Source organism: Arcticibacter tournemirensis, assembly GCF_006716645.1.
Taxonomy (GTDB): domain Bacteria; phylum Bacteroidota; class Bacteroidia; order Sphingobacteriales; family Sphingobacteriaceae; genus Arcticibacter; species Arcticibacter tournemirensis.
On sequence record NZ_VFPL01000001.1, the window covers coordinates 1,902,177 to 1,959,847 of the forward strand.

Annotated in this window: 45 protein-coding genes, 4 tRNA genes and 1 pseudogene (2 of these 50 cut by a window edge); 33 read left to right on the forward strand and 17 right to left on the reverse strand. The window is 42.4% G+C overall.

What is annotated here, in order from left to right; genetic code table 11:
- The 6 genes from BDE36_RS08010 to BDE36_RS08035 all read left to right on the forward strand — a co-directional run.
- On the forward strand, nt 1-1,404 hold the 3' portion of the coding sequence (locus tag BDE36_RS08010) for a GH92 family glycosyl hydrolase (protein WP_141814451.1). 894 nt of this gene lie to the left of the window's left edge; 1,404 of the gene's 2,298 nt are visible here — the last part of the coding sequence; its start codon lies off the left edge, out of view; its stop codon occupies nt 1,402-1,404.
- 111 nt (nt 1,405-1,515) lie between these two features.
- Nucleotides 1,516-4,137, forward strand: coding sequence for a glycoside hydrolase family 2 protein (locus BDE36_RS08015; protein WP_141814452.1), 2,622 nt, complete (start codon nt 1,516-1,518; stop codon nt 4,135-4,137).
- A 4-nt stretch (nt 4,138-4,141) separates the two neighbouring features.
- Nucleotides 4,142-6,505: a glycoside hydrolase family 3 N-terminal domain-containing protein gene (locus BDE36_RS08020; protein ID WP_141814453.1), complete on the forward strand. Its 2,364-nt coding sequence runs from the start codon at nt 4,142-4,144 to the stop codon at nt 6,503-6,505.
- 136 nt (nt 6,506-6,641) lie between these two features.
- Nucleotides 6,642-8,714 (forward strand): cation:proton antiporter, encoded by a 2,073-nt coding sequence (locus tag BDE36_RS08025; RefSeq protein ID WP_141814454.1) that lies wholly within the window; start codon nt 6,642-6,644, stop codon nt 8,712-8,714.
- Nucleotides 8,715-8,830: 116 nt separating this feature from the next.
- Nucleotides 8,831-10,195: an exonuclease domain-containing protein gene (locus BDE36_RS08030; protein ID WP_141814455.1), complete on the forward strand. Its 1,365-nt coding sequence runs from the start codon at nt 8,831-8,833 to the stop codon at nt 10,193-10,195.
- A gap of 205 nt (nt 10,196-10,400) precedes the next feature.
- Nucleotides 10,401-12,869: an ATP-binding protein gene (locus BDE36_RS08035; RefSeq protein ID WP_141814456.1), complete on the forward strand. Its 2,469-nt coding sequence runs from the start codon at nt 10,401-10,403 to the stop codon at nt 12,867-12,869.
- Between the two features lie 18 nt (nt 12,870-12,887).
- On the opposite strand, the gene BDE36_RS08040 is transcribed toward BDE36_RS08035, so the two are convergent.
- The 3 genes and pseudogenes from BDE36_RS08040 to BDE36_RS08050 form a co-directional block, all read right to left on the reverse strand.
- Nucleotides 12,888-14,219: a sigma-54-dependent transcriptional regulator gene (locus BDE36_RS08040; protein WP_128769399.1), complete on the reverse strand. Its 1,332-nt coding sequence runs from the start codon at nt 14,217-14,219 to the stop codon at nt 12,888-12,890.
- A 171-nt stretch (nt 14,220-14,390) separates the two neighbouring features.
- Nucleotides 14,391-14,849 carry a ferritin-like domain-containing protein gene (locus BDE36_RS08045; RefSeq protein ID WP_141814457.1) on the reverse strand — a complete coding sequence of 153 codons (459 nt, stop codon included), beginning with the start codon at nt 14,847-14,849 and terminating at the stop codon, nt 14,391-14,393.
- Nucleotides 14,850-14,863: 14 nt separating this feature from the next.
- A pseudogene (locus BDE36_RS08050) lies at nt 14,864-15,403 on the reverse strand (YciE/YciF ferroxidase family protein).
- A gap of 185 nt (nt 15,404-15,588) precedes the next feature.
- Here BDE36_RS08050 and BDE36_RS08055 point away from each other — a divergent pair.
- The 9 genes from BDE36_RS08055 to BDE36_RS08095 all read left to right on the forward strand — a co-directional run bounded on the left by BDE36_RS08055 (nt 15,589) and on the right by BDE36_RS08095 (nt 27,744).
- Nucleotides 15,589-19,089, forward strand: coding sequence for a response regulator (locus tag BDE36_RS08055; protein ID WP_141814458.1), 3,501 nt, complete (start codon nt 15,589-15,591; stop codon nt 19,087-19,089).
- Between the two features lie 16 nt (nt 19,090-19,105).
- Nucleotides 19,106-19,927, forward strand: a complete 822-nt coding sequence (locus tag BDE36_RS08060) for a CheR family methyltransferase (protein WP_141814459.1) — start codon at nt 19,106-19,108, stop codon at nt 19,925-19,927.
- A 175-nt stretch (nt 19,928-20,102) separates the two neighbouring features.
- Nucleotides 20,103-21,698 (forward strand): response regulator, encoded by a 1,596-nt coding sequence (locus BDE36_RS08065; protein WP_141814460.1) that lies wholly within the window; start codon nt 20,103-20,105, stop codon nt 21,696-21,698.
- Between the two features lie 151 nt (nt 21,699-21,849).
- Nucleotides 21,850-21,931: transfer RNA gene (locus BDE36_RS08070), tRNA-Leu, on the forward strand.
- Nucleotides 21,932-21,995: 64 nt separating this feature from the next.
- Complete coding sequence (tig, locus tag BDE36_RS08075) at nt 21,996-23,342, forward strand: trigger factor (RefSeq protein WP_141814461.1); 1,347 nt, start codon at nt 21,996-21,998, stop codon at nt 23,340-23,342.
- Nucleotides 23,343-23,445: 103 nt separating this feature from the next.
- A complete protein-coding gene (gene clpP / locus BDE36_RS08080; protein ID WP_128769392.1) occupies nt 23,446-24,150 on the forward strand; it encodes an ATP-dependent Clp endopeptidase proteolytic subunit ClpP in 705 nt (234 codons plus the stop codon).
- The gene (clpX, locus tag BDE36_RS08085) at nt 24,143-25,384 is read left to right on the forward strand and encodes an ATP-dependent Clp protease ATP-binding subunit ClpX (protein WP_141814462.1); all 1,242 of its coding nucleotides are present in this window, start codon (nt 24,143-24,145) and stop codon (nt 25,382-25,384) included. Before clpP ends, clpX begins: the two co-directional genes overlap by 8 nt.
- 50 nt (nt 25,385-25,434) lie before the next feature.
- Entirely contained in the window at nt 25,435-26,298 is an 864-nt protein-coding gene (locus BDE36_RS08090; RefSeq protein ID WP_128769390.1) for an AMP nucleosidase, read from the forward strand.
- Between the two features lie 84 nt (nt 26,299-26,382).
- The gene (locus tag BDE36_RS08095; RefSeq protein WP_141814463.1) at nt 26,383-27,744 is read left to right on the forward strand and encodes a pyridoxal-phosphate dependent enzyme; all 1,362 of its coding nucleotides are present in this window, start codon (nt 26,383-26,385) and stop codon (nt 27,742-27,744) included.
- Between the two features lie 158 nt (nt 27,745-27,902).
- On the opposite strand, the gene murA is transcribed toward BDE36_RS08095, so the two are convergent.
- The 4 genes from murA to BDE36_RS08115 form a co-directional block, all read right to left on the reverse strand.
- Entirely contained in the window at nt 27,903-29,228 is a 1,326-nt protein-coding gene (gene murA, locus BDE36_RS08100; RefSeq protein ID WP_141814464.1) for a UDP-N-acetylglucosamine 1-carboxyvinyltransferase, read from the reverse strand.
- Between the two features lie 81 nt (nt 29,229-29,309).
- Nucleotides 29,310-29,981 carry a DUF4290 domain-containing protein gene (locus BDE36_RS08105; RefSeq protein ID WP_141814465.1) on the reverse strand — a complete coding sequence of 224 codons (672 nt, stop codon included), beginning with the start codon at nt 29,979-29,981 and terminating at the stop codon, nt 29,310-29,312.
- Between the two features lie 58 nt (nt 29,982-30,039).
- Nucleotides 30,040-32,319 (reverse strand): ATP-dependent helicase, encoded by a 2,280-nt coding sequence (locus BDE36_RS08110; RefSeq protein WP_141814466.1) that lies wholly within the window; start codon nt 32,317-32,319, stop codon nt 30,040-30,042.
- An 83-nt stretch (nt 32,320-32,402) separates the two neighbouring features.
- A complete protein-coding gene (locus BDE36_RS08115) occupies nt 32,403-33,833 on the reverse strand; it encodes a tetratricopeptide repeat protein (protein WP_141814467.1) in 1,431 nt (476 codons plus the stop codon).
- A gap of 102 nt (nt 33,834-33,935) precedes the next feature.
- Between BDE36_RS08115 and BDE36_RS23635 the strand changes: the two genes are divergently transcribed.
- The 7 genes from BDE36_RS23635 to BDE36_RS08125 all read left to right on the forward strand — a co-directional run bounded on the left by BDE36_RS23635 (nt 33,936) and on the right by BDE36_RS08125 (nt 36,412).
- Nucleotides 33,936-34,076 (forward strand): hypothetical protein, encoded by a 141-nt coding sequence (locus BDE36_RS23635; RefSeq protein ID WP_161987577.1) that lies wholly within the window; start codon nt 33,936-33,938, stop codon nt 34,074-34,076.
- A gap of 42 nt (nt 34,077-34,118) precedes the next feature.
- Nucleotides 34,119-34,259 carry a hypothetical protein gene (locus BDE36_RS23640; RefSeq protein ID WP_161973408.1) on the forward strand — a complete coding sequence of 47 codons (141 nt, stop codon included), beginning with the start codon at nt 34,119-34,121 and terminating at the stop codon, nt 34,257-34,259.
- 42 nt (nt 34,260-34,301) lie between these two features.
- Nucleotides 34,302-34,442, forward strand: coding sequence for a hypothetical protein (locus tag BDE36_RS23645; RefSeq protein WP_161973408.1), 141 nt, complete (start codon nt 34,302-34,304; stop codon nt 34,440-34,442).
- Nucleotides 34,443-34,484: 42 nt separating this feature from the next.
- Nucleotides 34,485-34,625, forward strand: coding sequence for a hypothetical protein (locus BDE36_RS23650; protein WP_161973408.1), 141 nt, complete (start codon nt 34,485-34,487; stop codon nt 34,623-34,625).
- Nucleotides 34,626-34,667: 42 nt separating this feature from the next.
- On the forward strand, nt 34,668-34,808 hold the full coding sequence (locus BDE36_RS23655; RefSeq protein ID WP_161987577.1) for a hypothetical protein: 141 nt from the start codon (nt 34,668-34,670) through the stop codon (nt 34,806-34,808).
- Between the two features lie 60 nt (nt 34,809-34,868).
- Nucleotides 34,869-36,236 (forward strand): dipeptidase, encoded by a 1,368-nt coding sequence (locus BDE36_RS08120; RefSeq protein ID WP_141814468.1) that lies wholly within the window; start codon nt 34,869-34,871, stop codon nt 36,234-36,236.
- Nucleotides 36,237-36,338: 102 nt separating this feature from the next.
- Nucleotides 36,339-36,412: transfer RNA gene (locus BDE36_RS08125), tRNA-Arg, on the forward strand.
- A gap of 352 nt (nt 36,413-36,764) precedes the next feature.
- On the opposite strand, the gene BDE36_RS08130 is transcribed toward BDE36_RS08125, so the two are convergent.
- Both BDE36_RS08130 and BDE36_RS08135 read right to left on the reverse strand, forming a co-directional pair.
- Nucleotides 36,765-37,004 (reverse strand): hypothetical protein, encoded by a 240-nt coding sequence (locus tag BDE36_RS08130; RefSeq protein ID WP_128769383.1) that lies wholly within the window; start codon nt 37,002-37,004, stop codon nt 36,765-36,767.
- Nucleotides 37,005-37,270: 266 nt separating this feature from the next.
- Nucleotides 37,271-37,714 carry a hypothetical protein gene (locus tag BDE36_RS08135; protein WP_128769382.1) on the reverse strand — a complete coding sequence of 148 codons (444 nt, stop codon included), beginning with the start codon at nt 37,712-37,714 and terminating at the stop codon, nt 37,271-37,273.
- 157 nt (nt 37,715-37,871) lie between these two features.
- Between BDE36_RS08135 and BDE36_RS08140 the strand changes: the two genes are divergently transcribed.
- Together BDE36_RS08140 and BDE36_RS08145 are read left to right on the forward strand one after the other, a co-directional pair.
- Nucleotides 37,872-38,747: a cation diffusion facilitator family transporter gene (locus BDE36_RS08140; RefSeq protein WP_128769381.1), complete on the forward strand. Its 876-nt coding sequence runs from the start codon at nt 37,872-37,874 to the stop codon at nt 38,745-38,747.
- Nucleotides 38,748-38,876: 129 nt separating this feature from the next.
- Complete coding sequence (locus BDE36_RS08145; protein WP_128769380.1) at nt 38,877-39,542, forward strand: superoxide dismutase; 666 nt, start codon at nt 38,877-38,879, stop codon at nt 39,540-39,542.
- Between the two features lie 87 nt (nt 39,543-39,629).
- Here the strand turns inward: BDE36_RS08145 and BDE36_RS08150 are convergent, their stop codons facing one another.
- The 3 genes from BDE36_RS08150 to BDE36_RS08160 form a co-directional block, all read right to left on the reverse strand.
- Complete coding sequence (locus tag BDE36_RS08150) at nt 39,630-40,409, reverse strand: polyprenol monophosphomannose synthase (protein WP_128769379.1); 780 nt, start codon at nt 40,407-40,409, stop codon at nt 39,630-39,632.
- Between the two features lie 29 nt (nt 40,410-40,438).
- The gene (locus tag BDE36_RS08155) at nt 40,439-42,124 is read right to left on the reverse strand and encodes a peptide MFS transporter (protein ID WP_128769378.1); all 1,686 of its coding nucleotides are present in this window, start codon (nt 42,122-42,124) and stop codon (nt 40,439-40,441) included.
- Nucleotides 42,125-42,247: 123 nt separating this feature from the next.
- Entirely contained in the window at nt 42,248-43,168 is a 921-nt protein-coding gene (locus BDE36_RS08160; RefSeq protein ID WP_141814469.1) for a hypothetical protein, read from the reverse strand.
- A 239-nt stretch (nt 43,169-43,407) separates the two neighbouring features.
- Here BDE36_RS08160 and BDE36_RS08165 point away from each other — a divergent pair, with 239 nt between their 5' ends.
- The 9 genes from BDE36_RS08165 (at nt 43,408) to BDE36_RS08205 (ending at nt 51,140) form a co-directional block, all read left to right on the forward strand.
- Complete coding sequence (locus tag BDE36_RS08165; RefSeq protein WP_170205930.1) at nt 43,408-45,429, forward strand: HD family phosphohydrolase; 2,022 nt, start codon at nt 43,408-43,410, stop codon at nt 45,427-45,429.
- Between the two features lie 156 nt (nt 45,430-45,585).
- Nucleotides 45,586-45,672: transfer RNA gene (locus BDE36_RS08170), tRNA-Ser, on the forward strand.
- Nucleotides 45,673-45,784: 112 nt separating this feature from the next.
- Nucleotides 45,785-46,657, forward strand: a complete 873-nt coding sequence (locus BDE36_RS08175; protein WP_161987578.1) for a helix-turn-helix domain-containing protein — start codon at nt 45,785-45,787, stop codon at nt 46,655-46,657.
- A gap of 71 nt (nt 46,658-46,728) precedes the next feature.
- The gene (locus tag BDE36_RS08180; RefSeq protein ID WP_202618134.1) at nt 46,729-47,151 is read left to right on the forward strand and encodes an ester cyclase; all 423 of its coding nucleotides are present in this window, start codon (nt 46,729-46,731) and stop codon (nt 47,149-47,151) included.
- Between the two features lie 238 nt (nt 47,152-47,389).
- Nucleotides 47,390-48,496, forward strand: coding sequence for an acyltransferase family protein (locus BDE36_RS08185; protein WP_141814471.1), 1,107 nt, complete (start codon nt 47,390-47,392; stop codon nt 48,494-48,496).
- 48 nt (nt 48,497-48,544) lie between these two features.
- Nucleotides 48,545-48,769, forward strand: coding sequence for a hypothetical protein (locus tag BDE36_RS08190; RefSeq protein ID WP_141814472.1), 225 nt, complete (start codon nt 48,545-48,547; stop codon nt 48,767-48,769).
- Nucleotides 48,770-49,023: 254 nt separating this feature from the next.
- Nucleotides 49,024-49,995: an aldo/keto reductase gene (locus BDE36_RS08195; RefSeq protein ID WP_141814473.1), complete on the forward strand. Its 972-nt coding sequence runs from the start codon at nt 49,024-49,026 to the stop codon at nt 49,993-49,995.
- A gap of 96 nt (nt 49,996-50,091) precedes the next feature.
- Entirely contained in the window at nt 50,092-50,844 is a 753-nt protein-coding gene (locus BDE36_RS08200; RefSeq protein WP_235904278.1) for a helix-turn-helix domain-containing protein, read from the forward strand.
- 222 nt (nt 50,845-51,066) lie between these two features.
- A tRNA-Pro gene (locus BDE36_RS08205) sits at nt 51,067-51,140 on the forward strand.
- A 212-nt stretch (nt 51,141-51,352) separates the two neighbouring features.
- On the opposite strand, the gene BDE36_RS08210 is transcribed toward BDE36_RS08205, so the two are convergent.
- The 5 genes from BDE36_RS08210 to BDE36_RS08230 form a co-directional block, all read right to left on the reverse strand.
- Nucleotides 51,353-52,597, reverse strand: a complete 1,245-nt coding sequence (locus tag BDE36_RS08210; protein ID WP_141814475.1) for an alkaline phosphatase family protein — start codon at nt 52,595-52,597, stop codon at nt 51,353-51,355.
- 35 nt (nt 52,598-52,632) lie between these two features.
- Entirely contained in the window at nt 52,633-53,997 is a 1,365-nt protein-coding gene (locus BDE36_RS08215) for a glycoside hydrolase family 43 protein (RefSeq protein ID WP_202618133.1), read from the reverse strand.
- Nucleotides 53,998-54,142: 145 nt separating this feature from the next.
- Nucleotides 54,143-55,147 (reverse strand): DUF4973 domain-containing protein, encoded by a 1,005-nt coding sequence (locus BDE36_RS08220; protein ID WP_141814476.1) that lies wholly within the window; start codon nt 55,145-55,147, stop codon nt 54,143-54,145.
- Between the two features lie 19 nt (nt 55,148-55,166).
- Entirely contained in the window at nt 55,167-57,254 is a 2,088-nt protein-coding gene (locus BDE36_RS08225; protein ID WP_141814477.1) for a RagB/SusD family nutrient uptake outer membrane protein, read from the reverse strand.
- Between the two features lie 12 nt (nt 57,255-57,266).
- Nucleotides 57,267-57,671, reverse strand: partial view of a SusC/RagA family TonB-linked outer membrane protein gene (locus BDE36_RS08230; RefSeq protein WP_141814478.1) — the end only. The gene runs 2,664 nt beyond the window's last position; only the last 405 of its 3,069 coding nucleotides appear in the window; its start codon lies beyond the right edge, outside the window — the gene reads right to left on this strand; it ends in the stop codon at nt 57,267-57,269.

Below are 57,671 nucleotides of genomic sequence, written 5' to 3' on the forward strand. Positions count from 1 at the left end.
CCGGGCTGGAACTTTGATAATACAGTTGTGGCTGCCGATGCTGCATGGAATAAAGAGCTGTCGAGAGCGCTGGTTCACTCTGCTGATCCTGCAAGGATGCGTACTTTCTATACGGCTCTCTACCATACTATGATTGCTCCTTCTTATTTTAATGATCATAATAAAGATTATCTCGGAACGGATAAGAAGGTGTATAGAAATGCTTCTTTTACAAACCTTACTACTTTTTCGTTGTGGGATACTTACCGCGCTGCTCACCCGCTATTTACTATTCTGCAGCCAGATAAGGTCAACGATATGATCAATACGATGCTGGCCATCTATAAGCAGCAAGGTAAGCTGCCTGTATGGCATCTGATGGGGAATGAGACAGATTGTATGGTTGGTAATCCTGGGATTATAGTAGTGGCAGATGCTGTGATGAAAGACTTTAAAGGCTTCGACACAAGCCTGGCTTTTGAAGCAATGAAAAATTCGGCAATGCTCGATGAAAGAGGTCTGAAGTATGTAAAGAAATACGGGTATATCCCGGCTGACAGTACTGTCGAGTCGGTGGCAATGGGACTTGAGTATGCCATTGCGGATTGGGGAATTGGTGCAGTAGCGAAGAAACTGGGTAAACAAGAGGACTTCCGATACTTTAACAAGAGAGGCCTTTATTACAAAAATTATTTCGATAAGGAGGTTGGTTTTATGCGTGGTAAGATTTCTGACAATGAATGGCGTACTCCTTTTAATCCTTTTGAATCTATCCATGGCAAGAATGATTATACCGAAGGTAACGCATGGCAGTACACCTGGCTTGCTCCTCAGGATCCGAAGGGATTAATTGAACTTTTGGGAGGTGAGGATCGGTTTACAAAGAAACTGGATTCGCTTTTTGTTATTCAGGGAAATCTGGGAGAGCATGCTTCGCCCGATATTAGCGGCCTTATCGGCCAATATGCTCATGGAAATGAGCCAAGTCACCATATTTCATATCTATATAATTTTGTTGGTCAGCCCTGGAAAACAGCTGATAAAGTGAGGCATATTCTTGATCACTTGTATACTGATAAGTTTGATGGTTTGTGCGGAAATGAAGATGTCGGCCAGATGTCGGCCTGGTATGTACTTTCTGCGCTGGGCTTCTACCAGGTAAATCCGGCGAACGGGATATATGTGATAGGTAGTCCGGTTATTGACGACGCAACTCTTCAGGTGGGGTCAGGTAAGACCTTCAGGGTTATAACTAAAAACAACTCTGCAGCCAACAAGTATGTGCAGCGCATCGTGTTGAATGGTAAAGAATATACTAAGTCGTATATTCATTACAAAGATATTGTAGCCGGGGGAACCATGACTATCGAGATGGGAAGCAAACCTTCTGCCTGGGGTACGAAGCCAGCGGAAAGACCTTTTTGAGTTGAAGGTTAAAAGTTAAGAGTTGAAAGTTGCGGAGTGATGCAATAGTAACAAGTTATTGATTTTTCTATGTTTGGTAAACTGGGTGTTTTTAAATGTATTGTGCCCGTAATGTCGGGTTTAGTTATCGCTCTTACTGCTGCAAAAGCACAGGACCGTTACGAGTTAAATTCGGGCTGGAAGATGGCTGCTGTGAAAGAAGTCAAGGAGTCAGGTACTGCGGTTTCTTTGAAAACCTATTCTCTGGCGAACTGGAAGCCGGCAGTTGTTCCGGGAACGGTTCTTACTTCGATGCTGGCGAATAATGAGGTCCCGGATCCCTTCTGGGGAATGAACAATGAGAAAATACCTGACATTTATCACACCGGAAGGGATTATTATACCTATTGGTTTACAAAAGATTTTAAGGAGAATTACCCATCTGGAGGGAAGCAGGTTTGGCTGACATTCAGAGGTATCAACTACAGCTGTGAGATATTCTTAAATGGTAAAAAAGTAAACGCCGAGCCGTATAAGGGAATGTTCTTACGGAAGACCTTCAACATCTCGAAGTTGCTGTCCCGGGACGGGAATAATCGTCTGGCTGTAATTGTATACCCTCCTGATCCGGTGGGAAACCCCAATGGCGGACAGGGCGGCGATGGAGTAATTGCAAGGAACGTGTCGCATCAGTATGTAGCAGGATGGGATTGGATCAGGCCTATCCGGGATCGCAACACAGGCATCTGGGATAAAGTTTATATCGAGAAAACCGGTTCCATAAATCTTAAAAATCCCCATATAGTCACTCTCGTTCCGGGTAAAAGGAATACGGACGGACTTCAGAAGTCTGCAACAGTGAAAGTGTCAGCAGAGCTCGAGAATGCAACGGACAGAAGAATAGAGGGCATTTTACAATATACTTTGGAAGGAACTAAGGTCTCGAAAAACGTAAGTGTGGCGCCGGGACGTAGTGTTACCGTTGAGTTACCCGATCATATCCTGAAGAATCCGCGTTTATGGTGGCCTGCGGGTTACGGAAAGCAGGATCTGTACGTTACAAACCTTCAGTTTATTGAAGGAGGAAAGATTGTTTCAGATAGTGAAAAGCTCAGTTTCGGAGTGAGGGAAATTCAGACAGAATGGAACGCGGATACAAAGAGCAAGCAAATACTGGTCAATGGTCAGAAGGTCTTTATTAAGGGTGGTAACTGGATTATTTCTGACGCGATGCTTCGTTTTACGAACGAACGTTACGATGCCGAGATCCGTTACCATCGGGATATGAACCTCAACCTCATCAGGATTTGGGGCGGAGCGCTGATAGAACGCCCTGAGTTTTATGAAGCCTGCGACAGGTATGGAATGCTGGTATTGCAGGATTTCTGGATGTCGGGCGACTGTAACGGACGCTGGGTAGACCCGATGAAGAAGGAAGATCAGTGGACAAGGAGACAGTACCCTGATGACCACCATCTTTTTCTTGAGTCGGCAGCAGACATGATTAAGATGGTGAGGAACCATCCTTCTCTGGCAATGTGGTGCGGAGGGAACGAAATCACTCCTCCGGAGGATATTCTGGTGCCTTTGAGAGATTCCATTCTTCCTAAACTGGACGGCACTCGCTGGTTTATTGACTATTCCAATTCGGATGAGATGTCGTATAATATAATCGGCGGCAACGGCGACGGGCCTTACACCATTCAGCCGGTCAGTTCCTTCTGGGAGAAACGTACTTTCCCTTTTAACTCTGAAGTAGGGTCAGTTGGTGTTGGAGATTACGAATCGCTCGAGAGATTCATCCCTAAAGAGAATATGAAAGTTCCTGTTCCAAGACCTGGTCAGCAGCCTTCGGAGGAAGCAGATTCTGTATGGACCTACCACACTTATACAGGTGTTGGTTATGAGCAGTCTATAGAGCCATATGGTAAGCCTTCGGATGTTCGCGATTTTGCGACCAAGGCGCAACTGGTTAATTACGACCAGTACCGGGGGCTTATGGAAGGATTTAGCTCTCATATGTGGGACTGGTATACCGGGGTTATTATCTGGAAAACGCAGAATCCATGGACTGCTATGCGCGGACAGATGTATGATTATTACCTTGATCCGAATGCTTGCTTATATGGGTTAAGGGCAGGTAGCCGTTCTCTGAATATTATGTGTAATCCTGTGGATGGAACGGTGATGCTTGTGAACAATGGTTTTAAACAGCAGCGGAACCTTATGCTGGCAATTAAAACGTATGATATGTCGGGTAAAGAAAAAATGATAACACAAGTCTTCGCCTATATTGAGCCATCGTCGGTTAAAAAGATCCTTTCTGTAAAGAAGGAGCTCGACGAACTTTCCAAGGAGGAAGGCGCATTTCTTTCTCTTCAGATACTTGATGAAAAACAGCAGGTGCTCTGCGATAATTTTTACTGGTATCCTAATCAAAAAGGGGAATACTCAGGCCTGAATAAAATGAAACAGGTCGCATTGGTTGCTGATGCAAAAGCTATTGGAAAAGGAAAGGTGGAGGTGAAACTAAAGAACCCTGCCGGAAACCCAGTGGCATTTTTTAATCGTATTTCTCTTCTTGATCCGGCCACGGGTAAAAGGATACTTCCCGCTTTCTATGACGATAATTACGTTTCGGTAATGCCGGGGGCCGAAAAGACGATAATCATAGAATATCCATCACCAGTGGCAAATCCGGTTCTCTCGGTAAAGGGATGGAATGTCAGCGAACAGAAGGCTACCATAAAATAATAAAATGAAGAAGGTTTTATTGTTTGCCCTGGTTGTATTAAGTACTGGCTTTTGTGTTAAAGGACAAAAGAAACCGCTGTACAAAGATCCTGCAGCTCCCGTTGAAAGCAGAATAAACGATCTGATCAGCAGGATGACTCTGGAAGAGAAGGTGGGACAGATATCGGTGCTTTTAGGATGGGAAATGTATGATAAGCAGGGTGAAAAAGTAGGGGTAAGCGCACAGTTCAAACAGGCACTTAAGGAGCAACAAACAGGAATGCTCTGGGCTACGTTAAGAGCTGATCCCTGGACGAAAAAGACCTTAAAAACGGGGCTGAACCCTGTGCTGGCAGCCAAAGCAACAAACGCCTTACAGAAATATGCCGTTGAAAATACACGGCTTGGCATTCCTTTATTGCTGGCCGAAGAATGTCCGCATGGTCATATGGCGATCGGGACCACTGTTTTTCCAACCTCTATCGGGCAAAGCAGCACCTGGAATCCCGCGCTTATCGAGCGTATGGCGTCGGCTATTGCTTCAGAAGCACGCTCTCAAGGCGCACATATTGGTTACGGACCAGTACTTGATCTTGCAAGAGAACCCAGGTGGTCGAGAGTGGAAGAGACATACGGCGAAGATCCGGTTCTGAACGGTGCGATGGGAATTGCTATGGTTAAGGGTTTTCAGGGAGGAAGCCTGAAGTCGGGTAAGAATGTGGTATCGACGCTTAAACATTTTGCTGCTTATGGTGTACCCGAAGGAGGGCATAACGGCGGAAGTATAAGTGTCGGCCTGAGAGAGCTGCATCAATCGTACTTACCTCCCTTTAAAGATGCCGTCAAAGCAGGCGCCTTGTCTGTAATGACTGCATATAATTCGATAGACGGCATTCCTTGCTCTTCCAACCCTGTTTTACTGAAAGATATATTGCGGAGGGATTGGGGCTTTAATGGATTTGTAGTTTCGGATCTCGGAAGCATAAGCGGCTTACTGACTAATCACCAGGTAGCTGCAAATGCTGAGGATGCTGCCACTCTTGCAATCAATGCCGGTGTCGATGCAGATCTAAGCGGGTATGGTTATGGGAAGGCGTTGATAGAGGCAGTGAAGGCAGGAAAAGTAAGCTCTGCTGTATTAGACACTGCTGTAGCACGCGTGCTGAGAATTAAGTTTTCCATGGGCTTGTTTGAGAATCCTTATGTTGATCCTGTAAAAGCAGGTAAAGAAGTTCGCAATAAAGATAATATTCAGTTGGCCCGCCGTGTTGCACAGGAATCGCTGGTCCTTCTAAAGAACGTGAATAATGTTCTTCCGTTGAAAAAAACGTTGAAGAGCATTGCTGTTATCGGTCCGAATGCCGACAATATATATAACCAGTTAGGTGATTATACAGCACCACAGGCCGAAGAGGCTGTCGTCACTGTGCTGGAAGGCATCAGAATGAAAGTGGAGAGTACCACAAGTGTTGACTATGTAAAGGGTTGCGCAATAAGAGACACTTCCGCTGATGAGATCGAACGAGCAGTAGATGCGGCAAAAAATGCTGATGTGGCTGTAGTAGTACTTGGCGGTTCGAGCGCCCGGGACTTTAAAACCGAATATCAAAGCACCGGCGCCGCTACTGCGAAAGCTTCAGATGTAGCAGTGAGCGATATGGAAAGCGGTGAAGGATTCGATCGTGCCAGCCTGGACCTAATGGGTAAACAGCTGGAGCTTTTAAAGGAGGTGGTTAAGACTGGAACGCCCGTAGTGGTTGTCCTTATAAAAGGGCGTCCTCTGAACCTCAACTGGATATCGGAGCATGTTCCTGTTATTGTTGACGCATGGTACCCTGGTCAGGAAGGAGGAAATGCAATAGCCGATGTTCTTTTCGGCGATTATAATCCTGCCGGTCGCCTGCCGGTTTCGGTACCGCGGTCGGTTGGGCAGCTACCGGTTTATTATAACCAAAAGAAGCCGGTACCTCACGACTATGTTGAAGTTAAGTCATCTCCGTTGTATTGTTTTGGTTATGGACTGAGTTACTCGAAGTTTGAGTACAGTGATCTGAGTATCTCAAAAGCGGATGATAGTAATGCTCCTCTTATCACCGTTCAATTTAAAATTAAGAATATTAGCTCCATACCAGGTGATGAGGTTGCTCAACTTTACGTCCGGGATAATGTTAGCTCTACCGTTTCTCCGGTGAAGCAGCTTAAGAAGTTTGAAAGGATCCATCTTCGTCCGGCAGAGCAGAAGACTGTTAAGTTTCAGCTAAAAGATTCAGAGCTGATGTTGCTAAATGCAGAAATGAAATGGTTGCTTGAGCCCGGGAGCTTTACCGTAATGGCGGGAGCCTCTTCAGAAGATATCAGGATCAATGGAAAATTGACAGTGGAAAATTGACAATTGACGGAGGACTGTTAAAATTGACAATTGACAAGGGACAATTGACAAGCGACGGTTCACGTTTTTTATTACCTTTACGAAACGATCTGTCATGCAGTTATCCTATCAAAGTGGATGCTGTAAAAGGTAATATATGAACAATAGCGCTCATCATCTTCTGTCAGAGTTTCAGTTACCTTTAAAAAGTCCGGTGCTGGTATTCTCCCTAATCCTGTTTATTATACTTCTTTCTCCGTTAATCTTAGGTAAAATAAAAGTTCCGGGGATCATTGGTTTTATAATTTCAGGCATAGTAGTGGGCCCAAATGGATTTAATGTCCTGGAGAAAAATTCTGCGATTGACTTATTCTCCACCATCGGCTTATTGTATATTATGTTCATAGCAGGGCTGGAACTTGATATGAATGAGTTTAAGAAGAAGAAGTACAAAAGTTTTGCATTTGGCTTCTTTACTTTTTCTATCCCTCTTCTTTTAGGTTTGCCGGTTTGTTATTACCTGCTTCATTTTTCGTGGCAGGCGTCTATTCTTACCGCCAGTATGTTTGCTACGCATACCCTTGTTGCGTACCCGGTGGTAACTAAATTTGGAATAACCAGGAATGAAGCGGTCGCTATCGCAGTGGGAGGTACTATACTTACCGATACTGCTGTGCTAATCATTCTGGCGGTGATAATAGGATCAGGAGACGGCAGCCTGAATTTTCAGTTCTGGATACAGCTGATCGTTTCGCTTATTATATTTTCGTTGGTCATGTTCATCGTGATCCCCCGCATCACCAAGTGGTTCTTTACAAGGCTGGAAAGTGAGAAAACGTCGCATTACATTTTCGTGTTGTCTGTTGTGTTCTTTGCAGCTTTCCTTGCTCAGGCAGCAGGAGTGGAGCCAATCATCGGGGCTTTCGTTGCCGGCTTAGCTCTAAACCGGCTTATTCCGGCTTCCTCGTCACTTATGAATAGAATAGAGTTTACCGGGAATGCGCTGTTTATTCCTTTTTTTCTGATCAGTGTAGGGATGATAGTAGATCTGAGGGTACTGCTTGAGGGGCCGCAGGCATTGATAGTAGCAGGAGTACTGACAGTGATGGCGGTTGTAAGCAAATGGCTTGCTGCATTTCTTACGGGTACGATCTTTAAGTACACTAAGGCGCAATCGCTGCTTGTTTTCGGTTTAAGCAGCGCTCATGCCGCAGCGACTCTTGCTATCATATTGGTAGGGTATAAAGCCGGCATTATTGACAAAAACATCCTGAACGGCACGGTCATCCTTATTCTGGCGACATGTATAATTGCTTCCTTTGCGACGGAACACGCAGCAAAGCAAATAGTAGCTTCAGAAGAAGATTACCAGCCAGAGAAAACTAATGACGAGTCGCCGGAGAACATTTTGATGCCGATTGCCAATTTTGATAACCTGGAATCCATGCTTGATCTTGCGGTGCTGCTGAAAGACAAAACATCACCACAGCCTATTCATCTTCTTTCGGTGGTTCATAACAATGAAGATGCTGAGAATAATCTTCGGATAGCGAGGAAAAGACTGGAGGGCTTATTGCATTATGCTTCCGCATCGGAAGCAGGGGTGGAAGTGCTCACCACTATAGATTACAATGCTGCCAGTGGGGTTGTACGGACATCGAGAGAAAAGGACGCATCGCTGATTATATCAGGCTGGCCCCGTAAAACAACCTTCCTTAACAAGTTTATGGGAGATAAAACAGAAACTATCATTGACAATACGGATAAAAATCTTTTCGTATGCCATTTAACCCGGCCAGTTGCTGTGCACGACAGGATTGTTCTGATATGTCCGCCATTTACAGAATTCGAGGCCGGTTTTTCTCTTTGGCTTTCAAAGGTGTGTGCGTTAGCTAAAGAGCTTTCAGCTCCAGTTTATTGCCATTGTTCTCTGCGGACAGAAAATGCGATCGTTAGTTTTCTGGATATAAAGAAAATTACAGTACATTTCAATTTTGTTGATAACAGCGACTGGGAGCATGCCGCCTCACTTAAAGGTTGGCTTAAGGCCGATGATCTTCTGGTTTTTGTAGCAGCTCGTAAAGAATCGCAGTCCTATCAGAAAACGTTTGAAGGCCTGCAAACCAAACTTGAACGTTATTTTAGTACTGTTAGTAAAATACTCGTATATCCCCAGGTAAATCCTTACACCTACAACAGTGCAGCGATTGGGATAACCGGCGAGCAGTAGCTACACTGCTGGATCTGGATTCAAAAAGATGATATATTTTATTATAATTCATCTATAAAATAAGTTTATCTTATTTTAGCTAAATTCTTTGGCATTCGAGTCCTTATCTTTGTATTATGTACGCTATAGTTGATATCGAAACAACAGGAGGTCATGCCTCTGCAAATGGCATAACGGATATTGCTATTTTGCTGCATGACGGAAAAAGCGTAGTACATCAATATGAAACATTAATAAATCCAGGCATTTCAATACCAGCTTATATTAGTGCCCTTACCGGTATAAGCGATGAGATGGTTAAAAATGCTCCATCATTTCGTGAAGTAGCGGCCGATATCTATCACCTGATCGGGGATAAGGTCTTTGTTGCACATAACGTTAATTTTGACTATTCCTTTCTAAAATATCATCTTTCTTTAGCTGGGTTTAACCTTCAATGTAAAAAACTATGTACCGTTCGCCTGGGTCGTAAGATATTCCCTGGTTTTAGCTCTTATAGCTTAGGCAAGCTTTGCAGCCGGCTTAATATCGTTCTGGAAAACAGGCACAGGGCCGGAGGGGACGCTCTGGCTACAGCAAAGTTGTTTTCAATGCTATTAGAGAAAGACGAAGACGGACACATATTGCAATTGCTGGGTCGGAGCTCAGCTGAACAGCGGCTACCGCCGTATTTGCAGAAAGAGGACATCGACAAGCTTCCTTTGTCACCGGGTGTTTACTATTTCAAGAACCAAAAAGGGGATGTTATTTACGTCGGAAAGGCAATAAATCTCAGAAAAAGAGTACTTTCTCACTTTACCGGAAATAATCCCGGGCGGCAACGCCAGGAGTTTCTGAAGAATATTCATTCCGTTAGTTTCACTGAATGCGGGACAGAACTTATGGCTTTTATTCTCGAGGCGGTAGAAATTAAGCGTATATGGCCGTCTAACAACCGGGCTATGAAACGTTTTGAACAATCCTTTGGACTTTATTTATATGAGGATCAACGAGGATATCTCAGGCTGATAATCGATAAAAAGAAAAAAGGCTCTTGTCCCTTATTTTCATTTAACAGTTTACTGGAAGGAAGGAACATTCTTATTTCGCTAACGAAGAAGTTTGACCTTTGTCCTAAGCTTTGTTTCATACAACGGAATAATGAATGCTGCAATGGTATTTTGTCTAATTACTGTCGCGGTGCATGTAACGGAGACGAAGGTAGTGCAGAATATAACGCCAGGGTACGACAGGCTTTGGAAGACCTTAAGACCGCTTTGCCTTCGTTTATGTTGTTAGATAAAGGCCGTACCGTAGAAGAGCAGAGCATAATACTTATGGAACAGGGGAATGTTTACGGAATGGGGTATCTTCCCCGCAATTATACCATTAGCGACATAAATTCCGTTAAAACGTTATTACATCCGCATCCTTCGAATGATTATATACGAAATATGGTATTGAACCATGCATCCCGGTTCCCGGAAAAGGTGAGACTTTAGAATCAAGTATCTAGTATCAGGAATCAAGATTCGAGTATCAGGATTCAAGAATCAGGAATCAGGATTTGAGTATGAAGAATCAAGAATCAAGAACGAGGGAGCTGGTATCAGGAATCAAGATTTAAGAAGCGGGAATGGGGTAATTGTAGTAGAAAACAAACGTGTTGGTTTGTAAGTTATTTGTTGCGGTGTTAACAACGTTTAAATGAGTTACTCTTTTCGGAATACAATGAAAAGGAAAGTGATTATCGCTTTTGGAGTGGGGCTTCTGGCTCTTATTCTGGCCTGGGCGGTAAGCAAAATTGCTTTTAAAGAAATGCTGGCGACCGTTCAGAGCATTTCCACGCCCGACGAAAGGCTGAAGATTGTTAATGACCTTTTTAGAGATATCACTAAACTTGATCAGCTCCAGCGTTCTCAGGCTTTTCAACGAAAACCGGGCTCTTATAAAGTCTTCCTTAAGGAATCAGATTCTCTGCGGGCAACAATGGATTCCCTTCGCCGCCTTTATGCTTATGATACCATTCAGGTAAAACGGATCGACAAAATGAAGAGTTTGCTCAGGGAGAGGGACAGGCTGTTTATGAGTTATATAAAGGTTCGGGAGGGATTGGTAAATGGCAGAGACTTCGCCAGGCAGTTAAGCTCCCTTAGCGGCCTTATTGATAAGAGTTCTTCTGAAATTGATAGTACTATCGTTACCACAGAGCAGAAGTTCTCGACGACGAGAGTGGCAGAGCAGGACGACAGCAGAAAGAACAGAGACCGCGGGATCTTTAACCGGATATTTGGCAGGAAAAAAAACGATAAGAATCCTGAGATGGTGAAGGAGGAAGTGAGTATCACCGTGGACACCCTTGCGAGAGCTAATTCAGATAGCGTGATACATGCTATGGAGAAAGCTGTCGAGAGGATTGCCAAACGTCAGAAACAGCGTCGGGTAAGCTTTATCAATCGCGAAATTGAGCTTTCTAACGCTGGAAATATTCTTATTAATCAAATGCTGGTCATTCTCCAGCAAGTAGAAAAGGAAGTGATCAGGCAGGTTGATCTGAATAATAGTAAAGCTACTGCAGTTGTCAACAGAAGTGCCAGAAGCATTGAACTGATTATGCTCGCTTTTATACTGATAACGGCGTTACTTGCTTATCTTATACTGACCGATATAAGCCGAAGTAATACCTACCGTGAGGAACTGGAAATGGCTAAGGATGAGGCCGAATACCACGGTATGGCGAAACAACGGTTCCTTTCGAGTATGAGCCATGAAATTCGTACTCCCCTGCAATCGATTATTGGTTACGCCGAACAGATCAAGGATAATGATAAGCCTGCTAAAGAGGACATCAATGCGATATATCATTCATCGATACACCTGCTTCATATCGTGAACGAGGTGCTTGATTACAGTCGTATCGTATCAGGAAGATTTAAGTTTACCAGAAGCACGTTCAGTATCTGGCGCCTTTTAGATGAAGTAATGACAATTATGAGACCCCAGGCGGAAAGGAAGTCGCTAAAACTGGCCCTCTATACCAACATCACCGAGACCGATTTAATAACGGGGGATCCTTTCAGGTTAAAGCAAATACTAATAAACCTGCTGGGTAATGCTATCAAATTTACGGAGAAGGGTGAAGTTTCCTTAACTGTAAGTAATAAGGATATTAAACGAAGAAGCTATTTTACGTTTGCTGTAAAAGATACAGGTGTTGGCATTGCTCAAGAGGACCTGAATAACATCTTTGAGGAATTTGAGCAGGCAGACGCGACGGCTGCGAATAATGCGAATGGTACCGGATTAGGCTTGAGTATCGTAAAGGCCCTGACAGAGGGACAAGGTGGGAGAGTTGAAGCAGAAAGTGAACCTGGCAAAGGATCCTGTTTTACCGTAAAGCTTCGATTCGCCATTCCAAAAGCGACGGTTGTTAAGTCGCTTGAACCGAAAGATCCATTTGTGAGGAGTTTTAGCGGGCAGGTCTGGATCGTTGATGACGATCAGTTTATCCTTCAGCTTTGCTCGTCTGTTTTCAATAAGAATGGCATTACACATTCCTGCTTTACGTTGCCCCGGGATGTACTTGCACAGCAGCCACCCGATGATCTCAAGGTTGTATTTATGGATATGCGTATGCCCCAGATGAATGGAGCAGAACTTTGTAAATTGCTTCGCGAAAAGATTCCCTCCTATGTGAAAATCTATGCTTTAACTGCGCAGGCACTACCTGATGAGCGATCGTCGATTCTTTCGCAGGGCTTTGACGGCTTGCTGATGAAGCCCTTTAGAGAGTCGGAATTACTTAGCTTGTTATTTAACCAGCAGGGAGTTGAGGGCAAGAAGGAAGAGCCAATAAGCGCGAATGTTGACCTTTCGGCCGTTGAAAAGATGGCCTATGGTGATAAAGACCTTATTAAAAAGATTATCCAGCGCTTTGAAGATGATACTTTAGTCGACTTGGGTCAGCTTAAAATAGCAATGGAAAGGGATCAAATCTCGGAAGTGTCGTTATTATTGCATCGTATAGCAGGGAGGACCGCCCAGATTGGTGCAAAAGATCTGGCTGCTAAGTTCAGGGCCGAAGAGATAATGATTCACAATAGTAATACCCTGCATAACGAGCAGAAAAAGAGGATCTATTTGTATGCAGGAGAGCTAAATGAGCTGAAGTTCTAGTTTGGGCATATATACCAGCTATTCAATCTGATACTTTTCCATCTTATTATATAAGGTCGTGCGGTCAATATTAAGGAGCTTTGCCGCCTGCGATTTGTTATATTTCACCTTTCTAAGGGTTTCTGTAATCAATTCTTTTTCTGTTGCTTCATTAATGGCTTTAAGATCGGTCCCTGAAGGTTGTTTAACAGGCTGATTAACGGAAGCTATCATTTCTTCAGGCAGAGATTCTATCCCCGCTTCTTCACCCCCCGAAAGCAGCACCATTCTCTTAATGACATTTTTTAATTCGCGCAGATTGCCCGGCCAATCGTATTGTTTGAAAATGTCATTTACCTGCGGGGAAAGTTTTTTGACATTTCGATCGAGTTCGATGTTGGCCAGAGTAATAAAATGCTTGATGAAAACCTGAAGATCGTTATCCCTGCTCCGCAAAGAAGGTACCTGTATTTTGAACTCATTGAGGCGGTGATAAAGGTCCTCGCGGAACTCACCCCTGGAAACACTGCTTAATAAGTCGTCATTTGTAGCTGTAATAATTCTCACGTCGACCTTAATCTGCCTGGTGCTTCCCAGTGGTTGTATAACCCGTTCCTGCAAGGCCCGCAATAATTTTACCTGAACTTCATAGCTCAGATTGCCAACTTCGTCAAGAAAAAGAGTACCGCCGTTTGCAGTCTCAAATTGTCCTTTTTTGTCTTGTAAAGCTCCGGTGAAAGCGCCTTTGACATGTCCGAACAGTTCGCTTGCAGCGAGATCTTTAGATAAAGACCCGCAGTCGATGGCTACAAAGGGCATCGAAGCTCTTTTGCTAAGCCGATGTATAGAACCGGCAACATACTCTTTACCTGTCCCGCTTTCTCCCTGAATAATTACTGACATAGCAGTAGGCGCAACCAGTTGAATATATTCATGGAGTTTTTTTGAAGCATCGCTTTCGCCCTCAATAAAAGCCGGTAAAACATCCTGGCGTTTAACAGGGGCAGACTCTTTCCTTTCAAGAGCCTCATTCAGGATCATCGCCAACTCGTCAGGGTTAACGGGTTTCGTTATGTAATCGAGAGCTCCGGACCTGATCGCCCGGACAGCGGTGCGGACATCATTAAAGCTTGTCATGATTATTACAGGGACGTTCTGATCTTTTTCCCTTGCAGCGACCATTACGTCAAGCCCGTTTCCGTCAGGAAGCCGGTAGTCAAGCAGTAAGACATCATACTTTTTGGAATCTAAGGCTTTAATACTGCTCTTAACATCGTGGGTGGTAACAATCTGATGTCCCTTTTTTTGAAGGAAGTTCTCCAGGATCATCGAGAAAGTGGTGTCGTCTTCTACTAACAGGATATTCGCCATACTCTAAAAACGGCTTTTAGGCCATGAACAAAAATAACAAAAGCATAGTACCCTGGCATTCTTAACAGAACAAATTTGTTTAAAATGGCAAAGATGTAACTATGCTCCGTGGTAATGTCATAAAAAAAGGGTGCCCAAATAGAATGGCACCCTTCTTCAATGTTATCGAAGTTAGGCAGTGTATTGAATCTCGAGAGTCTGAATGTTTCTCAGACAATCATTTATACCATCACGCTGGCTGACCAGAATCTGCCTTACTTCAGGGCTTAGGTCATTGTCTTCAAGTGCGTTATCATAAGCTTCTACTGCTGCTTTCTCTCCGGTTATACAAGCCTCTAATATCGCCTTATTATCATTAGATGATAAAGCTGCTTTTATATCCATCCATGTTCGGTGAAGGACACCAATAGGGCCGCCACTTTCATTGTCAGGATCGGCATTGCATTGTTGGATGCATGTTTTGAGCTGCATTTCAAACTCTGCCCTCTGAATAGAATATGTGGTAAAAATGCCCTTCAATTCAGCTGAGTCTGCATTATCGGACGCAGTTCTGTATCCCTCTTTTCCGTCATTACAGATCGAAAGAAGATGTTTAAGATTTGCGACCGATTTTTCATTTGAAATTTCCATAATATACCTCCAGGCTATTCTTTTTCGGCGCCTGCTGACTCATTTACAAATCCTTCTGCAATTTGGGTCAGCTTTACGTCGGTATTTTTCTCTTCGTTAAGAGTTTGTTCAAGCAGGCTGGCTGCTTCTGACATTCCTAACGTATTCGCAAGAGTTTTAAGGGTACCTTAAGAAGCAATTTCATAGTGCTCAATTTTCTGTGCCGATGAGATTATTGCTGCGTCACGGGTCATACTGCCATCTTCAGTCTCTTCCAGCATTGTTTTTCCTTCTTCAACGAGACCCTCCATAGCTTCGCATTTTTTTCCTGCGGCTTTTACTCCCAATAGTTCAAACACCTGCTCTAATCTTGAGATTTGATTTTCTGTTTCGGTCAAATGTTGTTCTATGGAAGATCTGAGCTCTTCGGATGTCGCTCCTTTTGCCATTTTAGGAAGAGCTTTAGCAAGGTGCTTTTCAGCCCAGTAGATATCTTTTAATTCGTCTTTGAATAAATTCATAAGTCCCGATTCTTCAATGGGAGCGCTGGTTGATTTTGAATCCTGTTTTTTCATAGTATTTAAGTTCTAAGTTTTATATCGAATTAAACATGGTACCAGTTAAAGAGTTTTATAAAGTTGAATTTTATAGAGTTAAACTCTTGCGCTATAAGTAGCCTTATTGCTGAAACTTTAAAGAAGACAGCCCGTATAATTTAATCTTAAGGAATCAAAAATATACACAGGTCCAATTATTAAAGATGCGAAAATTATCTTTTCAGCAGCAGGTCCTTACAGGATTTGGCCTTGCTCTCTTTATCGTTTTTTTGCTGGCAATAGTATCTTTTGTAAGTATTCAGGATCAGCGCGACGATATCGAATGGGTAGAGGAAGCAGAACGTATGATTAGCTTAAATGCAAACATTCAACAGAAGCTTACCAATGCGGAAACTAATCAAAGGGGATATGTAATAACGCCTCTTAATAGCTTTTTGAGATCATACAGGCAGGAAGTCAATCAAGTGATGCCTATGATTAGTGAACTGCGTCGTATGGCCGATGACAATCCCCGGCAGTTAAAAAACATTGATTCTTTAAATTACTACGCTGGGAGGAAGATTGATGAGATGGAAGGGATAATTGATTCAATCTCTTCTGGTGCTAGCTTTAATACTACCAGATTAAAGGTGCATGTTGTGTATGCCCAGTTTTTAATGAATAAGGTTCACGAATTCATAGTACGCATTGAAAACGAGGAAAATAAGTTGCTCGAAGACCGACAGAAAGAAAGCGCTGAGGCAGGCAGCAGGACACTGGCGATTATTCTGACTGGATCTTTTTTGATCTTTTGTTTGTTATTACTGGTATTTAGTTTCATTAGGAAAACCTTTAAACATCAGAAACTGATTGAAGAGCGGATAAGGGATGCGAATATCGAATTAAGGCATATAACAGGCGAAAATGAAAAAAAGAATTGGATACTTACAGGCTCTTCTGAAGTAGATGCGGCAATACGAGGTGAACTTGACATAACGAAGTTATCCGGAAATGTAATAACAGTATTGGCAAAGTATGTTGACGCGAGGGTGGGTGCACTTTATCTTTCAGGAGAAACTGGCACCCTTACACTTAGCGGTAGTTATGCATTGAGGGGAATGGAAGGTAAAGCGAGGCAGTTCGAGCCGGGAGAAGGATTGATTGGACAGGTGGCTCTTGAGAAAACCGCTGTTGTCTTTAGTGATGTTCCTGAAGACTACATTCGCATTGAATCGGGGACAGGCGATACAGCTCCCCGCTCTTTGCTTATACAACCTATTCTCTTTGAAGATGAGGTTAAGGGCGTGCTTGAGTTAGGTTTTACATTTGATATTTCGGAAATAAAAATAGCTTTCATCAGGGAAGTGGTAGACGCTATCGGAATTGCGATTAATACAGCCCAGGCAAGGGTTCGGTTAAGAAATCTGGTTAATCAGACGCGACAGCAGGCGGAGGAGCTGGAAAGCCAGCATGAAGAGCTGCGGGCCGCGAACGAGGAGCTTTTGCAGAAAACTCATCAGCTTCAGGCTTCTGAAGAAGAACTCACGGTACAGCAGGAGGAACTCAGACAAATGAATGCGGAACTGGAAGAAAAAGCTGAGATGCTGGAAGAGAGAAACAGGATCATTGAAAAAACGAAAGAAGCTATTGATTTAAAGGCTCAGGAACTGGAGCAGACAGGCAGGTATAAATCGGAATTCCTTGCCAATATGAGCCACGAACTGCGAACTCCACTTAACAGTATCCTGATTCTGGCCAAAATCCTAAAAGAGAATAAGCAGGAAAATCTGACTGCGGATCAAATAAAATATGCAGGTGTGATTCATAATGCAGGGAGTGATCTTCTGACATTAATAAATGACATACTCGACCTATCGAAAATAGAATCAGGAAAGCTTGATCTTACAATAGAAGAAGTAAGTCTTGATGAATTAAGAGATGATATGATATCGCTGTTTGCCGAAGTTGCGAATAGCAAGGGAATAACCTTCTCATATCAGATTAGCCCTGGGGTATCCGATTCGATCATATCAGATAAACTTCGTATAGAACAGGTTTTAAAGAATTTGCTTTCGAATGCCTTTAAGTTTACGCCTGAAAAAGGGAGTGTAACGGTATCTGTATCCAAAGCGGGACCTGAAACGGTGTATACTAATAAGGCATTATATGCTGCTTCGGAGGTAATATCGTTCCAGGTTAAAGATACGGGTATAGGAATTTCCGGAGATCAGCAAAAAGTTATTTTTGAGGCATTTAAACAAGCAGATGGTTCTACAAGCCGTAAATATGGCGGAACTGGATTGGGCTTGTCAATTTGCAGGGAACTGGTTCATTTACTTCAGGGAGAAATAAAGGTTGAAAGCCAGTTTAAACAGGGAAGTACATTTACATTACTTTTACCAATAGAGGGAGAGTCTGCTGAAGCGGCTCCCGTAGAGCAGGACGAACATAAGCATCCTGATTTAAATGTGAATCCGGAGACACTAACGAAATCAGATTCTGAAGCTTCAAAACTTTCCAGTTCAGAAAATATTCACACCTTGCTGATAATCGAAGATGACGAGATCTTTGCCAATCAACTGAGAGAATATGCTCTAGAAAGGAACTTTAGGCCGTTAATTGCAAGTCAGGGCGATGTTGGACTTAAAATGGCGCAGGAACAACAACCCGACGCTATTGTTCTGGATATTAAGCTGCCTGTTATGGATGGATGGACGGTGTTGAAAAGGCTTAAGGAAGATATCCGAACTAAAGATATTCCAGTTCATCTGATGTCTTCAGGAGATGCTGCGAAGTCGAAAGTCCGCAAAGAAGGGGCTGTTGGATTTTTGCAAAAGCCGGTTGATAAAGAACAGCTCGACGAAATATTTGACAGCCTCATAGTTGACCGGGAAGAATCAGCACTCTGTAAGGTTTTGGTAGTTGAGGACCAGAAGGTAGTAAGCGAGGTTCTTGCTGGAGAATTGTCTGCCCGTAATATTGCAGTAGTGCAGGCTTTTGATGGTAAGGAGGCACTCAATATACTAGAGAAGGATATGCAATTTGATTGTATCATTCTTGACCTGAGGCTTCCTGACATCTCGGGGGTAGAGCTTTTGAAGAAAATAAAGGAAGATGCCCGGCTTAACAGAATCCCAGTTGTGATAAATACAGCTATGGAGCTGGATAAGGAGACCATGCATACTGTAATGAAGTATACCAATGCAATGGTTCTTAAGGGTGGTAAATCTAATCATAGACTGCTTGACGAGGTGAGTTTATTTATGAATAAGATTAAAACGGTTGTTCCCCGCTCTGGCTCGTCCTTAGCAGACAAGCCATTGAAAAAAAATAACTCTACGATGGAAAAGGCTTTGAAAGGTAAATATGTATTGGTTGTGGATGATGATATGCGTAATATATTCGCTTTATCAAGCGCTCTTCAAGACTTTGAATTGAAAATTGAAATTGCCAACAACGGTAAAGAGGCGTTACAGCAGCTTGAGGAGCATCCTGATATTGATATTGTTTTAATGGATCTTATGATGCCGGAAATGGACGGTTATGAAGCTATTAGGGAAATCAGGAAACAATATCAATACCGCGATCTTCCTGTAATAGCACTCACGGCTAAAGCGATGAAGAATGATCGTGAAAAATGCGTGGAGGCAGGTGCAAATGATTATATTTCAAAGCCGCTGGATATCAACAAACTGCTGTCCATGATGCGGGTTTGGTTGAGTTAAATTTATATTGAAGCCTGTGCATAACGAAAAACTTACATCGGAAGAACTTGAGGAATTGATTAACTGGATCAATAATATTCACGGCTTCAGTTTTGATGGTTATTCAAGAGCCTCTCTGAAGAGGCGGGTGGCACGTCTTCTCGAACTGCGGAATTTTTCTTTTTATGATTTGAAGGGACTTTTGATCAACGATCTTGATTTTTTTGAAGAATTCATCATTGACGTTACTGTAAATGTCACGGAGATGTTTAGAGACCCTTTGTTTTTCGGAGCGTTAAAACAAAATGTATTTCCCTATCTCGCTTCTTTTCAGGAGATTAAGATATGGAGCGCAGGGTGTTCGACAGGGGAAGAAGTATATTCGCTGGGCGTCTTATTAGAGCGCGATGGTTTATATAAAAGAACGTTCCTATATGGGACGGACATCAATCCAAAGGCGATAGAAACGGCCCGGAGAGGAATTTATAGTTTGTCGAACATGAAACAGTATTCAGAAAATTACAACAGGATAGGTATTGCCGGATCTTTATCCGACTTTTATCTAGCTCAGTATGATGCCGCTCTGATCGCCGGTCAGCTGAAAAAGAACACGTTGTTTTCTGTTCATAATTTAGTATCAGACGGAGTATTCAATGAGTTTCAGATGATTTGTTGCCGGAATGTCCTCATTTATTTTAACGCAGAGCTACAGCAAAGAGTCCTGCAGCTTTTCTATGATAGTTTATGTCCCTTAGGCTTTTTATGCCTCGGTGCAAAGGAGATACTTCGGGGTACAGAGCTTTCAAAGAGGTTTAGAATTATAGACAAATTTCAGAATATTTATCAGAAAATTTCGTGAAGCTAGAATTAGTCACGCCTTCATAATATTTTAACGTTCAGATGCAACCTTTAGGAGTATTGCAGACGTATACAACGGTAAAGGCTCATGCACTAAACAGCAGTAGCCTGCCTATACAGTTGAATATTTTAAAGGGCGAAGGCTTTATCTTCACATAAAGAATATACTTAAAATAATGGATTTAATTAAGCTGTTGATAGTTGATGACAGACCCGAGAATATCGTTGCTCTTGAAGCTTTGCTAAAGCGCGATGAGATCGAGCTTATAACCACAACTTCTCCCAATGAGGCTCTAAGAATCTGTTGGGAGCAGGATATTGCTATTGCACTTATCGATGTTCAAATGCCTGAAATGGATGGATTTGAGCTTGTGGAGATCCTGAAAAGCAATCCGCGAACACGCGAAATGCTGGTAATATTTGTGACGGCAATTTCAACTGAAACAAAATACGCCGTACGGGGCCTGTCGGTTGGAGCTGTTGATTATTTGTATAAACCTCTTGACCCATATATAACTTCTGCTAAGGTTGATTCCTTTATACAGTTGGTGCGGTATCAGCGGGAGATTAAACGTAAGAATGAAGAGCTTGAGAGTTATCAGAAGGAGCTTATCAAGGCGAAAGACCTGGCTATCCAGGGAAGGAAAACCAAGGAAAGCTTCCTGGCGAATATGAGCCATGAAATTCGTACTCCTATAAATGGTATTCTTGGACTGATCTACTTGCTTCAGAATTCGAATCTCGATGATGAACAGAAAAGAATCATCGAATTGCTAAAAGACTCATCAGAGTCGCTTCTGGGAGTAATCAATGATATTCTTGATTTTTCGAAAATAGAAGCAGGAAAGTTTAAGATTGTTCGATCTGAAACCCGGATTACTCATGTTGTTGGGTCCGTAACAGGACTTTTAAAAGCCAAAGCCGATGAAAAAGGGCTTTTGATGAATGTTTTAGTAGACGAAAATGTTCCTCCACTTGTAATAGCAGATGCTCTTCGCTTAAATCAGATCCTGCTTAACCTTTTAAGTAATGCTATTAAGTTTACAGAGAGAGGAACAGTGTCGTTGTTTGTTAAGGCTCCTGAGAGTAAAGGTAGCCTCACCCGTTTGCAGTTTATAGTGAAGGATACCGGTATTGGTATTCCTGCCGACAAACATGACCGGATATTTGAAATTTTCGAGCAGGCAAACGAGAATACCGGACATGTGTACGGAGGTACCGGACTGGGTCTTTCGATAGTTAAAAGATTAGCAGCCTTGATGGGCGGAGAGATTTCTGTTGAAAGCCAGGAGGGTGTTGGCAGTAGTTTTACTTTTGCTAACTGGTTCAAAGTAGTAATTGAGGACGCTGATAAAGTTTCGGTTAAGAGTATTTCGGCACTGGAGAAGTTTGACAATCTTAATATCCTTGTTGCCGAGGATAATACGATAAGTCAATTCATGATCAGAAAGATCCTTGCTGGCTGGAATATAAAGGCGGATATCGTAGAAAACGGGGCTCAGGTTTTGGAAAAAATAAATCAAAATAGATACGATCTGATCCTGATGGATACCTATATGCCTGTAATGGGAGGATATGAAGCAACCCGTAAAATACGTACGGAAATGCCCGAGAACGTAAGGAATATACCGATTATATCCCTGTCGGCGGCCGTAATGGACGACGAAAAACAGGAAGCTTTAGATGCTGGTGTGAATGATATTTTAAGTAAGCCTTTTGATCTCAATGCATTACACCAAATGATCGACCGGTATATCCGGAAGGCTGACTGAATTAAATCTCGTAAGTCGGAATTAGATATATCGGAGGGCCAACAACTGCCATTGCTTCTTATGAGTTTGCACGCCTCATTTTTTTAATAATAAATTTGATAATCTTATAAAAAGGCGTACTTTTGCATTCCAAAATAATGAATATCCTAATGCGGAAGTGGCGTAATTGGTAGCCGCACCAGACTTAGGATCTGGCGCCGAGAGGCGTGGGGGTTCGAGTCCCTTCTTCCGCACATAATTCCCTCCGCTGACCGGGGGGAATTTTTGTATAGACACTAATGAACTAAATGTCGTAAAATGAATATCACACAAGAGAAAATCGATAACCTAAACTCAGTAGTTAAAGTAAGTATCAAGCCAGAGGACTATCGCGACCGCGTTGAAAAAGCTATTAAGAGCCAGGCTAAGAAGGCAAAACTCCCAGGCTTCAGACCAGGTATGGTGCCTCCATCTCACATAAAAAAGATGTATGGCAAGAGTATACTTGTGGATGAGATAAATAATTTGTTGAACGATTCTCTTAACAATTATATCACAGAAAATAAGCTTGACGTCCTGGGCCAGCCACTTCCGAAAGTTGATGAAAGCAAGGAGTTTAACTGGGATTATAACGATGAATTCGAATTTGATTATGAACTTGGGCTTGCGCCTGAGTTTGAACTTAGTTTTTCAGAAAAAGATACCCTGCCTTATTATCAGATAAAAATCGATGCTGAGACACTTGAGTCACGCGTCAAAAACATCAGAAAGAGTTATGGCAAAATGACAAACCCTGAAGTTTCGGCAGAAGATGATATCCTTTATTCCGAATTAACGCAACTATCTCCGGATGGCTCTGTTTTTGAAGGCGGTATAAGCAGTACAGCTTCTGTCAGGCTCGACCTGATTAAAGATGAGGAAATAAAGAAGGCTTTAATAGGTCTTAAGAAAGACGATGTTACAGAATTGGATATTCAGAAAGCATTTGCTAATGATGCCGCTCAGATATCGAAATTGTTAAACATTGGTGAGGACGATGCGAGAGATCTGCAGTCTAAATTTAGGTTGACAGTAAAAAATGTGAACAGACTCGAAGAGGCTGATCTGGATCAGGAGTTCTTTGATAAATTATTTGGCAAAGACGCTGTAAAAACAGAAGAAGAGTTTAAAGAGAAAATCACGGCAGAGCTTGAGTCGATGGTAATGCAGAATGCTGACCAGAAACTTAATAATGATATTATAGGTTTTGGACTGCAGAAGTTTAATCTTGAACTTCCTGATGAGTTCCTTAAGCGTTGGCTGAAGGCGACTAATCAGAATATAACCGAGGAAGAACTCGAGAATGGCTATAGTGATTTTGCGCGTAATCTGAGATGGACGCTGATTGAAAATAAGCTGATGAAGGAAAATAGTCTTGAAGTAAAATACGAGGATGTTTTTGAAGCAGCGAAACAAAGGCTTGATGCTCAATTCAGAATGTATAGTCCTCAAGCTCTTCCTGAGGATCAGTTAGCACAGTACACGGTTCAGTTTTTACAGAATAAAGAAAACGCCAACAAGGTATTTGAAGATGTAAAAACGGCGAAGGTTCTTGATTATCTGAAAACTGTTATTACATTAGATAAGAAGGAAATAGAATATAACAAGTTTCTGGAACTGAATTAAAAAATATTGGTTATAAGAGTGTTTTAGCCAGTATTTCTTTACAGGGAAATTACTTGCTTATGCTTTAATTGATTTAAATTAGTAACCATATAAATTCAATCCAATGAATATTGATAAAAATGAATTTCGTAAATACGCGGTAAAGCACCACCGTATAGGTAGTCAGCATGTTGATAAGTTCATAGCAGGCGTGGAGAGAAGCTCTCTTCCAATGTCGATGACTCCCTATATTATCGAGGAACGTCAGTTGAACGTTGCTCAGATGGACGTTTTCTCTAGATTAATGATGGATCGCATCATTTTTCTGGGCGATGCGATTTATGATAATAATGCGAACATCATTCAGGCTCAGTTGTTGTTCCTTCAGTCGACTGATGCAAAACGCGATATCCAGATCTATATTAACTCTCCTGGAGGATCGGTATATGCAGGGTTGGGGATCTATGACACGATGCAATATATTTCGCCGGACGTAGCTACAATATGTACAGGAATGGCGGCTTCAATGGCTGCTGTGTTACTCTGTGCCGGCGCTGCGGGTAAACGTGCGGCTTTGTCTCATTCAAGAGTGATGATTCATCAGCCTCTCGGGGGCGTTCAGGGACAGGCTTCGGATATTGAAATAACTGCACGTGAAATATTGAAACTGAAGAGGGAGCTTTACGAAATTATTTCTAATCATACCGGTCAGGAATATCAGAAAGTTCACGATGCTTCAGACAGAGATTATTGGATGATTGCTGGTGAAGCTAAAGAATTCGGCATGATTGACGAGGTTCTTGGTGAAAACAAAGGAAACAATGAGTAAAAGTTCGAAAGACATAAAATGTTCCTTTTGCGGAGCAGGTAAACAGGACACGCTGATGCTGATTGCTGGCCTTGACGCTCATATTTGCGACAAGTGTGTAGCGCAGGCAAATCAGATATTGGCCGAAGAGCTATCGACCCGCAAAAGTAAAACTTCGCAGTCTGCTTTAACCCTAATGAAGCCGCTTGAAATCAAGAATCACCTGGACCAGTACGTAATTGGTCAGGACGATGCTAAAAAGGTTTTGTCTGTAGCGGTATACAATCATTACAAAAGGTTGAATCAGAAGATTGAGAAGGATGAGGTGGAGATCGAGAAGTCGAACATCATCATGGTAGGAGAAACCGGAACTGGTAAAACATTGCTTGCAAAAACCATTGCAAAAGTACTTCATGTACCTTTCTGCATTTGCGACGCAACGGTTCTAACGGAAGCCGGTTATGTTGGAGAGGATGTCGAAAGTATCTTAACACGGCTTCTCCAGGCTGCCGATTATGACGTTGCTTCTGCTGAACGCGGAATCGTATATATAGACGAGGTTGACAAAATAGCCAGGAAGAGCGATAATCCTTCCATTACCCGTGATGTTTCAGGCGAAGGCGTACAACAGGCGCTACTCAAGATTCTTGAAGGCACGATAGTAAACGTCCCACCTCAAGGGGGAAGAAAACATCCCGATCAGAAGATGATTGCAGTAAACACGAATAATATATTGTTTATCTGTGGTGGTGCTTTTGACGGAATTGAAAAGAAGATTGCCAACCGGTTAAGAACACAAACGGTTGGATATAAAGTAAAGAAAGAGGATGTAAATATAGATTTAAAGAATCTGTATAAATATATTACTCCTCAGGACTTACGCTCATTCGGGTTAATTCCTGAATTGATCGGACGGCTTCCTGTGATTACACATCTCAATCCCTTAGACCGGACTGCTTTGCTGAATATTTTAACCGAGCCGAAAAATTCGTTAATAAGACAATATAAGAAGCTGTTTGAATATGAAGGTATAAAGCTTGAGTATGAAAAGGAAGTGCTTGAATTTATTGTCGATAAAGCGATGGAATTCAAGCTCGGTGCACGCGGACTGCGGTCTATCTGCGAGGGCATCATGATCGATGCTATGTTTGAAGTCCCTTCTGAGAAGCAGCATGAGAAGGAGCTATATATAACGCTCGATTACGCACTTGAGAAGTTCGCCAAGTCGGACATAAAAAAACTAAAAGTTGCATAGAAAGAGCCCCGAAGAAATTCGGGGTTTTTTGTATCCGAAATATTAAAATTATGAATGAAGAAAAAGATGTTAAAAAAGATGCTGATGTTTTAGAAAAGACACCAAAGGTAAAAGAAGTGGAAAGCCCTGTGAAAAAAGGGCTTAAAACCAAGGAGCAAATCGTATCTAACTGGCTTCCCCGGTATACGGGCAGACCGCTGAGTCAGTTCACTGACTTTATTATATTGACCAATTTTTCAAAATACCTTCAGCTTTTCTCTGAATGGCATAACAACGCTCCGATAATGGGTTTAGACAAGCCCATGCAAAGTGTGTCTGCAGCAGGTATCACTATTATAAATTTCGGAATGGGCAGTCCGCTTGCTGCCACGATGATGGACCTTTTGAGCGCCATCAGTCCCAAGGCGGTTCTCTTTTTAGGGAAGTGCGGAGGCTTAAAGAAAAAGAACAATATCGGGGATCTTATACTTCCGATAGCCGCTATCCGTGGTGAAGGTACATCTAATGATTATCTTCCTGCAGAAGTTCCGGCGCTTCCTGCTTTTGCCCTTCAAAAAGCAATCTCAACAACTATACGTGATCATTCCAGGGATTATTGGACAGGAACAGTTTATACCACGAACCGTCGGGTATGGGAGCACGATAAAGAATTTAAACGCTATCTTAAATCTTTAAGAGCTATGGCGGTAGATATGGAGACGGCCACAGTATTTACGGCTGGTTTTGCAAATAAGATACCAACTGGCGCACTATTGCTTGTTTCGGATCAGCCTATGATCCCTGAGGGTGTTAAAACTGCTGAAAGTGATTCGAAGGTGACAGAGAAATATGTAGAAACTCATTTGCGCATAGGCATAGATTCACTTGAGCAGTTAATCAATAACGGTCTGACCGTAAAACATCTTAAGTTTTAACGTTTGCCACTTATAACATAAGGCCAATATCATATTGCGGCGTCGTCTCTGTGGATTGATCGTTTAATTATTACTTTTGCAAATATGTGGTATAACAACATTTTAGAGACCATTGGAAATACGCCGCTAGTGCGACTGAATAAGATTACTAAGGATGTTAAAGCGACTGTTTTAGCAAAGATCGAAACGGTTAATCCGGGTAATTCTATCAAAGACAGGATGGCATTGCAGATGATCGAAGACGCTGAACGTGAGGGTCTGCTTAAACCAGGGGGGACGATCATCGAAGGGACATCTGGCAATACCGGTATGGGTTTGGCGATTGCTGCCGTGATAAAGGGTTATAAATGTATTTTTACTACTACAGATAAGCAATCTAAGGAAAAGATCGACGCTCTTCGGGCTTTTGGGGCCGAGGTAATAGTTTGTCCCACTAACGTCGAGCCTGAAGATCCAAGATCTTATTATTCGGTATCATCCAGATTGCAGAAAGAGGTTCCAAATGCGTGGAAAGCGAATCAGTATGATAATCTTTCAAATTCAAAAGCCAACTATGAGCAGACCGGACCAGAAATATGGGAACAGACCGAAGGAAAGATCACTCATCTGATCGTTGGAGTAGGTACGGGCGGGACTATTTCGGGAGCGGGAAGATATTTGAAAGAAAAGAACCCTGATATTAAAGTCTGGGGTATAGATACCTACGGATCAGTCTTCAAGAAGTATAAAGAGACCGGAATCTTTGACAAAGATGAAATATATCCTTATATCACAGAAGGCATAGGGGAAGATTTTTTGCCTCAGAACGTTGACTTTTCGGTTATTGATCACTTTGAGAAAGTAACTGATAAAGACGCCGCGTTGATGACCCGGGAAATTGCCAGGAAAGAGGGAATCTTTGCTGGGAACTCGACGGGAGCGTCGATTGCCGGGTTACTACAGCTGAAAGAGCACCTCAAAGAGGGTGATCTGGTGGTTGTAATCGTACATGATCATGGCACACGTTACCTGGCTAAAATGTATAATGAAGATTGGCTGAGGGAACGAGGGTTCCTTAAGGATGAGAAGCTTACTGCGAAGTCAATTCTTTCCAGGAGAGAGCGCCAGGAGATTGTTACAATCGACGCAGATAAAACAGTTCTCGAAGCAATTAACACAATAAAAACATTAAATATTTCACAGATCCCTGTCACGCAGCACGGCAAAATCGCAGGAAAGATTACGGAAAGCGACATTTTAAGCTCATTGCTTGAAAATCCTTCTATGAAGTCAGCTGGCGTACAGGAAGTCATGACGAAACCGTTTCCCTTTGTGGATCTTAATACCTCCATTGATAAGATATCACTGCTTATAAATAAAGAGAATACGGCAGTGCTCGTGGAAGATGAACTTGGGCGTCTTGAAATTATTACTCAGTTTGATATCATTAACGCAATGGCGATATAGCCGTTTAGTAGCAAGCAGCTAGTATCAAGTATCAAGAAATAAGAGTTAAATTCAAAGACTAAGGCTAAGCGTAACGTTGAGCAACGCTGCTTTCAGCTTTTATCTTTCCGCTTTCAGCTTTAGCTTCTTGATACTTGATACTAGCTACTTGATACTCATCAATGCTGTTTCGGCATGGTGTTGATGCGTTTTATATCGGCTCCTAAAGCCCTTAACCGTATATCTATATCCTGATATCCTCTTTCTATTTGTTCGATATTGTGGATGATCGAACGGCCGCTGGCAGAGAGTGCGGCAATAAGAAGTGATACACCAGCACGAATGTCGGGAGAGGTCATTTCTATTCCCCTAAGCTGCACCTGTTTGTCGAGTCCCATAACAGTAGCACGATGAGGGTCACAAAGGATAATTTGAGCACCCATGTCGATGAGTTTATCCACGAAGAACAGTCGGCTCTCAAACATTTTTTGATGGATCATGACATTCCCTTTTGCCTGCGTTGCTACAACCAGAACTATACTTAGCAGGTCGGGGGTAAAGCCAGGCCAAGGAGCATCGGCTACTGTTAGAATAGACCCATCAATAAATGTATCGATCTCGTAATGCGGCTGCGAAGGAATATAGATATCGTCGCCCCGCAGTTTTAAACGTATTCCCATACGTTTGAATATGTCGGGAATAATGCCTAATTCATTGTAGTGAACATCCTTAATAGTGATTTCAGAACCTGTCATTGCAGCCAGTCCGATGAAGGAGCCTATCTCGATCATGTCTGGAAGTAATCTATGTTCTGTTCCCCCAAGCTTTTCAACTCCTTCTATATTCAGCAGGTTCGAGCCTATGCCTGATATTTTCGCGCCCATCCGATTTAACATTTTACAGAGCTGCTGAATGTAAGGTTCGCAGGCGGCGTTGTAAATCGTAGTGATCCCTTTTGCCAGAACTGCCGCCATGATCACGTTGGCGGTACCGGTAACGGATGCTTCATCAAGAAGTATGTAAGCTCCCTTTAAATGACTGGCGTCGACATTAAAAAAATTAGTTTTTGAATTATAATTAAATTTAGCGCCGAGTTTCTCGAATCCCAGAAAATGCGTATCTAGTCTTCTTCTTCCTATTTTATCACCTCCGGGCTTTGGAATAGAAGCCTTGCCGAAACGTGCCAGAAGGGGACCAACTATCATAATTGAACCCCGCAGACTCCCGCCTTTAGCCTTAAACTGCTCTGACATGAAGAAGTCGAGATCAATGTCTTTAGCCTGAAAAGAGTATGTATCTTTTTTCAGGTGCTCTACACGAACGCCCAGATCTCCCAAAAGCTCTATCAGCTTATTGACATCTTTTATATCAGGAACATTGCTTATGATTACCTGTTCTTCTGTTAAAAGTACAGCGGAAATTACCTGTAAGGCTTCATTTTTTGCTCCCTGAGGAATGATCTCTCCCCTCAGAGGTTTTCCTCCGTTAATTTCGAATGCGTTCATGTCTGTTAATTATGAGTCATGAGTAATGAGATATGAGATATAAGCTGGTTAAAACTCATATCTCATATCTCATTACTCATATTAATAACGTTTTCCGTTGCTTTTCGGTCTGTTTCCCTGGCCCCGATTGTTTTGCCGGTTTTTACCGTTCTGGTTATTGCTTTTCTGTTGATTTTTTTGGCGAAGGCCCGGTGCATTTGGCCTGAATTCAACCTTAGTTAGGTTTACATTATCTTCAAGCACCAATTCTCCGTTTGATAACTCTTTGAGATCGTTGATAATGGTTTCATCTGCAACCGAATCTTTATTCCATGTAACGTAGGCCATCTTCATGAAATTAGCAATAGACTGAACCATTAGCTGTTTCCGCTCAGGATCGTCTATGGTCTTTGCCTTTTGCATCAGTATCTCTACGGTCTTCCCATAATGCTTATACCTTATACGCTTCTGTGGATATCCCAGGGGTTCGGGCTTAATGTGAATCGCATCAGGAGAAGGCTTGGGATAGGGAGAATCGACATCAATCTTAAAATCAGAGATAATATGGAGATGATCCCATAATTTATGTTTGAAATCGGCCACATCACGCAAATGAGGGTTGAGAAAGCCCATAAGATCTATGACAACCTGTGCGTGACGGTTCCTTTCTTCTTTTGTTGGCAGATCGCAGATGTATGCAACCATATTTTGTACGTTTCTGCCATATTCAGCAAGGATTAGTTTTCTCCTTGTAGTATTATAATCAAATGTCATCTAATATTCTTGTTTGGGGGGGAAGTTTCCCGGCCGGAATTATTATTATTTCTGGAAATTACGTAACTATACGCAGCTTTGCAAATTTAAGCAAAAGTTGCTTCTGTCCCAATTCTTTAAAAAATATAGTTGCTTTAATATCGGGCTTGTTGCCTTCAATATTTATTACTTTACCAAAGCCGAATCGCTCATGTTCAACTTCCATTCCTACTTGCAAGCCGGAGGTATCAGAAGGCGCAAAGTCAGGAGTAGGCACATGCGCCTTAGGTAATATCGATGTTGTTCGTTGATTAACAGCAGGCTTGGGTTTTGAGAATGTATCCGGAGTGTTATTGCTCCAGGCAGTCCTCTCGTCATTGAAGAAAGGATTTTTGTCAGGCGATTTTGCCTGCTGCCGAAACTCCAGCTCGAGATAACTCGCATCAATTTCATCAATAAAGCGGCTCGGTTCGCAGCTTGTCAATGTGCCCCAGCGATAGCGGGACGTTGCATAGGAGAGTGTCAGCTTTTTCTCTGCCCGGGTAATAGCAACATAAAAAAGACGCCTTTCTTCCTCCAGATCCGAGCGGGAATTTAACGACATCTGCGACGGGAATAAGTTTTCCTCCAGCCCAACGACATACACATGCGGAAATTCTAGCCCTTTAGCGGAATGAATAGTCATCAGCGAAACCGTGTCTGCATCCGGGTTTTTATCGTTATCGTCATTCGTTAAAAGAGCTACGTCCTGCATAAAGACATCCAGCCCTCGTTCAGCAATGTCCTCTCTTTCACTAAATTCTTTGATCCCGTTCAAAAGTTCCTGTATGTTTTCATAACGGTTAAGTCCTTCTATTGATTTATCCTCGTACAAGTCTTTTAAAAGACCTGAATGCTGCGCTATATGCAAAGCGGCTTCATAAGCTGAATGCGTTTTTGTAATTGCCTGGAAGCTCAGAATGAGGGTTGCGAAGTTGCCCACGGCAGTAGCGCTTCTCGGGTCAAGGTGGCTTGCCGCCTCATTAATAACCTGCCATAGGGTAAGGTTACTCTTATCGGCCGCTATTACAACTCGTTCTATCGTGGTGTCGCCAATTCCTCTTCTTGGATAGTTTATCACCCTCTTTAGCGCTTCTTCATCATTCGGGTTAAACGTAAGCCTGAAATACGCAATCAAATCCTTGATTTCCTTCCGTTGATAGAATGATAGTCCTCCATAGATCTTATAGGGGACATTTAATTTCCGAAGTGCCTCTTCCATCGCCCGCGACTGCGCATTGGTGCGATAAAGGATAGCAAAATCATGGTACTTGAGACCCTTAACGGTCCGTTCCTGCATGATGCTTTCCGCTATAATCTTGCCCTCTTCGTTATCACTGAAGGCCCTGGCGACTTTTATTTTATCGCCCATTTCGTTTTCCGAAAAGACGTTCTTTTTAAGCTGGTTTTTGTTGTTGGCAATTATACTATTGGCAACATTAACAATGTTCTGTGTTGAACGATAGTTCTGCTCAAGTTTAAATACTTTAAGGTCCGGATAATCTTTTTCGAAATTTAGAATATTCTGGATATTGGCTCCTCTAAAGGCATAGATACTTTGAGCGTCATCGCCCACTACACAAATATTTTCGTTAATAGCCGCGAGTTTTTTTACAATAAGATACTGCGAAAAATTCGTATCCTGATACTCGTCGACCATCAGGTATTTAAACTTGTTTTGATACTTATAAAGCACGTCGGGATGCTCTCTTAAAAGAACGTTGGTTTTGAAGAGAAGATCATCAAAATCCATAGCTCCGGCTTTGAAGCATCTCTGAGCATATATTTGATAAATTTCGCCCAGTTTTCCTCTGCCAGAGGAAAAATCTTCTGACTGTATATGCTCGTTTTTTTGGTATTCGGCAGCTGAAATGAGGTTGTTTTTTGCAGAAGAAATTCGGTTATAAACGAAATTAGCATTATAAAGCTTATCGTCAAGCTGCTGCTCTTTCAGGATTGCCCTGATAAGACTCTTGCTGTCGTCGGTGTCGTAAATGGTGAAGTTATTAGGGTAGCCAATCTTTTCAGCTTCTACACGCAGTATCTTTGCAAAAACCGAGTGGAAAGTACCCATCCAAATGTTTTTTGCCTCGGGACCGACTACTTTCATTATCCTCTCCCGCATTTCTTTTGCAGCCTTATTGGTAAAAGTAAGCACAAGGATATTAAAAGGATCTACTCCTGATTTAATAAGATGTGCCACTCTATAAGTAATAACACGGGTTTTTCCTGATCCCGCTCCGGCAACAATCATTACCGGCCCTTTGATTTGTAATACCGCCGCTTTTTGTGAAGGATTTAATCCCTGTAAATATTCCAAAACCTGATCCTCTTGTTAAGGCTACAAAATTAAAGAATGAGCACGAATATCTGTGCCCTTCCGATTCTTTATTTCAAAATGCACTAAAAACCCTGATCTTCCGGATTGTGAAGCGTTTCGTTAATGTTTAGAATCTTATCATCAATTTCATTCACGCATTTCCCAATTTCTTTCACAAATTCTTCTTCTTCAATAAGATTTTCCTGTTCAAGAAGCATCAATCCTTTCATGGTAGCAATAGGACTTCTTATCTGATGCGATAGGTGCGAGGAGTAGGCGGAGAGTTTCTTGTTCTTAATTTGAAGGTCTTTTGTCCGGTCGGCAATTATTTCTTCAAGGTTATGATTTATCCTGTCAAGGTTTTCTTTCTGAAGAGATATTTCATCATTCAGTGCCTGGAGCTGCTTGTTGGTTTTGGACTTCTTCCTGACGCTCATTACCAGAAGGATGATAACTACAATTGACAGTATAAGCACTATTGTCGTGGCCCAATATAAAATCTTGCTTGTTTTCTGTCGCTCTATAATTAACTGGTTCTCTCTTTCCTTTTCACGATAAGTATATTGTTCCTGAAGTAAGCCAATTTTTTCAGAAACCTGACTTCTAAAACTCATGCTATCAATTTTATACACTTCTCTTAGGTAGTATAGGGCCTGCTGATAACGCTTTCTTTTATTTTCGAGTTCGTAAGAAGTATAGTTATAGTCTTGTTCTAATTTATTATCCTTAACTAGTCGAGCATAGGCCAGTCCTTCATCGCGTGTTTCTTCGGCCTTTTCGAACTTATTTTGCTGAATATAAACAGAGGTAAGGGTTAGATTTGTACTTGCAATAGTATTATTCAATTCGTTTTCCTTTGCCTTCTTGTTTGCTTCAAGTAGCAGCTCTTCTGCTTTGGATATTTGGTTTAGCTTAAAATAGATAACGCCCCGGTTCTGCAATGACTGGGTTATCCCAATGGGGTTATTAAGTTTCTGAAAAAGGATATAGCTCTGTTCGAAATTTTTTAAGGCGATATTATATTGTTTTTTCCTGTAATAGATAATACCCGTGTTTAAATAACATCCTGCTATCAAATCTGGGATATTTAAATGCCTGGCCAGTATGAGAGCTTCTCTGAAAAACTGAAGCCCTTTTTCATAATCTACTTCTCTATACAGGTTCCCAATGTTATTATAGACTTTTGCTTGTCCATTCAGATTCTTAGTCTCTTTAAACAGCGTTAATGATTTTAGATATTGGGAAATAGCAATATCGTTTTTCCCTAAGTAATAGTTGCCTATTCCGATAACACGATAGGATTCAGCAATGCCGTCCTTGTAATCAAATTTTGATGCGAGATCAAATGCCTTTGTACCGTAGTCTATTGTAAGTTCTGGATCTGTTAAACGTGCTTCATAGCCAAGTCTGTTTAATCTGGCAATCTCCAGGCTATCAGGTCTGTTTAGCTTTTGTGAGAAGCAAGTGTGTATAAAAAGGAAAAAAGTAACAATAAAGAGGTAGTAATTTCTCATCGTAATCTCGACGTAAGATATATAATTTTTTTTACAAAACCATCCACGAAAAAGTTGCTTATTTTTGAATACAATAAATATTAATTAAAAAAATTAAGAACAATGAAAAAGGTATTATTAATAGCAGTATTATTCAGTTTAGGTATGGTTTCCTGCAAGAAGGATGAAGAAGCAAAACCAGCAGTGAAAGCAGAGAGCAGTGTAATGGTAGGTGATAAGAAAGATATGGGCGGTTGGGATTAATAAGTGAAGAACAGAATCAAGAACATTTAAAAATTAAGAACAATGAAAAAGGTATTATTAGTAGCAGTATTATTCAGTTTAGGTATGGTTTCCTGCAAGAAGGATGAAGAAGCAAAACCAGCAGTGAAAGCAGAGAGCAGCGTAATGGTAGGCGACAAGAAAGATATGGGTGGTTGGGATTAACAAGTAAAGAACAGAATCAAGAACATTTAAAAATTAAGAACAATGAAAAAGGTATTATTAGTAGCAGTATTATTCAGTTTAGGTATGGTTTCCTGCAAGAAGGATGAAGAAGCAAAACCAGCAGTGAAAGCAGAGAGCAGTGTAATGGTAGGTGATAAGAAAGATATGGGTGGTTGGGATTAATAAGTAAAGAACAGAATCAAGAACATTTAAAAATTAAGAACAATGAAAAAGGTATTATTAGTAGCAGTATTATTCAGTTTAGGTATGGTTTCCTGCAAGAAGGATGAAGAAGCAAAACCAGCAGTGAAAGCAGAGAGCAGTGTAATGGTAGGCGACAAGAAAGATATGGGTGGTTGGGATTAATAAATGAAGAACAGAATCAAGAACATTTAAAAATTAAGAACAATGAAAAAGGTATTATTAATAGCAGTATTATTCAGTTTAGGTATGGTTTCCTGCAAGAAGGATGAAGAAGCAAAACCAGCAGTGAAAGCAGAGAGCAGTGTAATGGTAGGTGATAAGAAAGATATGGGTGGTTGGGATTAATCACTAAACAATTGGTTTCTTTTCTCGATGCAAGCTATATTTGTTCAAAACTTATAGCGTATGCAAGAGATAAAAAAATATGTTGATGAGAATAAGCAGCGGTTTCTGGATGAGTTGTTCGAACTGCTTCGTTTTCCGTCAATAAGCGCTGATCCCGGTTTTAAGGGAGATGTATTAAAAACTGCCGATTTTGTAGCTGGAAAGCTCAGAGAAGCAGGAGCTGAGAAAGTGGAAGTATGTCCGACTGCCGGATATCCTATAGTTTACGGTGAGAAGATTGTTGATGCTTCAAAACCTACCGTACTGGTGTATGGACACTATGATGTTCAGCCGGCAGATCCATTGGAATTATGGAAGACTTCACCTTTTGAGCCAACAATAAGGGAAGGTAAAATATTCGCCAGGGGAGCCTGTGACGATAAAGGACAGTTTTATATGCATGTAAAAGCCTTTGAGCTCATGCAAAAAACAGGCACGCTTCCTTGTAATATCAAATTTATGATAGAAGGCGAGGAGGAAGTAGGATCAGAGAACCTTGGCATTTTTGTTAAAGAGAATAAGGAACGTTTAAAAGCAGACGTTGTTCTTATCTCCGATACCGCCATGATCAGTCTCGAAGATCCATCCTTAGAAACCGGGCTTCGTGGTCTGTCATATTTAGAAGTGGAGGTCACCGGGCCTAATCGCGATCTGCATTCGGGAGTATATGGCGGAGCAGTCGCCAACCCGGCAACTATTTTATGTAAGTTGATAGCTTCACTTCACGATGAGAATAATCATATTACCATTCCTGGGTTTTATGATGATGTTCAAAGTTTATCTGAAGCTGAGCGTGAGAAGTTGAATGAAGCTCCTTACAATGAAGCCGAGTACAAGGAAGATTTAGGAGTTGAAGAACTATGGGGAGAACAGGGGTATACAACCATAGAAAGAACGGGAATACGTCCGACTTTAGAAGTTAACGGAATATGGGGAGGTTACACTGGTCAGGGAGCAAAAACGGTCCTTCCTTCAAAGGCCAGTGCGAAAATTTCCATGCGACTCGTACCAAATCAAAAATCAAGCAATATAACGCAGCTATTTAAAGATCATTTCGAAAGAATTGCTCCTAAGTACGTAAGCGTAACCGTAACAGAACATCATGGCGGAGAACCTGTAGTTACTCCTACGGATAGTATTGCATATAAAGCCGCTGAAAAAGCTATTGAGCAGTCGTTCGGTAAGAAACCTATCCCAACGAGGGGCGGAGGTAGTATTCCAATTGTAGCTTTGTTCGAAGAAGTACTGGGAATTAAAACGGTATTAATGGGATTTGGTCTCGATAGCGACAATTTGCATTCTCCAAATGAGAAGTTTGACATTGCAAATTATTACAAAGGGATAGAAACCATTCCATTGTTTCACAAGTACTTTGCTGAGCTTAGTTAGCAAAATGCCTAAAGTTTAAGTTATGAATCCGGCTAAATTTTCACTACTTTAAATTTAGCTTCCTCATAATTTAAACTTTTTCTATATTTGCAGGCGAAAAGGGCACCCATAGCTCAGCTGGATAGAGCAACGGTTTTCTAAACCGTCGGTCTCAGGTTCGAATCCTGATGGGTGTACGAAAAGGGCTTCTGATGATTTCAGGGCCCTTTTTTTATTAACCGTGTCATTTAGCGTGTTAACGACCATGAAAAGAAGCATCCTCCCGCTTGCCACTGATCCCCAATGTTATTTACAGCTACTATAATTTCAATCTTTTAGTAAGTTTGTTATCATGAAAGAAATGGACTTTCCCGGATTCATTGTACTAGCGCTTACCATCGGTATTATTTTGGTTTTGAATAGAATATACAAATTCGACACGCTGACGAGTGTCGCCATTGGGGGAGCCATCGGCTTCTGTGCGAGCCTTATATTAAATGTTTTGCGCCGGAATAAATAGATCTATGGCTGTTTCTTATAAAAACAGGCTCAGCTCTGAGGAGATACTTCAGAAAAAGCATCTTTGATCAATGTGCGTATTTCAACCGGAAGATCCGAACTTGCATTGAATCTTAACTGATGCCCCTGTGTGCTCATGTAAATGTAATAATGGTCGTGAATAGAATTAACGTTGCTGTTGCCGATCGGAGGATGTTTAGAGAACCACTCATGGTAAGTGTGCTCTATCTCTTCCATCTTAGATTTGAACTCGTCGGATGTGAATGCCATGCGTTGTTTTCTTCTATTTTTTAAAGATACGGGTTTTGCAGGTATTTAGCGCCCTGCAAATAAAAAGTTACAGCGGATACTTGCTATTTCAGGATAAGCCACTGTTCAAAACCGAATAAGGCTATCCCCGGTGCAGCTTGCCGCTCGCTCAGCTGCTTCTCCGATAAAAAACGAAGAAGCACAAGATACGACAAAATATGGTCGCTAAGTGAGTGCTTTCCACTCCGAACCCTTTCTGAAGCGGGTCCGAAGCACACTTATTCCGCTTATTTCAGTGCTGACTTCTTAAGATATGCTTTTGTCTGTTCCGTACTCTCGTCATACAAACTATCTATCCGTTGAAGCTTCTTCTTTTCTGCCTGGAAATAGCTTGAGGCTTCATCTTCCGTTTTACCTTCTGTATCCGGCTCGAACGCATGCATCCATTCGTTCATACCCTCTTCTGCAATCTTTAATCGTTCCAGCAGCTTTATAAGGTCTTTCTTTAACACGGCTGTGTCCCGTTGAGGGTTTGCTTTCTTCAGACTGTCGACGTTTCGGATTAACGTATCGAGCGTCATTTGCAGGTTAACGACTTCGCTATTTTTAGCCATTACCTCATCGTGGAGTTTAATCACTTCACTCCTGAGCTCTTTGCGGTTCTCTTTTTGCTGACACGCAATGATGCAAAGACTTACTGCCAGAAAAAACAGTGTTTTATTGATAGTCATATCTTAAATATATTAGTGTAATAAGCAGAATATTATCGCCAATAAAGATATAGAGCTATGTTCAAAAAAAGAACAAATAAAATTGGTCAGCGGCTTTCTTACAACAAATGATATCTAATCCGTATTATTCGCTTATTTTTGCCTGAAAATGTAATTGATGAAGGATATGGGGCAGCATCCATCGGCAAGAGCAATTCGTACTACGCAGCTGGGAATAATAATAAGTATAGTTCTGGTTGTAGTAAAAGCCGTTGCGGGAAACCTGGGCCATTCCTATGCCCTGATTGCCGATGCTACGGAAACAGGAGCCGATATTCTTAGCTCGGCCTTGTTGTGGCTGGGATTAAAATATTCATTAAAGCCTGCAGACAAAGGGCATCCCTACGGGCATGGAAAAGCTGAGCCCTTAGCTGCTATTATTATCTCACTATTCCTGCTCGGTGCCGCTGTTTGGATCGGCTTCAATGCCTTTCATTTCATTAATACACCTCATGTGCCCCCACATGTATTTACACTCTGGGTATTATTGATTGTGATTATCATTAAAGAAGCTCTTTTCAGGTACGTCATAAAAGTAGGAAGAAGCATACATAGTCAGGCTGTTATTGCTGATGCATATCATCATCGCAGTGATGCGATTACGTCGGTCGCTGCTTTTATCGGAATTATCATAGCGATACAAACAGGCTACGAAGCCGCTGATGATTGGGCAGCTTTGCTGGCTGCTGGCCTGATTGTTTTCAATGCTTTCCGGATTTTGCGACCAGCCCTTAACGAGATAATGGACAGCGCACCATCCAGCGATGTTGTTGAAAGAATAAAAGAGGATGCAGGCAGCGTTCCTGAAGTAAAGGCAGTCGAGAAATGCTACGTCAGGAAAATGGGATTTGATTATTTTGTTGATCTGCATATTCTCGTAGAAGCTCAGCTGACGGTGGCTGAGGGGCATCGTATCGCACACCTGGTGAAGGAAAGATTAATGAGTCGCGATAGCAGGATAAAAAATGCGCTGATACATGTAGAACCCTATTAATCAGAAATACTCAAGGGGAATACTAAAAAGATGAAACCGGATCTGCACTATGGGGTTATACACAGGAGTTGCATATAACTATGCCGGCTACAAAAAAGCACAATTGTTTAACAATATATTCTATTTATTATGAAGTTTAAAAGTTTAATGCTTGCAGGTGTGCTAACTATCCTGCTTGCGCCTTCAGTCAGGGCGCAGTTTACTTTACCCGATCTGCCTTATGCATTTGATGCTCTTGAGCCTGCAATTGATAAGGAGACTATGCAGATTCATCACGATAAGCACCATGCAGGCTATGTTAAGAATTTGAATGACGCAGTGAAGGGTACTGCCCTGGAGAAGCAGTCAATCGAGAAGATTCTCGCTTCTGTATCAAAGTCGTCTGCAGCAGTAAGAAACAATGCCGGAGGGCATTACAATCATAGTTTGTTCTGGCAAGTAATGGCACCTAATGGTTCGGCGCCTTCAGAAAGCTTTGTTAAGGTGATTAACAGTACGTTCGGCTCCCTTGATAAGTTTAAATCAGCATTTGCGGATTCGGCTGCCAAACGTTTTGGTTCAGGGTGGGCATGGCTCATTATTCAGAAAGGGAAATTGAAGATAACCACCACCCCTAATCAGGATAATCCTTTGATGGATGTGGTAAAAGAAAATGGAGTTCCCATTCTCGCCCTGGATGTATGGGAGCACGCCTATTACTTGAAATACCAGAATAAACGTCCCGATTATATTTCTGCATGGTGGAGTGTTGTAAACTGGCCTGAAGTAGAACGCCGTTATAACCAGTCGAAATAATATTTCAATACAAAGCCCGGCAAATCTGTTGCGTGAACAGGCTTGCCGGGCTTTTTTATAGCATATTATTCTGGTCGCAGTATATTATTAAGCGTCGTGCTTAATACCTGCTGGGATAGCAGCAGGTGCGGCTGGTTTTTGCTTATATTTTCTAAACCAACTGTTTGCCTTTATCTGAATAACACCGATAAACGCCTCTCTGAAAATGTTAGTGCTCATCTTCGATACTCCCTGTTCACGGTTAATGAAAATAATTGGGACTTCAATTACCTTAAAGCCATGTTGCAGAGCTGTAAACTTCATTTCAATCTGAAAGGCGTAACCAACAAATTTAATCCTATCGAAGTCGATAGTTTCTAAAACCTGTCTGCGGTAGCACTTAAAGCCTGCTGTAGTATCCTGGATGTCCATGCCGGTAATAAGGCGCACATATACAGATGCGAAGTACGACATCAGCACCCGGCTCATAGGCCAGTTCACCACATTCACTCCCGTAACATACCGCGATCCGATCGCCACATCCGCTCCGCTCTGGCATGCTTCACGCAATCTGGGAAGGTCTGCCGGATTATGAGAAAAGTCGGCGTCCATTTCGAAAACGTATTGATAATCATGTTTTAATGCCCAGCGAAAGCCGTGAATATAGGCTGTTCCGAGCCCCAGCTTCCCTTTCCTTTCCTCAATAAATAGTTTTCCTGAAAACTCGCCCTGCATCCGTTTAACAATGGCGGCGGTACCATCAGGCGATCCGTCATCGATAACGAGAATATGGAAAGGTTGTTGAAGGGAAAATATAGATCGGGTAATCTTCTCTATATTTTCCTTTTCGTTGTAAGTGGGTATTATTACAAGACTATCAGATGACACGTATAAAGATATAAAGGAATAAAATAATATTAGCGGATGCCATGCATCATTTTTCTAAGCTTTCCCGAAAGCAGGAACAGCAAAACAGCTGCTACTCCTGGCAGGATTACAAAAAGCATAAAGAATTCGAAAAGATTATGAATTGTAAACCCTGCAAACGTCGGATATTCAGTAGGTATCCTTAGCTCTTTGAGTTTTGCAAGCTGCGCTGCAGTTGGCGTAATGGTTTTGTCAAGCACGCTCTGCAGGTTAATGCCAGCTTCCTGCGCAGCCGTGAATTTTTCGCCGGTTGGAGGAATAGAAGCTCCAAGTGTACCTGCCAATGCATATCCGGCAGCATTTGCAAGGAACCATACTCCCATAAGAAGAGACGAAAAACGATGCGGGGCAAGTTTCGATACCAGCGACAATCCGATAGGAGAGAGACAGAGCTCGCCTAGCGTATGGAACAGGTACATAACAATTAACCAGATAACAGCTAACTTTTCGGTATTTCCAAGGTTCTTTACCTGGAATGCGATGATCAGGAACCCGAATGAAAGCAATAGAAGTCCTATAGATTGTTTAACGGGTGAGATAGGCTCCAGGTTTCTTCTTTGAAGTCGTAACCACAGCCAGCTAAACGGAAACGCGAAAATCATGATGAACAGCGAATTAGCATTCTGCACAATGCTTGGTGGCATATTCCATCCGAACAGCCTTCTGTCGGTTTGGTTATCCGCTATAAATGTCAGCGACGATCCGGCCTGCTCAAAGCAAGCCCAAAAGAAGATAACAAAAAAGCCAAGTATATAGATCACCAGAATCCGGTCGCGTTCAACCGCCGTAAGCGACTTATCCGTAATAATGAAACCCGCCAAACTTAGTCCGCTCGCATAAATAAAGGCATAGATCCAGTTTTGGTCAATAACAAAACGAAAAACAAGCACAAGAGCAAAAAAAGCGGCAAATGCTCCATATTTTGAAGCGACGGAAAAACTAGCTTCCTGCACTTCATCAGCCCCTTTGGTTATATCTAGCGCAGGTTTTCCGCCAACAGCAGAACCATCAGGCGATACGATGTATTTGTTTTTCAGGAAATAGAATACCAGGGAGCCAAGGAACATGGCCATGGAAGCGGAGAGGAATCCCCATTTAAAAGAGGTGACTATGCGCGTGCCGTTGTCTAATACCACGTCTCCCACCATCGAGCAAATATTCATTCCAAGGAAGGCGCCCACATTGATACCCATATAAAATATAGTAAATGCTGCGTCAAGCCGGCTGTCTCCTTTGGGATATAACTGGCCTACCATAGACGATATATTAGGTTTAAAAAAACCGTTGCCGAGTATAATGACACCAAGGGCTACATACATTGCTATTTTAGAAAGCTCGAAATTGGTGTCGTAGGTACTGCCACTTAAGAAAAGGAACAATTGCCCGATTCCCATTGTAACACCACCCAGGAGGATACAGTTCCGGTTTCCAAGGAACCTGTCGGAGATGAAGCCTCCAAGCATTGGCGTGAGATAACACAATCCTAGAAATCCTCCGTAGATCACCGAAGCTTCCGCTTCACGGAACGCGAGTGCATTTACAAGGAAGAGAGTTAAAAGGGCGCGCATCCCATAAAAATTAAACCTCTCCCACATTTCGGTTGTAAACAACACATACAGCCCTTTAGGATGACCTTTGGATGGCGATGGTGTTTCAGCAATGTTTATAGTATCCATATTTTATATATATTCTTTAAAAATGTGCAAAATAGTATCTTTTAATTTATTTCTGGTTAAAGATTTTTTAATACGCAGCCGGAAAAGTACGAAACATGTTAAAAATGTATTCTTCTTAAGGTTTTATTTTAACTTATTTATAATTTCTTTTGAGGGTTTTTTAGGATCATTATATAAATCATCTATCTCAGAAGGAGAGTTCTTTAGTTCGAGGTTATCTACAAACTTTAGCCGGCCTCTGTCTATTTTAAAACCATCATAAGAAAGGTCAGGTCCAAATAACTCCGGTGAACCTGCCATTTCGGTGCTTGGAGGAACGAGATGGTCAAATACGATCATTCCCTCGGCGGGAATGTAATTCAACATCATTGAGACCTGCCGGTTATATTCAAATACGATCCTGTGCTTATTAACACTCTCTTTATTTCCATAAAATACAGGCATTCCAAACCACGCCTTGTTGTCTTTAAAATAGAGTATATCAATTACTTTTTTTGTTGACTTTACAGTATTACCCTTCCATCCAAGCAATATATAATAAGGCACTTTTACATTGTAGGTAACAGGAATAACCTTGTAATATTGAGCGCCATACCAATGGCCGCTGTTTAATGTGCTGTCCTGCGGGTTTTTAATTTCAGCGCTATGATCTACCAGAGGAAACATCTGAAGCCTTCCGCCGGCGTTGTTCATCTGGATGGTGCCATAATAACGATAGCTGCCGTCATTATTTAGAACATGCCACGAAAAGATGCGGAACCGGCGGTCGGGAGAAGTGAGAATGGAAATTGTTTTTAATGAATCAAAGCCGAAATTAAAAGAATTGTTGAGCTTTAAGGCGCTGACCAACGTTTTGATCATCGTGTAACTGGCGTTATATCTTTCAGCTTCGCTGGGATTATTCACAACCTGATAACCTAAGTTTTTAAGGCTGTCCTGAAGCTTTATAAAAGTTTGAGCCGAGTTAGGAGGATCAGAATGCTGTGCCATGGTGTTCATGCACATAAATAATCCTATTGCCAGAAAGTAAACGCTTCTTCTCATTTCTAAAACACGCACAATTATAAATTTATTTGTTGAAAAAGGCAAACGATAACATGCCCGGATTCTTAAACAAGTTAGCGGCTCAAACCAGGCTCACCTATTGATAAACATCTTTACATGCTGTTTGTGTAAACTTGTTTTTATATGCAAGTTTATCTAAGTTTGAAGCTTAAGGAAAAATTGTGGCCAAGCTGAATAAAAATCCCCATCTCATTCTTTACCGCAGGTATTCGTCGTCGATGAAATACGTCATGATGGTTCTATGCGTGGTGATTGTAACTCTCTTTCTTCCAAAGCATGCCCGCTTTAAGTATGAATACGAAAAAGGAAAGGTTTGGATGAACAAGGACCTCGTTTCACCTTATAGCTTTGCCATAGAGAAGACTTTTGAGGAAATCGAAAATGATAAAGCGGATATATACAAATCAGTGCTGCCAGTTTATCAGAATGAAACAGAAGTAGCTGATAATGAATTGCAAGCTTTCCTGGCCGACTTCGAAGTGAGGTGGGAGGGAGCTTCGGGGGACGATGCATTGAAAACGGTATACCAGCAAACCGGAGAGAAAATACTTACTGCGATATACGAAAGAGGCGTGATGGCCTTTAATAAAAAGTATCAGCAGGCCAATACAAACTACAATTTCGACCTCTTAACAAACAACAAAGCCCGGCAGCTTAATACCGCAACCGTTTTTACGCTCGAATCGGCCGCCAGATATGCCGAAGAAGAAGTAAACAAAGCCGTTGCCGTTAAGAATAAGCCCTGGCTTACCAAGCTTATTGACGATCATATTCAACAGAATTACATTTATGATGAGCGCTTAACCTTGAAAGTGGAGGAAGAGGCTCTTAAAAATCTCTCGCCCACACGGGGGATGGTGCAGAAAGGAGAACTGATTGTGGCTAACGGCTCGGTAATTACGCAGGAGGTATACCAGAAGCTTGAGTCGCTGAAGAATACTTATGAAGAAGACAGCAAGTTTGGCGGAAATCGAAAAATTATCTTCTTCGGGCAACTGCTGCTCGGAGGGTTAATAGTGGCTCTGCTGATGATATTCCTCCGTTTGTTCAGGCGCGATATATTTGAGGATAATCGAAAAATATCTCTTATCCTCGTGGTAATCACCATTATGCTGGTGTCACTCTCATGGGCGATAAACCTGAAAATTCCGAACCTTTATTATATCCCATATTGCATCGTTCCAATAATCATCAGGATTTTGTTTGATACCCGGTTAGCACTAAATATTCATTTACTGGTAGTGCTGGTGGCTGGCTTTTTTGTGCCAAACAGCTTTGAATTCGCTTTTCTTCAGGTCACCGCGGGGATGGTAGCAATATATAGTATAAAAAACCTGGTAAAACGCGAGCAGCTCCTGATATCTGCCCTTTTCATCCTTAGTAATTATTTTGTGGCATATCTCGGGATCTCACTCATCCGGAATAATGGTTCTATTGCCAGTCTTGAATGGGTTAACTTTGTGCCTTTTATATTCAGTGTACTACTTTCACTTCTCGCCTATCCTCTTATTTACGCATTCGAACGTGTTTTTGGTCTTACTTCCGAGGTGACTTTGATGGAGATCACCAATACCAATTCAAAGCTACTTCGCGAACTTTCTTATAAGGCACCGGGAACATTTCAGCATTCATTACAGGTAGCAAATCTGGCGGAGGCGGCCATCTTTAATGTCGGTGGTAATACTCTTCTTGTAAGGGCCGGAGCCCTGTATCATGATATAGGGAAGATGGAAAACCCGCAGTACTTTATTGAAAATCAAAACAAGGGTCAAAATCCTCACGATAGTCTGTCATATGAGGCGAGTGCTCAAATTATTATCAGGCATGTCACCAAGGGCGTGGAGTTAGCCAGGAAAAACCACCTGCCCGAAATAATTATCGACTTTATCCGAACGCATCACGGGAATACGCGAATGGACTATTTTTATCAGTCGTTCCTTAAAAACTTCCCTGAAAAGTTTGTCGATGAGAATATTTTTCGCTATCCCGGACCAATACCATTTTCAAAAGAAACAGGCGTGCTGATGCTTGCCGATTCTGTTGAAGCAGCTTCCCGCAGCTTAAAAGAGCCCGATGCCAAAAGTATAAGTAACCTGGTAGATCGTATAATTGACTATAAACTCGAGCAAGGACAGTTAAATAATAGTAACATTACGCTTAAAGACATTGCCAATATCAGGACGATATTTAAGAATATGCTTATGAGTATCTATCATGTAAGGATAGACTATGAAATATAACTCAGCGATATCCGGATTTTTGTCTGGCTTTAACCCGTTCAGCTACAGATGATTCCAGAGAGAGCTGATTTTTATGGCAGATAACTTATCCGAAAAACGAATTTTTTTTTTGAAGGCTATACCTAATTGCTATATTTGCAGTCCCTGAAAATAGGGGGTGAGGTGCCTGAGAGGCCGAAAGGAACAGTTTGCTAAACTGTCGTACGGGTAACCGTACCGAGGGTTCGAATCCCTCCCTCACCGCAGAGTAAGATAATAAAGAACACAAAAGCCTGTAGATCATGTGATTTACAGGCTTTTGTGCTTTTAAGGCTTGCATGAAATGCTCATTTATGAGCATATTTGGGTAGCTTTTATGAATACATATTATTTACCTGATGACATTATAGGCGGTTCTGCCAATGGCTCGGATGAGGTTGTGATCCGTTTTTATATCTCCGGTCGGGATTCAGTTAAAAATAGGATTGTGTTAAATCAGAATATGATCAATCTGTTGGTTAGCGGTACGAAGACAGTAGTTTACCCCGATGCCACCGCTGTAGTGAATGCCGGCGAACTGGTAGTGTTATCGACCGGGAACGTGCTCACCTCCGAACTTCTGACAGGCGGGCAGCAGTTCAGCAGCATTCTGTTTTACTTCAGTAACGAGGTGTTAAACCGTTTTCTGATCAAGTACGATCACTTATTGCAAACGGTGACCCCTTTAGGCGGTAGACAGCCCTTCCTTATCTTTAAGCAGGATAGCTTCATCAAGCATTTCACCGCTTCGATGCAAGCATTGTTAACGGCAGAAAACGACCTTCCATCGGCCCTCAGATTGGTCAAGCTTGAAGAGCTGCTATTGTATCTTTTGCATATGGATCCCGAGCGGTTTCGGGCTATCCGGATCATCACAAATGACAGGATGCAATTGCAGATAAAAAAGGTGGTGGAAAGCCACGTCGGGCAGTTAATCACCGTAGATGAACTTGCATTCCTTTGTCATATGAGTACTTCTACTTTTAAAAGACGATTCAGGGAGATCTATGATACCACACCTCAAAAATGGCTTCTTACCAGGAAACTCGAAATGGCTGCCGAACTGCTTAGGTCAGCAGGTGAGAGCCCTTCGGGCGTTTATCTGAAGGTTGGCTATCAAAATCATTCCAGTTTTTCAGAGGCTTTCCGTAACCATTTCGGTAGCACACCAAGCGAATACCAGCAGAAACGTATGAACGTTGTGCCGTAACAAGTGGACGTTTGGCCCTAACCTGTTCCCCATGCCGCTCGATACCTTTGTATCATCAAATAACAATAACCATGGAAACGATGACAGAAAACAACAAAGCAGTAGTGCGTCGCTTTAATACGGAAGTGATCGAACAGGGAAATGTCGACAGCTTCAACGCACTTATGGACGTCGGGTTTATTAACCGGTCGGCTCCAGCCGGTATGGACAATGGGCCGCAGGGTATGATCTGGTTTTTTAATGAGATCTTACGCCCGGCTATACCCGATATAAAAGTGACCATACATGATCAGATAGCTGAAGGCGACAGTGTCACCACCCGCAAAACCATCAGCGGTACGCAAACAGGTCCGTTGCTGGGGGTACCCGCAACTGGCAAGGCGATTAGCATCGGCGTGATTGATATTGTCAGGGTGAGAGACGGCAAGTATTTTGAACATTGGGGCATCACCACCTTACCCGAACTTCTCGCCACCTTAGCGCAGGCTACGTAAAAGCCATGTTGAAACATACCATATGGCCTCCTATCTGGGTGCAACCACCAAATGTTTAAGTTGCATGATCGTTACCCACTCTGACCGAAGAGGTCTGTCATTTAGTAAAATCAACTGTCCTGCAAGGTCCTGCTGCTGCAGTAAATAGCAGGAATCAACGCAGGATAGTTGCGGGAAAGCATTCGTTTTTATAATTTGCGCAAGTCTTAATGCACATTTTGTATATTCCGTTTTTTTAATGAACAACAATGAACTGGCCTCGAAGCCACACTATCCCATACTCGACGGGCTTCGCGGTGTAGCTGCAATAATCGTAGTAACTTTTCATTTGGCAGAGCCATTAGCTACAGGTCATTTAGATATTCTTGTAAATCACGGCTATCTGGCTGTAGACTTTTTCTTTTTATTGTCCGGCTTTGTAATTGGCTATGCCTACGATGATCGCTGGCAGAAAATGACCGTCGGCAGCTTTTTCAAACGCCGGATAGAACGTCTTCAACCGATGGTAGTCCTGGGGATGACCTTAGGTGCCCTGGGATTTTATTTTACCGATTCTACGCTGTGGCCGCTCATTCACACGGTGCCAGTCTGGAAGATGTTGCTCGTGATGCTGATTGGTTATACCATTTTGCCCGTGCCATTATCGCTTGATATACGCGGCTGGCAAGAGATGCATCCCTTGAATAGCGTGGGGTGGTCCTTGTTCTTTGAATATATTGCTAATATTCTTTATGCTATCTGGATCAGGAAGTTTTCAAAAACGGCATTAGGTGTCATCGTATCCATTGCTGCTATAGCCCTTGCCCATCTGGCAATTACAAATGGTGATGTTAGTGGCGGATGGACACTGAATACAGAACAGGTACGCGTTGGACTAACCCGCACCATCTACCCATTCTTTGCCGGTTTGCTGCTTTCACGTATTGCAAAACCCGTCCGGGTTAAAAATGCCTTTTTGTGGTGCAGCCTTCTTTTAGGCGTCGTGCTTTATATGCCACGCATTGGCGGCGCTGAGCATCTTTGGATGAACGGAATCTATGAATCTGTTTGTATTATTGTTGTTTTTCCGCTTATAGTTTATCTCGGCGCAGGCGGAGTATTACATACTCAATCAGAAAACAGGATCTGTAAATTCCTGGGTGATATATCTTATCCGCTTTATATGGTTCACTACCCACTGGTCTATTTTTATGTCGCATGGATCAGTAACCACAAGGGAGTGACAATCATGCAGGCCTGGCCATACGCTTTTCTTATTTTAGCTGGATCAGTCATATTGGCCTATACTGCATTAAAATGGTATGATGAACCCGTTCGCAGATGGTTACGGAAAAAACTCGGTTAGGAGGGAATCCTGGTTCAATCTCTCCATGGTCACTTAACTTGTTTTTATATGCAAATTTCTGGGTCCGCTTCGGACCCGCTTCAGAAAAGGTTCGGAGTGGTAAGCACTCACTTAGCCACCATGCTTTGTCTTTCTCCTGTGCTTCTTCGAGTAAAAACCGAAGAAGCACAGGAGCGAGCGGCTGTCTGGACCGAAGATGGGCCCATTCGGTTTTGGGCCCGGCCGCACTGGGTGCCTCATTTCGGTTTTGCCCTTTTCAATACTAATAATTAAAAGCTATCTTTTCCTGACCACGTTCGGACTGGCTGCTTCTCAGGTTCTGGCTGGCTATGACTTGGCTTCGGCGCAGGTATAGGATTTTTTAGAAGAACTGTAGAAGAAATCCCATACCCGTGCCGAAGCCAGCCGGGAGAGGGTGCGACTGTGTCAGTAGATGATAGTGAGCTATAGAGACAAGTAAATTGAGCCGTAGGAGAAATCACCGGGCCGGTATTTCACTGATATTTGTGTTAAATCAAAACAAAACAATGACAACTGTCTCAAAAATCAACCTTGGAAAAAATGGTCCACTCGTGTCTAAACTCGGATTGGGCTGCATGCGTATGTCGTCTGTATGGGGGAGTACTTTGAATGACGAAAACGAAAGCGTAGCCACCATTCAGGCAGCGCTGGATAATGGCATCAATTTCCTGAACACAGGTGACTTCTATGGAAGTGGCCATAACGAACTGCTTGTAGGCAGAGCCATAAAAGGCAGAAGGGATGATGCCTTCATAAGTGTAAAATTTGGTGCGATCTTTCACAATCATCAATGGATCGGACTGGATCTGCGTCCTATTGCTATTAAAAACTTTATCAATTACTCTTTGGTACGGCTGGGTGTGGAAACTATTGATCTTTATCAGCCATGCAGAATGGACAACAGTGTGCCTGTAGAAGATGTGATCGGAACCGTTGCTGACCTGATTGAAGAGGGGAAGGTGCGCTATCTGGGTGTATCTGAAATCACCGCAGACCAATTACGCATGGCGAACAGCGTTCATCCTGTTACCGCATTAGAAATAGGCTATTCATTAGCCGACCGTCAGATAGAAAACGATTTGCTTCCCGCAGCGAAAGAATTAGGGATAGGAGTTGTTGCTTTTGCCAATACGGCCGAAGGCTTACTCACCGGAGAAATGAAGGCACCACTTGCCGCAAATGACTACCATAATCATTTCTCACGTTTTCAGGGAGAAAACCTGATGAGGAATCTGGAGAAGGTCGAGCTCTTGAAGGAAATGGCAAAGGATAAAGGTTGTACATCCACACAACTCGCAATAGCATGGGTGAATGCACAGGGTGATTATATTATGCCACTGGTAAGTATGAGCCGGAGAACGCGATTGCCCGAGAATATAGCGGCGATGGCGATTGAGTTTACTCCAGAAGAGATGAATAAACTTAACTTGCATTTTTCGCAAGGCGCCATACTTGGCAGCACATATCTGCAAAGATAGCGACAACATAAGTTACACTATTTTCTTTACTTTTATAAAGTGACGAATCCGACTGAAGTATTCCCTGGAGTAATCTTTTACTCTTATCTCTCGACCATGAGAAAAGAGAAAGTAGGTTTTTTTGAGCATAATACACTGGTATTGCAGGTTTCCGGCCAATTTACGATGGAAACTGCCGCTCAGAAGGTTTCCATGCGGCGGGGCAATATGTTGCTGATACGGAAAAATCAATTGGGGGAAATTAAAAAAATGCCCCTTGAGGGCGAGGATTACCAAACAATCGTTATTTGCCTGAAGGACGAGATACTCCGGATGATAGCACTGGAAGAAAAGATAGAAGTTCAGCAGAAATATACCGGTGTACTCAATGTTCTCGTTCCTGGCAACGATTTTTTAGCAGGTTTCTTCGAATCGGTAATTCCTTACATTCATCATCCCGAAGAGAAAATAACCAATGCTATCGGTGTGCTAAAGGTGAAGGAGGCTGTATATCTCCTCCTCAATGCCATGCCCGAACTTAAACAGTTTCTGTTCGACTTCTCTGAGCCTCACAAGATAGACCTTGAAAAGTTCATGAACAGTAATTTCCATTTTAACGTTCCCGTTGAAAAGTTTGCGCAGCTAACAGGCAGAAGTCTGGCAGGTTTCAAACGCGACTTTCAGAAGGTTTTTGGTATGTCGCCCCGGCATTGGCTGCAGAACAAGAGGCTGCAGGAAGCCCGTCACCTGATAGAGAAAAAGAACAGTAAGCCTTCGGCGATATATCTTGACTTAGGCTTTGAAAGTCTAAGTCATTTTTCGCATTCATTTAAAAGAAAATTTGGTAAAGCGCCTACGGAGTGGGTGTAGTATTTGCGCATGATTATAACTTTCTATAAAATAATTAACGATTTATGTGGGAGGTGAAAATTATAGCGATTTGTAAATTAGGCGCTTACGAAAAGAGCCGGATTTATACGTACAAAAAAGACGAATTTAATTGAAAATATATTTGATAAGTACGACAGACTTTCTATCTTTGCAGACCCTTAAGAAAGGAAGTTCTTTAAAAAAAGAAGTAATAAAAAAGTTCGGGGTGTAGCGTAGCCCGGTATCGCGCCACATTTGGGATGTGGAGGTCGTAGGTTCGAATCCTGCCACCCCGACGAAAACCAGTCTAACTGGATTCAAAAGCCTCTAAATATCATAGTTTAGAGGCTTTTTTGCGTTTAAACAGTTCATATATTAGACCTGAAAATCGAAAATCCGAGACACTGTCTCGGATTTTCGGCTAGCCTTTTCCAAAGTGAGCTGTATTGCACGAAGCCAACACAAAGGTGCGAACTCACCATTCGTGCTATCAGCTAATCTATGCAGTTCATTTCTTTGCCTCCACGATCAGCCACTTATTCAATGTATTTTCCGGTGCTTCCAGCACTACTTTATAAAACTCTGAAGGATAGTTTTTGAGGCTTAGCCAGGCATGTTGATCTTTCACCGGTACCTCTCCGATAAGACGATATGTATCTTCGTTCCCGGTTTTAAAATTGTTCGTTTGAGCCAACCATACTTTAACCGTACCTTCCGGATTGATTGCCTTCCAGCTAATATCTATGTTACCCTGTATGAAATTTACTGCTGCCCCAGCGATAGATATTTTTCCAATCAAGGGTGTGCCATCAATTTCACGTTCAATTTCCTTTGGGACACGCACATCCATGAACCGGCAAATAGTCGGCATGATATCTACAATTGCGGGCTCGTATCTCGTTGCATAAGAATTCAGAGGCCGATAATTCGTTGCCATCCAGGTAGTTCGTTGTCTGGGAGATTGGCCGCCGTGCCTGTGACCGGTTTTTTCATCCCTGCCGTGATCAGTAGTAACAACCAGCATCCAGTTTTCTTTGAAGCGACTTTTACGATATTCAATAGCTTCATTTAACCTTCCTATCTGAGCATCCAGCATTTTTACTGCCGCTTCAAACTCCGGACTGTCGCCGTGCAGGTGGCCCATATCATCCGTGTACTCCAGATATACCCATGAAAGGTCTGGTGCATTCTTCCTGATGGATGCAACAGCGTCATTTACAACCTGCTCGTCAATTTTATGCATATAAGACCGGGCGGCATCATGCTTAAACCTTAAAGTGTCCAGTTCATAACCATCATAATACCAATCAAAATCAAGGTTGCCGGCCTCGGGAAGACGATAACCGAGCAGCTTGGTCCGGTTATCCCGCCAGCTCGAAAAAATAGCTGTTCTCTTTAACGGATATTGCGACTTAAATAGTCTGAAGATATTTTGATAATTATAGTTAGGTGCCTTAACATTATTATCAGGTACGTTGTGTTTGTTTACCCATGTTCCTGTTAAAAGACTATTGTAACCTACCGCCGAGATCGTAGGAGTTTGATTATAAGCGGCTATGTCGCCACCCACATGCATGCGCGTGTAACTTCCAGCGGTCATAATTTTTTTTATGTTAGGAAGATCGAGCCTTTCTATTACATCGGCGGGAATGCCGTCCGCAATAACAAATACAGTTTTTCTGGTGCCCTGAGCCTGAACACCTGAATAAAACGCAAAAAGTGCAATAAAAAATGATAAGATGGATTTATTCATATTCCAATTTTAATAAAAAAATGCTGCTTACACCGCTATTCTCCCGAAGGTACCTTTATATCTTGTCCGATCTTCACCGGCTCTCCGAAGTTTGGTGTGCCGTCGGTATTCCATGTGAATTTCTGAATCCTCACGTTGCGGCCATTGTTTTCCGCCCCGTTCGGAAGCGAACGGGCATGATAGATAATCCAATCTTCTTTACCGTCGCGGGATTTAAAGAATGCGTTATGTCCTGTACCATAGGCACCTGCCGCAGGATTTTGAGCGAAAACCGGTGAACTTGTTTTAACCCAATCTGAACGCACCATAGGGTCGCCGCCGGTTTTTAACTTCAACACTCCAAGGCAATAGTTATCTACCCAATAACCACTTCCTGAATAGACCAAAAATACGTCACCTTGCTGGTTCTTTAATATTTCAGGTCCTTCGTTAATGGCTGAACCATATTTCTCCCACGTATATTCAGGCGACGAGATCAGTGCACGTTCCCCATCTATGGTCCATGGATTACTCATTTTGGCGATATAGAGATTCTGTGGGGCACCGCCTGCTATCCCTCCCGACCATATCATATACATTTGGTTGTTGTGTTCCAGGATTGTTCCGTCGATTGCCCATTGATCTGTCGGATCGGCAATTTTTCCTTTTAAGGACCAGCTTCCCTGAACGGGGTCGGCCGAAGTATTCTCAATCACATACATGCGATGATTGGCATTTGTCCCATTATCAGCGGCAAAATAAACATACCATTTGCCATTGATTTTGTGCAATTCGGGCGCCCATAAGTTTTTTGAATAGCTTGTACCCGAAGCGGGTCTCCATAATGTTACCGGGCTTGCTTTGCCAAGCTCCGAAACTTTCTCTGTCGGGTACACCACAATGCTTCCTCCCTGCGTATAGGTATAATAATAAGTCCCCTCACTTTTAATGATCCAGGGGTCGGCACCACTCAATAATGGATTTGTGAAGGTAGCTGTCTCAGTCGAAGCCGGGGTAGCAGTGATCATCGTCTTCTCTGATCGTTTCCCGTAATTATCGATGGCTACAGCAGTAATCTGATAGGGTGCATATACAGGCAGTTTGAGCAGATAGGAACTTTCTTTCTGGCCGTTTACATTTACATTGACCGATACGGCATTTTTGTCATCGGCCCCTTCCCGGTTATAAGAGATCGCGACAGAAACTATACCGGATGGATTGCTCCAGGCAATTCTCAGTTCGTTCGCATGATAAGTTCTTTCCGCAGTTAAGTTGGTAACCGGGTTAACTTTTTCCTCTTTTGGGTTTTCCTTTTGTTCGCCGTCCGGAACCGCAGGTTCGCTACGCCCGCAGGATGAGGCGAGTGTGAAAAAAAGTATAAGGAATTTAATCAAAAACGAATGATATTGAATACTTCGCATAACGTACAATTTTAAATTTAAAAAGCTCAATAAGAGGGGAGAATTACCGATTTTGAATCGGGTACATCGGAGTATTAATCTATGGAATTAACAATAAGGGATTGGCCGACACGACCAATCCCTTATTGTTAATTCCACTTTTGTGCTACCACTGAACTTGCTGATCTTCGTCGGGTATCAATGTATTTAAATCACGTTGCATGGATAGTGTACCCTCAACCTTATATTTCAATCGCTGTCCGGAAATTGTGGTATAATCCTCAAACTCGTACGACAGGTAAAGTGTAATATAAATATGTTTCAGATACGGACGCTTTGCATCCCATTCCTCAGTCTTCGTGTAATACGAAGGGTTTGCGCCTAACTTAAATTTGTTATTGTCGGCATTATCGCTCCAAAGCTGCAACTTTTTCTTACCGACAACCAGCTGATCATCCGTAAACTTAACAAACACTTTATAGTTTTTACGATCCAAATATTCCACGTTCCGCGTTCCGGCATAGAAAAAAACCGTCTTGCTGTCCGCCACGAAAGCCCTGTGCGTGTTTAATGTCAAAGGGTCATCCGCACTCCCATCAAGGTATACCTTTAAAAGAGTACCACTATATTCACCCGAATAATCGTTAAACGGATTAATATGCAGCATAGCCCTCCGGTATTGTTTATTCGGATTAGCTTTATAGTCATACGAAGGATCATCCAGAATCTGCAGCGGCAATACCCATTTATCAGCCTGATCCAGATCTCCGAGAGTAAAGTCGATAGGTATTGTAACGGTACTCGTTCCCGCCGGAACTTCTATCGTTTCTGGCATACTGTAATATTTACTGTCCAATTGCCTGAAATATAACTCCTGACGGTGTCCAAATTCTTCCTGGTTTAATCTTGCCAGCGTATCAGGGTCCAGACCAATATGTATAATACGGTTTTTGGTATTTTGCGTTGACCCGCTGATCACAACCGGAAGGTTGAACCTTACTTTTCCTTCCGGGTAATAACGCAAGTAAGCCGGTGTCACCCCCTGATCATTTGCTTCCGCTTTGAATGATGCCATTTGAACGAATTGCTCATCTTCCCATTCATCATTACATGAAACAAAGCATACCGCTGTTGTTATCAGTAAAAATAATATATATATATTCTTCTTCATTGTCGCAAAGTGTAATTGTTTATTCAGGATTTGTCCAGCCGGGGTTTTGGATCAGTTCTTTGTTGCGCCTAAGTTCAGCAAAGTTGATGGGCCAGAACCACATTTTCAGAGTGAAAATAGAAGGCAACGAGGGTGTTTCAACCGGTGTATGGAAAAGATCATTCTGAGTTTTAGTGGCATAAGCATTATATCCATAGACTGGGGCTGACTCCTCTGCCGGTGCATCCGTCCAACGGCGTAAATCAAAATACCGGTGTCCTTCGGCAAACAGTTCAATCTGGCGTTCTCTTTTCAACTTAATACGAAATTTGCTCTGATCGGAATACACGTCGCTTGTATAATCAGGCATTCCAGCACGGATACGAATTGGCCGAATGCCCTTCTTCATTTCGCCAATATCCCGGGAGATAGAATAAGTCTGGCTGCCATCCCACGAAGGAATGTTATAAGATCCGTTCAACTCATTCAAGGCCTCCGCATAGATCAGCAGTACTTCGGCATATCGGATAGCAGGATCAGCCTTCTTTTTCAGCCGGCTTGCATCGTATCCCGTAGGGACTACATTACTGATATCGTCAGGATGCACATACTTCTTTATGCCAATTCCTGTACGGAGCCAGAATGCTGTATTTTTATATCCATTAGGTTCTCCACGGTTGTAAAATATCTGTACATTCTTCTTTTCATCGCCTGAAGTGGTTGCGTTCAAGAGATTCCAGGTAGAACCATTATATGCAACTGAAGCATAAAAGCGGGGTTCGCGCCGAGTGTACTGTTTGTTTACACCAACTCCCACGCCTCCTAATTCGGGATAAGTTTTCGCGTTTATTTCAGCTGTCGTTACGTATCCGGTCTCCCTTCTCGCCGTGTTATACCGGCCCTCATAACCTTGTCTTCCTGCGTACATATCATTCATTCCCGGTATGTCGGTCCCATCATTCATATAATATGCGTCAACCTGTTTTTGCGTCATACCATGGCAATTATATCCTTTAGCTTCAAGACGAGGTAACTGATGTAAAACCATAACACCTACACCTTCGCTGCCCTGGTTCTGACCGCGGGTGAAGATCAGTTCCGGATTCTGATAAGCAGGAACGGCTCCGTTAAACACTGCCCGATAGGACTCGAAAGGGTCGATATTTTTCCAGCCTGAAGGCCAGTCGCTGTTTGAGAATTCGTTATCAAGCGGCGGAGTCACAGTTGCAGGGTACGCAACATCTCCCGTTGATTTGCTGTAAGAAACGTACAATTGATACATCCCAAGGTCCATGACATCCTTTGCAGCCGCAGCAGCCTTCGCCCACTTCGATTCATCATAGGTTGCTGAAAGTAAATGCTTCCCGTCTTTATTAACCATTGCAGCAGCTACCTCAGCCGGCGCTTTCCCATTGGCCAGAGGGCTTGCCGCAAACAATAGTATCCTGGCGCGCAGGGCTAAAGCAGCGCCACGGGTAGGTCGGGCAATATCCTGTACGCCTTGAGATTGAAACGGGAGCCCCTTAGCAGCTTCTGCGAGTTCCCTAGAAAGATAATCAGCACATTCCTCGTACGAATTTCGCGGCAATGCCAATTCATTATACTCTTTTGTGTAATCAATACCTTCATCAGGCACAATAGGAACCGGGCCAAACGTACGCAGTAATATCCAGTAGAAATAAGCCCTTAAAAACCTGGCCTGTCCTTTGAGATTCGCTTTTTCGGTTTCAGTAAACGTCTTATTAATATCGATGTTATTCAGAAAAACAGAGGATTGCCGGATTCCCTGGTAAGCTGTATTCCATATATCATCGCTTTCACCATTTAAACCACTTTCACTGTATTGTCCGTATTTCCATTTCTTGTACCGATCGTCCAAATCCCCGAAATACATGTCGTCCGCGAAATTGAAGGGTACAGCTTTCTTGCTGCTGACATCCTGCATATAATCACTCGCCAGAAAATTGTATGCCCGTGCCAGCCACCTGTTGGCATAATCCGGATTAGTAAACACATCCTCTGTGGTCATCCGCTCATCAAAGAGATAATCTGAGTCGAGATAATCGGTACATCCGCCAGTTACTAAAATTGACGCTGTTAAGGTTAAAAATATAATGATTCTTTTCATATTACTCAATGCTTATAAACTGACTGATACTCCTAACGACAGCGTTTTACTCAGCGGGTATCTTTTCCCGTCTGAACTGCCCATTTCCGGATCCCAAAGCTTGAAATCGCTGAATGTTAACAAGTTTGTGCCTATCAGGAAGAAGCGAACCGTATTGAGATGGGCTCTGTTGACCAAAGTTTTTGGAAGGGAATAGCCAACATCCAGCGTTTTCAAACGCAGGTAAGATCCATCCCTAAGCCAGAATGTAGACGCCCGGTAATTGTTTGGATTGTCTCCGTATGTCAGGCGAGGATAATCGGCATTAGGATCTTCATTTACCCCTAATACCCAGCGGTTACTGTTTGCCAGTTCATTCAATATATTTCCCCATCCGTCTCCGCCCTGGAACATATAAACCGAGGTTCCGTTAATAAA

Excerpts from the sequence above, each read along its gene's own strand:
- BDE36_RS08015 (WP_141814452.1), top strand. The coding sequence starts at position 1,516 with ATGTCGGGTTTAGTTATCGCTCTTACTGCTGCAAAAGCACAGGACCGT.
- BDE36_RS08020 (WP_141814453.1), top strand. The coding sequence starts at position 4,142 with ATGAAGAAGGTTTTATTGTTTGCCCTGGTTGTATTAAGTACTGGCTTT.
- BDE36_RS08025 (WP_141814454.1), top strand. The coding sequence starts at position 6,642 with ATGAACAATAGCGCTCATCATCTTCTGTCAGAGTTTCAGTTACCTTTA.
- BDE36_RS08030 (WP_141814455.1), top strand. The coding sequence starts at position 8,831 with ATGTACGCTATAGTTGATATCGAAACAACAGGAGGTCATGCCTCTGCA.
- BDE36_RS08035 (WP_141814456.1), top strand. The coding sequence starts at position 10,401 with ATGAGTTACTCTTTTCGGAATACAATGAAAAGGAAAGTGATTATCGCT.
- BDE36_RS08040 (WP_128769399.1), bottom strand. The coding sequence starts at position 14,219 with ATGGCGAATATCCTGTTAGTAGAAGACGACACCACTTTCTCGATGATC.
- BDE36_RS08045 (WP_141814457.1), bottom strand. The coding sequence starts at position 14,849 with ATGGAAATTTCAAATGAAAAATCGGTCGCAAATCTTAAACATCTTCTT.
- BDE36_RS08055 (WP_141814458.1), top strand. The coding sequence starts at position 15,589 with ATGCGAAAATTATCTTTTCAGCAGCAGGTCCTTACAGGATTTGGCCTT.
- BDE36_RS08065 (WP_141814460.1), top strand. The coding sequence starts at position 20,103 with ATGGATTTAATTAAGCTGTTGATAGTTGATGACAGACCCGAGAATATC.
- tig (WP_141814461.1), top strand. The coding sequence starts at position 21,996 with ATGAATATCACACAAGAGAAAATCGATAACCTAAACTCAGTAGTTAAA.
- clpP (WP_128769392.1), top strand. The coding sequence starts at position 23,446 with ATGAATATTGATAAAAATGAATTTCGTAAATACGCGGTAAAGCACCAC.
- clpX (WP_141814462.1), top strand. The coding sequence starts at position 24,143 with ATGAGTAAAAGTTCGAAAGACATAAAATGTTCCTTTTGCGGAGCAGGT.
- BDE36_RS08090 (WP_128769390.1), top strand. The coding sequence starts at position 25,435 with ATGAATGAAGAAAAAGATGTTAAAAAAGATGCTGATGTTTTAGAAAAG.
- BDE36_RS08095 (WP_141814463.1), top strand. The coding sequence starts at position 26,383 with ATGTGGTATAACAACATTTTAGAGACCATTGGAAATACGCCGCTAGTG.
- murA (WP_141814464.1), bottom strand. The coding sequence starts at position 29,228 with ATGAACGCATTCGAAATTAACGGAGGAAAACCTCTGAGGGGAGAGATC.
- BDE36_RS08105 (WP_141814465.1), bottom strand. The coding sequence starts at position 29,981 with ATGACATTTGATTATAATACTACAAGGAGAAAACTAATCCTTGCTGAA.
- BDE36_RS08115 (WP_141814467.1), bottom strand. The coding sequence starts at position 33,833 with ATGAGAAATTACTACCTCTTTATTGTTACTTTTTTCCTTTTTATACAC.
- BDE36_RS23635 (WP_161987577.1), top strand. The coding sequence starts at position 33,936 with ATGAAAAAGGTATTATTAATAGCAGTATTATTCAGTTTAGGTATGGTT.
- BDE36_RS23640 (WP_161973408.1), top strand. The coding sequence starts at position 34,119 with ATGAAAAAGGTATTATTAGTAGCAGTATTATTCAGTTTAGGTATGGTT.
- BDE36_RS23645 (WP_161973408.1), top strand. The coding sequence starts at position 34,302 with ATGAAAAAGGTATTATTAGTAGCAGTATTATTCAGTTTAGGTATGGTT.
- BDE36_RS23650 (WP_161973408.1), top strand. The coding sequence starts at position 34,485 with ATGAAAAAGGTATTATTAGTAGCAGTATTATTCAGTTTAGGTATGGTT.
- BDE36_RS23655 (WP_161987577.1), top strand. The coding sequence starts at position 34,668 with ATGAAAAAGGTATTATTAATAGCAGTATTATTCAGTTTAGGTATGGTT.
- BDE36_RS08120 (WP_141814468.1), top strand. The coding sequence starts at position 34,869 with ATGCAAGAGATAAAAAAATATGTTGATGAGAATAAGCAGCGGTTTCTG.
- BDE36_RS08130 (WP_128769383.1), bottom strand. The coding sequence starts at position 37,004 with ATGGCATTCACATCCGACGAGTTCAAATCTAAGATGGAAGAGATAGAG.
- BDE36_RS08135 (WP_128769382.1), bottom strand. The coding sequence starts at position 37,714 with ATGACTATCAATAAAACACTGTTTTTTCTGGCAGTAAGTCTTTGCATC.
- BDE36_RS08140 (WP_128769381.1), top strand. The coding sequence starts at position 37,872 with ATGAAGGATATGGGGCAGCATCCATCGGCAAGAGCAATTCGTACTACG.
- BDE36_RS08145 (WP_128769380.1), top strand. The coding sequence starts at position 38,877 with ATGAAGTTTAAAAGTTTAATGCTTGCAGGTGTGCTAACTATCCTGCTT.
- BDE36_RS08155 (WP_128769378.1), bottom strand. The coding sequence starts at position 42,124 with ATGGATACTATAAACATTGCTGAAACACCATCGCCATCCAAAGGTCAT.
- BDE36_RS08160 (WP_141814469.1), bottom strand. The coding sequence starts at position 43,168 with ATGAGAAGAAGCGTTTACTTTCTGGCAATAGGATTATTTATGTGCATG.
- BDE36_RS08165 (WP_170205930.1), top strand. The coding sequence starts at position 43,408 with ATGAAATACGTCATGATGGTTCTATGCGTGGTGATTGTAACTCTCTTT.
- BDE36_RS08175 (WP_161987578.1), top strand. The coding sequence starts at position 45,785 with ATGAATACATATTATTTACCTGATGACATTATAGGCGGTTCTGCCAAT.
- BDE36_RS08180 (WP_202618134.1), top strand. The coding sequence starts at position 46,729 with ATGGAAACGATGACAGAAAACAACAAAGCAGTAGTGCGTCGCTTTAAT.
- BDE36_RS08185 (WP_141814471.1), top strand. The coding sequence starts at position 47,390 with ATGAACAACAATGAACTGGCCTCGAAGCCACACTATCCCATACTCGAC.
- BDE36_RS08190 (WP_141814472.1), top strand. The coding sequence starts at position 48,545 with ATGCAAATTTCTGGGTCCGCTTCGGACCCGCTTCAGAAAAGGTTCGGA.
- BDE36_RS08195 (WP_141814473.1), top strand. The coding sequence starts at position 49,024 with ATGACAACTGTCTCAAAAATCAACCTTGGAAAAAATGGTCCACTCGTG.
- BDE36_RS08200 (WP_235904278.1), top strand. The coding sequence starts at position 50,092 with ATGAGAAAAGAGAAAGTAGGTTTTTTTGAGCATAATACACTGGTATTG.
- BDE36_RS08210 (WP_141814475.1), bottom strand. The coding sequence starts at position 52,597 with ATGAATAAATCCATCTTATCATTTTTTATTGCACTTTTTGCGTTTTAT.
- BDE36_RS08215 (WP_202618133.1), bottom strand. The coding sequence starts at position 53,997 with ATGCGAAGTATTCAATATCATTCGTTTTTGATTAAATTCCTTATACTT.
- BDE36_RS08220 (WP_141814476.1), bottom strand. The coding sequence starts at position 55,147 with ATGAAGAAGAATATATATATATTATTTTTACTGATAACAACAGCGGTA.
- BDE36_RS08225 (WP_141814477.1), bottom strand. The coding sequence starts at position 57,254 with ATGAAAAGAATCATTATATTTTTAACCTTAACAGCGTCAATTTTAGTA.